Annotated in this window: 36 protein-coding genes and 4 pseudogenes (1 of these 40 cut by a window edge); 30 read left to right on the top strand and 10 right to left on the bottom strand. The window is 60.9% G+C overall.

What is annotated here, in order from left to right; all coding sequences use genetic code 11:
* The 8 genes and pseudogenes from GQ39_RS30695 to GQ39_RS30670 form a co-directional block, all read left to right on the top strand.
* A pseudogene (locus GQ39_RS30695) lies at positions 1–606 on the top strand (ABC transporter ATP-binding protein); the annotation flags it as partial.
* Position 607: 1 nt separating this feature from the next.
* Positions 608–1138: a hypothetical protein gene (locus GQ39_RS33965; protein ID WP_442961740.1), complete on the top strand. Its 531-nt coding sequence runs from the start codon at positions 608–610 to the stop codon at positions 1136–1138.
* On the top strand, positions 1117–1308 hold the full coding sequence (locus GQ39_RS33960) for a hypothetical protein (protein ID WP_442961758.1): 192 nt from the start codon (positions 1117–1119) through the stop codon (positions 1306–1308). The genes GQ39_RS33965 and GQ39_RS33960 overlap by 22 nt, the downstream gene beginning before the upstream one ends.
* On the top strand, positions 1218–1553 hold the full coding sequence (locus tag GQ39_RS33955) for an ABC transporter permease subunit (protein WP_442961757.1): 336 nt from the start codon (positions 1218–1220) through the stop codon (positions 1551–1553). The genes GQ39_RS33960 and GQ39_RS33955 overlap by 91 nt, the downstream gene beginning before the upstream one ends.
* Positions 1543–2350 (top strand): annotated as a pseudogene (locus tag GQ39_RS30685) (ABC transporter permease). Before GQ39_RS33955 ends, GQ39_RS30685 begins: the two are co-directional and overlap by 11 nt.
* Positions 2351–2523: 173 nt before the next feature.
* Positions 2524–3947: pseudogene (locus GQ39_RS30680) on the top strand (gamma-aminobutyraldehyde dehydrogenase).
* A 226-nt stretch (positions 3948–4173) separates the two neighbouring features.
* The gene (locus tag GQ39_RS30675; protein WP_047538304.1) at positions 4174–5658 is read left to right on the top strand and encodes an APC family permease; all 1485 of its coding nucleotides are present in this window, start codon (positions 4174–4176) and stop codon (positions 5656–5658) included.
* Positions 5659–6165: 507 nt separating this feature from the next.
* Positions 6166–6675 carry a BRO-N domain-containing protein gene (locus GQ39_RS30670; protein ID WP_047538302.1) on the top strand — a complete coding sequence of 170 codons (510 nt, stop codon included), beginning with the start codon at positions 6166–6168 and terminating at the stop codon, positions 6673–6675.
* Positions 6676–6731: 56 nt separating this feature from the next.
* Here GQ39_RS30670 and GQ39_RS30665 read toward each other — a convergent pair whose 3' ends face one another.
* On the bottom strand, positions 6732–6917 hold the full coding sequence (locus tag GQ39_RS30665) for a hypothetical protein (protein ID WP_047538299.1): 186 nt from the start codon (positions 6915–6917) through the stop codon (positions 6732–6734).
* Positions 6918–7330: 413 nt separating this feature from the next.
* Between GQ39_RS30665 and GQ39_RS30660 the strand changes: the two genes are divergently transcribed.
* From GQ39_RS30660 to GQ39_RS30615, 10 genes are all read left to right on the top strand, one after another.
* Positions 7331–8956 carry a glucan biosynthesis protein D gene (locus tag GQ39_RS30660; RefSeq protein WP_047538296.1) on the top strand — a complete coding sequence of 542 codons (1626 nt, stop codon included), beginning with the start codon at positions 7331–7333 and terminating at the stop codon, positions 8954–8956.
* A 275-nt stretch (positions 8957–9231) separates the two neighbouring features.
* Positions 9232–10146: a glutamate/aspartate ABC transporter substrate-binding protein gene (locus GQ39_RS30655; protein ID WP_047538293.1), complete on the top strand. Its 915-nt coding sequence runs from the start codon at positions 9232–9234 to the stop codon at positions 10144–10146.
* Positions 10147–10356: 210 nt separating this feature from the next.
* A complete protein-coding gene (locus GQ39_RS30650) occupies positions 10357–11103 on the top strand; it encodes an amino acid ABC transporter permease (protein ID WP_047538290.1) in 747 nt (248 codons plus the stop codon).
* Positions 11103–11774, top strand: coding sequence for an amino acid ABC transporter permease (locus GQ39_RS30645; protein ID WP_047538287.1), 672 nt, complete (start codon positions 11103–11105; stop codon positions 11772–11774). Before GQ39_RS30650 ends, GQ39_RS30645 begins: the two co-directional genes overlap by 1 nt.
* Entirely contained in the window at positions 11771–12505 is a 735-nt protein-coding gene (locus GQ39_RS30640; RefSeq protein WP_008032183.1) for an amino acid ABC transporter ATP-binding protein, read from the top strand. The genes GQ39_RS30645 and GQ39_RS30640 overlap by 4 nt, the downstream gene beginning before the upstream one ends.
* Before the next feature lie 158 nt (positions 12506–12663).
* Positions 12664–14565, top strand: a complete 1902-nt coding sequence (locus tag GQ39_RS30635; protein ID WP_047538284.1) for a sensor histidine kinase — start codon at positions 12664–12666, stop codon at positions 14563–14565.
* A complete protein-coding gene (locus GQ39_RS30630) occupies positions 14562–15890 on the top strand; it encodes a sigma-54-dependent transcriptional regulator (protein ID WP_047538281.1) in 1329 nt (442 codons plus the stop codon). Before GQ39_RS30635 ends, GQ39_RS30630 begins: the two co-directional genes overlap by 4 nt.
* Positions 15891–15898: 8 nt before the next feature.
* Positions 15899–16228, top strand: a complete 330-nt coding sequence (locus GQ39_RS30625; RefSeq protein ID WP_177329370.1) for a GlpM family protein — start codon at positions 15899–15901, stop codon at positions 16226–16228.
* Positions 16229–16379: 151 nt separating this feature from the next.
* The gene (locus GQ39_RS30620) at positions 16380–16754 is read left to right on the top strand and encodes a transporter (protein WP_047538275.1); all 375 of its coding nucleotides are present in this window, start codon (positions 16380–16382) and stop codon (positions 16752–16754) included.
* Between the two features lie 10 nt (positions 16755–16764).
* Positions 16765–17163 (top strand): EamA family transporter, encoded by a 399-nt coding sequence (locus tag GQ39_RS30615; RefSeq protein WP_047538272.1) that lies wholly within the window; start codon positions 16765–16767, stop codon positions 17161–17163.
* 50 nt (positions 17164–17213) lie between these two features.
* On the opposite strand, the gene GQ39_RS30610 is transcribed toward GQ39_RS30615, so the two are convergent.
* On the bottom strand, positions 17214–17975 hold the full coding sequence (locus tag GQ39_RS30610; protein ID WP_047538269.1) for a MipA/OmpV family protein: 762 nt from the start codon (positions 17973–17975) through the stop codon (positions 17214–17216).
* 219 nt (positions 17976–18194) lie between these two features.
* Between GQ39_RS30610 and GQ39_RS30605 the strand changes: the two genes are divergently transcribed.
* The 5 genes from GQ39_RS30605 (at position 18195) to GQ39_RS30585 (ending at position 24444) form a co-directional block, all read left to right on the top strand.
* Positions 18195–18893: an HAD-IB family phosphatase gene (locus GQ39_RS30605; protein WP_047538266.1), complete on the top strand. Its 699-nt coding sequence runs from the start codon at positions 18195–18197 to the stop codon at positions 18891–18893.
* Positions 18886–20280, top strand: coding sequence for an aspartate aminotransferase family protein (locus GQ39_RS30600; protein ID WP_047538263.1), 1395 nt, complete (start codon positions 18886–18888; stop codon positions 20278–20280). The genes GQ39_RS30605 and GQ39_RS30600 overlap by 8 nt, the downstream gene beginning before the upstream one ends.
* Positions 20277–21167, top strand: coding sequence for an alpha/beta hydrolase (locus GQ39_RS30595; protein ID WP_047538260.1), 891 nt, complete (start codon positions 20277–20279; stop codon positions 21165–21167). Before GQ39_RS30600 ends, GQ39_RS30595 begins: the two co-directional genes overlap by 4 nt.
* Before the next feature lie 123 nt (positions 21168–21290).
* Complete coding sequence (locus GQ39_RS30590) at positions 21291–23063, top strand: sensor histidine kinase (RefSeq protein ID WP_047538258.1); 1773 nt, start codon at positions 21291–21293, stop codon at positions 23061–23063.
* Positions 23053–24444, top strand: a complete 1392-nt coding sequence (locus GQ39_RS30585; RefSeq protein WP_047538256.1) for a sigma-54-dependent transcriptional regulator — start codon at positions 23053–23055, stop codon at positions 24442–24444. Before GQ39_RS30590 ends, GQ39_RS30585 begins: the two co-directional genes overlap by 11 nt.
* A 266-nt stretch (positions 24445–24710) precedes the next feature.
* Here the strand turns inward: GQ39_RS30585 and GQ39_RS30580 are convergent, their stop codons facing one another.
* Positions 24711–25376: a DsbA family oxidoreductase gene (locus tag GQ39_RS30580; protein ID WP_047538249.1), complete on the bottom strand. Its 666-nt coding sequence runs from the start codon at positions 25374–25376 to the stop codon at positions 24711–24713.
* A gap of 123 nt (positions 25377–25499) precedes the next feature.
* Positions 25500–26531 (bottom strand): alpha/beta fold hydrolase, encoded by a 1032-nt coding sequence (locus GQ39_RS30575; RefSeq protein ID WP_047538247.1) that lies wholly within the window; start codon positions 26529–26531, stop codon positions 25500–25502.
* A 208-nt stretch (positions 26532–26739) separates the two neighbouring features.
* Here GQ39_RS30575 and GQ39_RS30570 point away from each other — a divergent pair, with 208 nt between their 5' ends.
* The gene (locus GQ39_RS30570; RefSeq protein WP_047538243.1) at positions 26740–31956 is read left to right on the top strand and encodes a dermonecrotic toxin domain-containing protein; all 5217 of its coding nucleotides are present in this window, start codon (positions 26740–26742) and stop codon (positions 31954–31956) included.
* 140 nt (positions 31957–32096) lie between these two features.
* Here the strand turns inward: GQ39_RS30570 and metE are convergent, their stop codons facing one another.
* Positions 32097–34409: a 5-methyltetrahydropteroyltriglutamate--homocysteine S-methyltransferase gene (gene metE / locus GQ39_RS30565; RefSeq protein WP_047538241.1), complete on the bottom strand. Its 2313-nt coding sequence runs from the start codon at positions 34407–34409 to the stop codon at positions 32097–32099.
* Between the two features lie 108 nt (positions 34410–34517).
* Here metE and metR point away from each other — a divergent pair, with 108 nt between their 5' ends.
* Entirely contained in the window at positions 34518–35435 is a 918-nt protein-coding gene (gene metR / locus GQ39_RS30560) for a transcriptional regulator MetR (protein WP_047538239.1), read from the top strand.
* A gap of 77 nt (positions 35436–35512) precedes the next feature.
* On the opposite strand, the gene GQ39_RS30555 is transcribed toward metR, so the two are convergent.
* From GQ39_RS30555 to GQ39_RS30545, 3 genes are read right to left on the bottom strand one after another with little or no spacing between them, the layout of a single operon-like run.
* Positions 35513–36052 carry a GNAT family N-acetyltransferase gene (locus GQ39_RS30555; RefSeq protein ID WP_052193701.1) on the bottom strand — a complete coding sequence of 180 codons (540 nt, stop codon included), beginning with the start codon at positions 36050–36052 and terminating at the stop codon, positions 35513–35515.
* Between the two features lie 2 nt (positions 36053–36054).
* Positions 36055–36693: a LysE family translocator gene (locus GQ39_RS30550; RefSeq protein ID WP_047538236.1), complete on the bottom strand. Its 639-nt coding sequence runs from the start codon at positions 36691–36693 to the stop codon at positions 36055–36057.
* Positions 36694–36715: 22 nt separating this feature from the next.
* Positions 36716–37159 (bottom strand): NUDIX hydrolase, encoded by a 444-nt coding sequence (locus GQ39_RS30545; protein WP_047538234.1) that lies wholly within the window; start codon positions 37157–37159, stop codon positions 36716–36718.
* 192 nt (positions 37160–37351) lie between these two features.
* Between GQ39_RS30545 and GQ39_RS30540 the strand changes: the two genes are divergently transcribed.
* From GQ39_RS30540 to GQ39_RS30530, 3 genes and pseudogenes are all read left to right on the top strand, one after another.
* On the top strand, positions 37352–37822 hold the full coding sequence (locus GQ39_RS30540) for a hypothetical protein (RefSeq protein ID WP_047538231.1): 471 nt from the start codon (positions 37352–37354) through the stop codon (positions 37820–37822).
* Positions 37823–37987: 165 nt separating this feature from the next.
* A pseudogene (locus GQ39_RS30535) lies at positions 37988–38276 on the top strand (LuxR C-terminal-related transcriptional regulator); the annotation flags it as partial.
* A gap of 169 nt (positions 38277–38445) precedes the next feature.
* Positions 38446–40065, top strand: coding sequence for an FMN-binding glutamate synthase family protein (locus GQ39_RS30530; protein ID WP_047538228.1), 1620 nt, complete (start codon positions 38446–38448; stop codon positions 40063–40065).
* A gap of 24 nt (positions 40066–40089) precedes the next feature.
* Here GQ39_RS30530 and GQ39_RS30525 read toward each other — a convergent pair whose 3' ends face one another.
* Positions 40090–41598 (bottom strand): glucosyltransferase domain-containing protein, encoded by a 1509-nt coding sequence (locus tag GQ39_RS30525; protein WP_047538225.1) that lies wholly within the window; start codon positions 41596–41598, stop codon positions 40090–40092.
* A gap of 365 nt (positions 41599–41963) precedes the next feature.
* Between GQ39_RS30525 and GQ39_RS30520 the strand changes: the two genes are divergently transcribed.
* On the top strand, positions 41964–43103 hold the full coding sequence (locus tag GQ39_RS30520; protein WP_047538222.1) for an OpgC family protein: 1140 nt from the start codon (positions 41964–41966) through the stop codon (positions 43101–43103).
* Positions 43104–43200: 97 nt separating this feature from the next.
* On the opposite strand, the gene GQ39_RS30515 is transcribed toward GQ39_RS30520, so the two are convergent.
* Positions 43201–44622, bottom strand: coding sequence for an amino acid permease (locus tag GQ39_RS30515; RefSeq protein ID WP_047538217.1), 1422 nt, complete (start codon positions 44620–44622; stop codon positions 43201–43203).
* Between the two features lie 630 nt (positions 44623–45252).
* Between GQ39_RS30515 and GQ39_RS30510 the strand changes: the two genes are divergently transcribed.
* Positions 45253–47992 carry the 5' portion of a transglycosylase domain-containing protein gene (locus GQ39_RS30510; RefSeq protein WP_047538215.1) on the top strand. Its footprint extends 380 nt past the window's final position, so the window shows 2740 of its 3120 coding nt (coding positions 1–2740); the start codon lies at positions 45253–45255; its stop codon lies beyond the right edge, outside the window.

Below are 47992 nucleotides of genomic sequence, written 5' to 3'. Positions count from 1 at the left end.
CCCTGGCCCGCGCCCTGGTCAACCGTCCGCGCGTGCTGCTGCTCGACGAACCCCTCGGCGCGCTGGACCTCAAGCTGCGCGAGCAAATGCAAGGCGAACTGAAGAAGCTGCAACGCCAGCTCGGCATCACCTTCATCTTCGTCACCCACGACCAGACCGAAGCACTGTCCATGTCCGATCGCGTCGCTGTGTTCAAAAGGGCCGCATCGAACAAGTCGACACCCGCGCAATCTCTACATGAAACCGGCGACCACGTTCGTCGCCGAATTCGTCGGCACCTCCAACGTGATTCGCGGCGATATGGCAAAACAGTTGAGCGGCAATCCCCAGCCGTTTTCGATTCGCCCGGAACACGTGCGTTTCGCCGAAGGGCCGCTGGCCGCACACGAGATCGAAGTCAGCGGTTTGCTGCACGACATCCAGTACCAGGGCAGCGCCACCCGCTATGAACTGAAGCTGGAAAACGGTCAGACCCTGAACATCAGCCAGGCCAACAATCAGTGGCTGGACGTCAGCGCCCAGCACCAGACCGGGCAACGCATCAGCGCACGCTGGGCACGCGAAGCCATGGTCCCGCTGTCCGATACCGTTGCAGGCGGGGTGTGACATGAACACCTTGGCCCTCTCTCAAAACACGTCGGGCGGCTCGCCGTTGCGCAGGTTTTCCAACCTGCTGTATCGCCGCCCCAACCTGTACCTGTCGCTGCTGCTGGTGCCGCCGCTGCTGTGGTTCGGCGCGATCTACCTGGGCTCGTTGCTGACACTGCTGTGGCAGGGTTTCTACACCTTCGATGACTTCACCATGGCGGTCACGCCGGAGCTGACCCTGGCGAACTTCGCCGCGCTGTTCCAGCCATCGAACTTCGACATCATCCTGCGCACCCTGAGCATGGCCATCGTGGTGTCGATCGCCAGCGCCATCGTTGCGTTTCCGATCGCCTACTACATGGCGCGCTACACCACCGGCAAGACCAAGGCGTTTTTCTACATCGCGGTGATGATGCCGATGTGGGCCAGCTACATCGTCAAGCCTATGCCTGGACGTTGCTGCTGGCCAAGGGCGGCGTGGCGCAGTGGTTCGTGCAGCACCTGGGCCTGGAACCGGTGCTGCAGTTCGTGCTGGGCATTCCCGGCGTAGGCGGCAGCACCTTGTCGACCTCGCACCTGGGGCGCTTCATGGTGTTCGTCTATATCTGGTTGCCGTTCATGATCCTGCGATCCAGGCGTCGCTGGAACGCCTGCCGCCGTCGCTGCTGCAAGCGTCCGCCGACCTCGGCGCCAAGCCGCGCCAGACCTTCATGCAAGTGATTCTGCCGCTGTCGATTCCGGGCATCGCCGCCGGCTCCATCTTCACCTTCTCGCTGACCCTCGTGACTTCATCGTGCCGCAACTGGTCGGGCCCGCCGGGTTACTTCGTCGGCAGCATGGTGTACGCGCAACAAGGCGCGATCGGCAACATGCCGATGGCGGCGGCCTTCACCCTGGTGCCGATCGTGCTGATCGCCATTTACCTGTCCATCGTCAAACGTCTGGGGGCCTTCGATGCACTCTGAAAAGGCTTCAATAGGGCTGAAAATCGCGGCCTGGGGCGGGTTGGTGTTCTTGCACTTCCCGATCCTGATCATCTTCCTGTACGCCTTCAACACCGAAGACGCGGCGTTCAGCTTTCCGCCAAGGTTTCACCCTGAAGTGGATAGGCGTGGCGTTCTCACGCCCTGACGTACTGGAGGCCATCAAGCTGTCGCTGCAGATCGCCTCGATTGCCACGCTGATCGCCATGGTCCTCGGCACGCTGGCGTCGGCGGCGCTGTACCGCCGGGATTTCTTCGGCAAGCAAGGCATCTCGCTGATGCTGATCCTGCCGATCGCCCTGCCCGGGATCATCACCGGTATCGCGCTGCTGGCGACCTTCAAGACGCTGGGCATCGAACCGGGGATGTTCACCATCATCGTCGGTCACGCGACCTTCTGTGTGGTGATCGTCTACAACAACGTCATCGCCCGCTTGCGTCGCACCTCGCACAGCTTGATCGAGGCCTCGATGGACCTCGGTGCCGACGGCTGGCAGACCTTCCGCTACATCGTCCTGCCGAACCTCGGCTCGGCGTTGCTGGCCGGCGGCATGCTCGCCTTCGCGCTGTCGTTCGACGAAATCATCGTCACCACCTTCACCGCTGGCCATGAACGCACCCTGCCGCTGTGGCTGCTCAACCAGCTCAGCCGCCCTCGGGACGTACCGGTGACCAACGTCGTCGCGATGCTGGTGATGATAGTGACCATGCTGCCGATCCTCGGTGCCTATTACCTGACCCGTGGCGGTGAAAGCGTTGCGGGCAGTGGCGGCAAATAACCGAATCACAAGAGGAACCCGGCCGCTGTAGGAGCGAGCTTGCTCGCGATGATCTCAAACACACCGCGCGCAACCAGACTGAACGCGTCATCGTTCACGTCCATCGCGAGCAAGCTCGCTCCTACAAGGCCCGGTTCAGACAGAAAACAAACAGTTTCGAAGAGGAGAAGAACATGCAAACCCAACTCTTGATCAACGGCCAGCTCGTCAATGGCGAAGGCCCTGCCCAACCCGTGTTCAACCCGTCGCTGGGCCGCGTACTGGTGGAATCAACGAAGCCAGCGAAGCCCAGGTCGATGCCGCCGTGCGCGCCGCCGATGCCGCGTTTGACAGCTGGTCGCAAACCCCGCCGAAAGAGCGCTCGCTGCTGCTGCTCAAACTGGCTGACGCCATCGAAGCCCACGGCGAAGAGCTGGCCAAACTGGAATCGGACAACTGCGGCAAGCCTTATAGCGCTGCGTTGAACGACGAGATTCCGGCGATTGCCGACGTGTTCCGTTTCTTCGCCGGTGCCAGCCGCTGCATGAGCGGTTCGGCCGGGGGCGAATACCTGCCGGGCCACACCTCGATGATCCGCCGCGACCCGGTGGGCGTAATCGCCTCCATCGCGCCGTGGAACTACCCGCTGATGATGGTCGCCTGGAAAATCGCCCCGGCCCTCGCCGCCGGTAACACCGTGGTGCTCAAGCCATCGGAACAAACGCCGCTGACCGCATTGCGCCTGGCGCAACTGGCGTCGGAAATTTTCCCGGCTGGCGTACTCAACCTGGTATTCGGTCGCGGTCCTACGGTCGGTAGCCCACTGGTCACCCACCCGAAAGTGCGCATGGTGTCGCTGACCGGCTCGATCGCCACCGGCTCGAACATCATTTCCAGCACCGCCGACAGCGTCAAACGCATGCACATGGAACTGGGCGGCAAGGCCCCGGTGATCATTTTCGACGACGCCGATATCGACGCCGCCGTGGAAGGCATTCGCACCTTCGGCTTCTACAACGCCGGGCAAGACTGCACCGCGGCCTGCCGCATTTATGCGCAGGAAGGCATCTACGACAAATTCGTCGAGAAGCTCGGCGCGGCCGTCAGCAGCATCAAGTACGGCTTGCAGGATGATCCGTCGACCGAGCTCGGTCCATTGATCACCCCGCAGCACCGCGACCGCGTGGCCGGGTTCGTCGAGCGCGCCGTGGCGCAGCCGCACATCCGCTTGATCACCGGTGGCAAAGCCGTGGACGGCAACGGTTTCTTCTTCGAACCGACGGTGCTGGCCGATGCCCGACAGGACGACGAAATCGTCCGTCGCGAAGTGTTCGGGCCGGTGGTATCGGTGACCAAATTCACCGATGAAGCGCAGGTATTGGGTTGGGCCAACGATTCGGACTACGGCCTGGCATCGTCGGTGTGGACCGCCGATGTCGGTCGCGCCCATCGCCTGTCGGCGCGCCTGCAGTACGGCTGCACCTGGGTCAACACCCACTTCATGCTGGTCAGCGAAATGCCGCACGGCGGTCAGAAACTGTCCGGCTACGGCAAGGACATGTCCATGTATGGCCTTGAGGATTACACCGTCGTGCGCCATGTGATGTTCAAGCACTAAAAGCATCGCCAGCAGGCTCGCTCCCACCGTTTGGAATGCGTGTTCCTGTGGGAGCCAGCCTGCTGGCGATTGTGTCACTCCGGCTTCAAGGTAGAAACCGGCACTAAGCACCACCAGGCTCCACACCAAAGAAGTCAAAACAATAACCACCGATCCGGGCTGAGCCACCACGGCCCCGCCACGGCTTCGGACATCCGAAATCTGCCGATTTTCCGGAGCAAACACTATGAGTAAATCACCCGAACTCTCTGCCGGCGTTGTCGATAGCGACGCCGAGCAGCTACGTAAACTGGGTTATACGTCCAACTTCAATCGCAGCATGAGCCTGTGGGAAAACTTCGCCCTGGGCTTCACTTATCTTTCCCCGGTCGTCGGGGTTTATACCCTCTTCGGCCTGTGCCTCGCCGCGGGTGGCCCACCGATGTTCTGGGCCTACCTGCTGGTCGGTTGCGGCCAGTTACTGGTGTGCCTGATCTTCGGTGAAGTGGTGTCGCAGTTCCCGATTTCCGGTGGCGTGTACCCCTGGGCCCGTCGTTTGGTGGGCAAGCGCTGGGCGTGGATGGTCGGCTGGATCTACTCCATCGCCCTGTGCGTGACCATCGCTGCCGTTGCCGTGGGTGCCGGTCCCTACCTGGCCGCCATGATGGGCTTTGAACCGAACAACAACACCAACATCGTCATTGCCCTGTTCCTGACGCTGTTCGCCACGCTGGTCAACCTCAGCGGCACCAAAACGCTGGCGCGCATTGCCATGTTCGGCTTCCTCTGCGAACTGATCGGCGCGGTGATCGTCGGTGTCTACCTGTTGGTTTTCGAACGCCATCAGTCGCTCAGCGTGTTGTTCAACACCTTCGACATCAGCATCGATGGCTCGTACCTGCCCGCCTTCCTCACCGCGTCGCTGGCGGGGATGTTCCTGTACTACGGCTTCGAGGCCTGCGGCGACGTCGCCGAAGAAACGCCGAACCCGAGCAAGAAAATCCCGGTGGCCATGCGCATGACCATCTACATCGGTGGCATCGCCGCGATGTTCGCCTGCCTGGCGCTGATCCTCGCCGTGCCAGACATGCAAGCCGTGATCAACGGCACCGACAAGGACCCGGTCACCACCATCCTCAACAACGCCTTCGGCCCCGTGGGTTCGAAAGTGGTGATGGGCGTGGTCATGATTTCCTTCATCTCCTGCGTCATCAGCCTGCAAGCGGCGGCGAGCCGTCTGCTGTATTCCTATGCCCGTGACGAGATGGTGATCGGCAGCCGATTGCTGAAGAAGATTTCTCCTACGACCCAGGTTCCGGTTGCCGCACTGTTCGTGTCCGGTGTCCTGCCGGCCCTGATCATCATCCTCGGCTTCTTCCTGCAGGACGCCGTCGCCACCATCGTCAGCTTCGCCGCCATCGGCATCTACCTGGCGTTCCAGATGATCGTGCTCGCCGCGCTTTATGCACGCCTCAAAGGCTGGAAACCGAGCGGCAAATTCACCCTCGGTGCCTGGGGCTGGCTGGTGAACATCGGCGCACTGACCTACGGCATCGGCGCCATCGTCAACATGGCCTGGCCACGTACCCCGGATGCGGCGTGGTACATCAACTACGCCATGGTCCTGAGCACCGCCATCGTCATTGGCCTGGGCCTGCTGTACATGTGGATCGCCAAGCCGTATGACCACGGTACGGCGCCTGCCGGGGATGCCTGGAAGGTGAGCCGCTAACGGTATTTGCCCGCTGAACGAACACCCTGCCTGCTGTGATGCGGGCAGGGTCAGGCGGCTGAATCGCTTGCGGCTTGACGAGCCGTTCGACGGACATAAAAACCGCCCCTGAAGGCGGTTTTGCTTTTTAAGACATGTCACTTTTGCAGAGGCAAAAGCAGAAAAAAACTACAGATTCGACCTTCGTGAAAAACCCGCGATTCCTACATCACGCGTCGCCAGAGTAGACTTGGCGCCGCGAGCGCCTGACCGATAGGCTTTATCCCGTCGCTGCACAATCAGCGACCCGGAGTCGAAGCCGGAACATATCAACATGGCGCATCCGCGCCCCCATACGAGCTGGGGCATTTTTTTGCCTTTCAGCTTCGCGTTATGGCGGGCCTTGTGGCGCGGGCCTCTCGGCTTCCATGTTGATCGAGAATGTTCCGACTTCGAACGCCGCACGGTCCGCCACCCCAATCTGTCGAAGGATCAGTGGCGGCTCCTTTTTCAACATGGAGTCGAACAATGCACAAGCACGCGTCAAATCCGTCTGACACTTATCCCTGCTTCACCCCTACCGTCTTCACCCGCCACAACCGTTTCCTACATGCCTTCATACAGGACCACCAAGCCTGGTTCTGCGTTCAGGACCTTGGCCGCCTGATGGGTCAACCATTGAACGAACGCCTCATCCAGAAGCTGGATCCCGATCAGCGTCGCAGCGTTTGCTTGCTCAAGGACGGCAAGATCGTCGATGCGTTGATGGTCAGCGAATCAGGCATGTACGCGCTGCTGGTTCACCACTTCATCCCGGAAAACCGCCATCTGAGGCAATGGTTGAGCAACGAAGTCGTGCCCATGTTGCGCAATGCACAGGCATCGTCGTCGGAAAACCTGCCCAGCTTGAGCGCCTTGAATTGGGCCGGAGTTTCGGTGCCTCTGCTGCATTACCAACATCACGCCTGGGTAAAGTGGCGGGACATGCCTGAGTTGATGCAGGTGCAACGACCGTTCCCTATAGCCGGAACCCGCTGAATCGATTCGATTGGCAAAAGGGCGAACTTCATAGTCCGCCCCTTTGAATTTCTTACCTAAAACCTCGAAACACTGCGCATCGCATCCACCAGATACCTCATCGCAATCCGGTCGCTCTCCGACAATTCGCGATAGCGCTCCACCAGTTTCATCTCTTCGGAATTGAGCCGGCGCCTTCGCCGCCCGCTGCCCAGGCACGGAAAGATTCCCAGCAGTTCGGTGATGCCTTGTACTTTCGACATGGACGATGTCCTTCTCTACGTCAAAGAAAACTTCAGAAACCGCATCGCCCTACCCTTTTCAGCAGCCTTCTCGTGCCGACTGAATCGCACCGGTCCGAAGGGCATAAACCGGTCATGCCCACAGAATAGAAATAATCCGGACGCTGAAAAGCGGTTTTTAGAGTAATTAGTCGAAAAAAGCAGAAATGCCCTATAAATCAGACGCCACTGTCGGAAATGTTTCCCGACATGTCTTGTTTCATTGCCGCGCTAGCGTCGTGCCATCAATCAATTTTGCTCCGCCATCGAACGGTTTAAGCTATTCGGCATCTGTTTAAAGTCCCTTGTGTTTGGCCGAAGGCATGTCCGAACCCTTATTTCTGATCCAGCACGTGCCAGGAACGGCGCGGGATTGTTCACGACAGGTTGTATTTATGCACCGCAGGAATTTGCTCAAAGCCTCCATGGCCATCGCTGCCTACACCGGTTTGTCCGCCACCGGCCTGCTTGCCGCCCGCGCCTGGGCCGCCACCGGGGCCGCCGATGGTGAAGCCCAGGCCTTCGATTTCGAGTCGCTGAAAGTGCAGGCCAAGCAACTGGCCAGCAATCGCTATCAGGACACCAAGCAAGTGCTGCCACCGACCCTGGCGACCATGACCCCGCAGAACTTCAACGCGATCCGCTACGACGGCAATCATTCGCTGTGGAATGAATTGAACGGTCAGCTGGATGTGCAGTTTTTCCACGTCGGCATGGGTTTCAAGCAGCCGGTGCGCATGTACAGCGTCGATCCCAAGACCCGCATGGCCCGTGAAGTGCATTTCCGCCCGTCGCTGTTCAACTACGAGAACACCACGGTCGATACCAAGCAATTGACCGGCGACCTGGGTTTCTCCGGCTTCAAGCTGTTCAAGGCACCGGAGCTGGACAAACACGACGTGGTGTCGTTCCTGGGCGCCAGTTACTTCCGCGCGGTGGACGCCACGGGCCAGTACGGCTTGTCGGCCCGCGGCCTGGCGATCGATACCTACGCCAAAAAGCGTGAAGAATTCCCCGACTTCACCAAGTTCTGGTTCGAGACGCCGGACAAGGACAGCACCCGCTTCGTGGTCTATGCCCTGCTCGACTCGCCGAGCGCCACCGGCGCCTACCGCTTTGATATCGATTGCCAGGCCGAGCGCGTGGTGATGGAAGTCGATGCCAACGTCAATGCACGGACCGCCATCGAACAACTGGGCATTGCACCGATGACCAGCATGTTCAGCTGCGGCACCCACGAACGCCGCATGTGCGACACCATTCACCCGCAGATCCACGACTCCGATCGCCTGGCGATGTGGCGCGGCAACGGCGAGTGGATCTGCCGCCCGTTGAACAACCCGGCCACGCTGCAATTCAACGCCTTCGCCGACAAGGACCCGAAGGGTTTCGGCCTGGTGCAGACCGATCACGAGTTCGCCAGTTATCAGGACACCGTCGACTGGTACAGCCGCCGCCCGAGCCTGTGGGTCGAACCGACCACCGCGTGGGGTGAAGGCTCCATCGATCTGCTGGAAATCCCTACGACCGGCGAGACGCTCGACAACATCGTCGCGTTCTGGACCCCGAAAAAACCCGTGGCGCCCGGTGACTCTCTGAACTACGGCTACAAGCTCTACTGGAGCGCCCTGCCGCCGGTGGGCACACCGTTGGCGCGGGTCAACGCAACGCGGTCGGGCATGGGTGGTTTCACCGAGGGCTGGGCACCGGGCGAGCATTACCCGCAAGTCTGGGCCCGACGCTTCGCGGTGGATTTCACCGGTGGCGGCCTGGACCGCTTGCCGGAAGGCGCGGGCATCGAGCCGGTGGTGACCTGCTCGAATGGCCAGGTCAAGGACTTCAACGTGCTGGTGCTCGATGACATCAAGGGCTACCGCATCACGTTCGACTGGTACCCGACCAACGACAGCGTGGAGCCGGTAGAACTGCGCCTGTTCATTCGCACCCATGACCGCACGTTGAGTGAAACCTGGTTGTACCAGTACTTCCCGCCAGCGCCGGACAAGCGCAAATACACCTGATAGCGGGTTGCGCCCTCTCACCATTCGGTTTTCCGAACGCGACCTGCCGGTCAGTTCGGTTAACCGGACTATTCAGCACTGCAAAACGCGTCAAATAAATTTAATCTCCTTATAAATCAATGATTTGATTGATTCGTCCTGGTCTGGCATGAGTCATGCTCTACACTTCTTCGACGAATGCCTGCGGTGCCAACACTTCAGGAACTCAGGCATCCGCAGCACAAAAAGGGCCGATCAACTGGCTCCATAAAAAAAACAATGTCGAGGAAAATTTGATGCGCATCGTTCCCCACATCCTGGGCGCAGCCATTGCTGCCGCTCTGATCAGCACGCCAGTTTTCGCCGCCGAACTCACCGGCACCCTGAAGAAGATCAAAGAGTCCGGTGTCATCACCCTCGGGCATCGCGACGCTTCCATTCCGTTTTCCTACATTGCGGACGCTTCCGGCAAACCGGTTGGCTACTCCCACGATATTCAACTGAAAGTCGTCGAAGCCATCAAAAAAGACCTGGACCTGCCTAACCTGCAAGTCAAATACAACCTGGTCACTTCGCAAACCCGTATCCCGCTGGTACAGAACGGCACCGTGGACCTGGAGTGCGGTTCCACCACCAACAACGTCGAGCGTCAGCAGCAAGTTGACTTCTCCGTTGGCATCTTCGAAATCGGTACTCGCCTGCTGTCCAAGAAAGGCTCGGCGTACAAGGACTTCGATGACCTCAAAGGCAAGAACGTCGTGACCACCGCCGGTACCACGTCCGAGCGCATCCTCAAGTCGATGAACGCCGACAAGCAAATGGGCATGAACGTCATCTCCGCCAAAGACCACGGCGAATCCTTCCAGATGCTGGAGTCGGGCCGTGCCGTCGCGTTCATGATGGACGACGCGCTGCTGGCCGGTGAGGCCGCCAAGGCCAAGAAGGCGGACGACTGGGCCGTGACCGGCACTCCACAGTCCTACGAAATCTATGGCTGCATGGTGCGCAAGGGCGACGAGCCGTTCAAGAAGGCCGTGGATGACGCTATCAAGGCCACCTACGCTTCGGGCGAGATCAACAAGATCTACGAAAAATGGTTCATGCAGCCAATCCCGCCTAAAGGCCTGAACCTGAACTTCCCGATGAGCGACGAGCTCAAGGCCCTGATCGCCCATCCGACCGACAAAGCGGCTGACGACAAGAAATCCTGATTTCTGACTAACCTTATCTCCTGAGAGGGCCTCGGCCCTTTCGGGAGGTTGTCATTCCCTGCTGGCATTTCTGGAAACACTCGAACCGGTGGCTGTCGAGCCGATCGTGTGTGCCTGATCGAACTGACCTGTGTGTCACCCGATCGGGCGGGAACGGAGCTTTCCCCAGGCGGGTACTTGTACATCGATCGAATCCGAGGGGAGACCCTAATGAATTACAACTGGGACTGGGGCGTGTTCTTCAAGTCCACCGGCGTGGGCAGCGAGACCTATCTCGACTGGTACATCGCCGGTCTGGGCTGGACCATCGCCATCGCCATCGTGGCCTGGATCATCGCCCTGACACTGGGCTCGATCCTGGGTGTCATGCGTACCGTGCCGAATCGCATCGTATCGGGCATCGCCACCTGCTACGTCGAACTCTTCCGTAACGTGCCGCTGCTGGTTCAGCTGTTCATCTGGTACTTCCTGGTGCCCGACCTGCTGCCGCAGAACCTGCAAGACTGGTACAAGCAGGACCTGAACCCGACGACCTCGGCCTTCCTCAGCGTCGTTGTCTGCCTGGGCCTGTTCACCACCGCTCGCGTCTGCGAACAAGTGCGTACCGGCATCCAGGCCCTGCCCAAAGGCCAGGAATCCGCGGCTCGCGCCATGGGTTTCAAGCTGCCACAGATCTACTGGAACGTGCTGCTGCCGCAGGCTTACCGGATCATCATTCCGCCGCTCACCTCGGAATTCCTGAACGTCTTCAAGAACACCTCCGTGGCCTCGTTGATCGGCCTGATGGAGCTGCTGGCGCAGACCAAACAGACCGCCGAGTTCTCCGCCAACCTGTTCGAAGCCTTCACCCTGGCAACGCTCATTTACTTCACCCTGAACATGAGCCTGATGTTGCTGATGCGTCTGGTCGAGAAGAAAGTCGCCGTACCGGGCCTGATCTCCGTGGGGGGTAAATAATGGAACTCGACTTCTCGGGCATCATCCCGTCCCTGCCGGGCTTGTGGAACGGCATGCTCATGACCCTGCAACTGATGGCGCTGGGCGTCGTCGGCGGGATCATCCTCGGCACCATCCTGGCGCTGTGCCGTCTGTCCCACAGCAAATTGCTGTCGAACCTGGCCGGTGCCTACGTCAACTACTTCCGTTCGATTCCGCTGCTGCTGGTGATCACCTGGTTCTACCTGGCGGTGCCGTTCGTGCTGCGCTGGATCACCGGCGAAGACACCCCGATCGGCGCGTTCGCCTCGTGCATCGTGGCCTTCATGATGTTCGAAGCGGCGTACTTCTGCGAAATCGTCCGGGCCGGCGTGCAGTCGATTCCCAAGGGCCAGATGGGCGCTGCCCAGGCGTTGGGCATGACCTATGGCCAGATGATGCGCCTGATCATCCTGCCGCAGGCGTTCCGCAAGATGACCCCGCTGTTACTGCAGCAGAGCATCATCCTGTTCCAGGACACGTCGCTGGTGTACGCGGTGGGCCTGGTGGACTTCCTCAATGCCTCGCGCGCCAGTGGCGACATCATTGGCCGTTCCAATGAGTTCCTGATCTTCGCAGGTCTCGTGTACTTCATCATCAGCTTTGCCGCCTCGCAGCTGGTCAAGCGTCTGCAAAAAAGGTTTGCCGTATGATCTCTATCAAGAATGTCAACAAGTGGTATGGCGACTTCCAGGTACTGACTGACTGCAGCACCGAGGTCAAAAAAGGCGAAGTGATCGTGGTGTGCGGGCCGTCCGGCTCGGGCAAATCGACCCTGATCAAATGTGTCAACGCCCTGGAACCGTTCCAGAAAGGTGACATCGTGGTCGATGGCACGTCCATCGCCGACCCGAAGACCAACCTGCCGAAACTGCGTTCCCGCGTGGGCATGGTGTTCCAGCACTTCGAGCTGTTCCCGCACCTGACCATCACCGAAAACCTGACCATTGCGCAGATCAAGGTATTGGGTCGCAGCAAGGAAGAAGCCACCAAGAAAGGCCTGCAACTGCTTGAGCGCGTCGGTCTCTCGGCCCACGCCCACAAGCATCCGGGCCAGTTGTCCGGTGGTCAGCAGCAGCGCGTGGCGATTGCCCGGGCACTGGCGATGGACCCGATCGTCATGCTGTTCGACGAGCCGACCTCGGCGCTGGACCCGGAAATGGTCAACGAAGTGCTCGACGTGATGGTGCAACTGGCCCACGAAGGCATGACCATGATGTGCGTGACCCACGAAATGGGCTTCGCCCGCAAGGTCGCTGACCGGGTGATCTTCATGGACGCCGGCAAGATCATCGAAGACTGCAAGAAAGAAGAGTTCTTCGGCGACATCAGCCACCGTGCCGAGCGTACGCAGCACTTCCTGAACAAGATTCTGCAGCACTAAAGCCCACGCTCGCTCCTCCCTGTGGGAGCGAGCCTGCTCGCGATGAGTTCAAAGACACCGCGTACATTCAGAATGAACGCGTCATCGTTGACGACCCTCGCGAGCAGGCTCGCTCCTGCAAGGATCAGGCAAGCGCTGGTTGACCCAAGGCATCTGTGATGAAATGCGACCCCACCCCCTATCGCGCCCCGCCGCCATCACTCGCCGTGAAACCCCGTCTGATTCGTCATTTGTTCCTGCCGCCACTGATCATCGCGCTGATGATCGGATTGGGCTACGTCGGCTTCTGGATCAGTGAACACTACGGCATTCGCAGCCTGGGCGAGAACGGCCAGCGTCAGCTGGAGTTGCATGCCCGCGCCGTCGAGAGCGAAATCAGCAAATACACCTACCTGCCCAGCCTGCTGGAACTTGAATCCAGTGTCTCGCAGTTGCTGGCCGAACCGACCCCGGAACACCGGCAGACGGTCAATGATTACCTTGAAGGCCTGAACCGGCGCAGCCGCAGTCGGGCCATCTATGTGATGGACACCACCGGTCGCGTCCTGGCCACCAGCAATTGGCGCGATGTCGACAGTTACCTGGGGGAAGACCTGTCCTTCCGGGCCTATTTCCAGAACGCCGTACGCGGCCAGCCAGGGCGGTTCTACGGCATCGGCAGCACCAACGGCGAACCCGGTTACTACCTGGCCCATGGTCTGGAAGAACACGGCAAGATCATTGGCGTCGCCGTGGTCAAGGTTCGCCTCGAAGCCATGGAAGAGCGCTGGCAACGGGCGCGCCTGGAAGCCTTCGTCAGCGACGAGAACGGCATCATCATTCTGTCCAGCGATCCGGCGCGGCGGCTCAAATCCGTGGTGCCGCTGAGCGACGAGACCAAGGAAAAACTGGCCCGCAGCCTGCAGTACTACTGGTTCCCGTTGAACGAACTGCAGCCCCTGGCCCGGGAAACCCTGTCCGAAGGCGTGGAAAAACTGACCTTCCCCGCCAACAGCGAGCTGGACTCCGATGAAGAAAACATCAGCTATCTGGCGCAAACCCGGCCGTTAAGCGATACCCCATGGAATTTCACCTTGCTGACGCCACTGCAGGATCTGCGTCGCGAAGCGATCAATCAGGGCATTCTGGTGGCGGTGGCCTTCGCCCTCGTGGCGTTCCTGCTGATCGCCTGGAACGAACGGCGCAAGGTGATTTCCACACGCCTCGCCGCCCGCGAAGCCTTGCAGGAAGCCAACAGTCAACTGGAGCGTCGGATTACCGAACGCACCGTCGACCTGCGTGCCAGCAACGAACGGCTCAAGGGGCAGATCCGCGAACGGCGTCACGCCGAAGAGACCTTGCGCCGCGCCCAGGATGAACTGGTGCAGGCCGGGAAGCTCGCCGCCATCGGCCAGATGTCCACCAGCATCGCCCACGAATTGAACCAGCCGCTGGCGGCACTGCGCACCCTGTCCGGCAACACCGTACGCTTTCTGGAGCGCGGTCAGCTGGATGTGGCCAGCACCAACCTCAAGACCATCAATGAACTGATCGACCGCATGGGGCGGATCACCGCGAGCCTGCGCGCCTTCGCCCGACGCGGTGACGACAAGGGCCAGGCGTGCCTCGGCAAAGCCGTGGAGGCCGCCTTGCAGTTGCTCGGCAGTCGCGTGGAAAACGCCCATCTGCAACTGCACCGCCATTTCGACGACGTACAACTGCAGATCGACCAGACGCGCCTGGAGCAGATCCTGGTCAACCTGATCGGCAACGCCCTCGATGCCATGCAGGCGCAACAGCAACCCGAGTTGTGGCTCGAGGGTGAAGTGTTCGAAGGCAAGTATCGACTGCGCGTCAGGGACAACGGCCATGGCATCGACGCCGAAGCGCGCAAGCACTTGTTCGAACCCTTCTTCACCACCAAACCCGGCGAACAGGGTCTGGGCCTGGGCCTGACCCTTTCCGCAAGCCTGGCTGCCGCCACCGGCGGCCACCTGGGCGTCGAACACCCCGCCAGCGGTGGTACCGCTTTCGTCCTCAGTTTACCGTTGGTAAGCCCCACTCCTGCCGAGCCAATATGAACAACGACCTTAGTGTGCTGATCGTCGAAGACGACCCCCATGTGCTGCTCGGCTGCCAGCAGGCGCTGAACCTGGAAGACATTCCCTGTATCGGCGTAGGCAGCGCCGAAGAAGCCCTGGAACGGGTCGGCGACAACTTTGCCGGCATCGTCATCAGCGACATTCGCCTGCCGGGCATCGATGGCCTGGAACTGTTGAACCGGCTCAAGGCCCGCGACCGCAGCCTGCCGGTGGTGCTGATCACCGGTCACGGCGATATCTCGATGGCTGTCGGCGCGATGCAGAAAGGCGCCTACGACTTCATGGAAAAACCCTTTTCCCCGGAGCGCCTGGTGGACGTGGCCCGCCGCGCCCTGGAACAACGCAGCCTGGCGCGGGAGGTCACGTCGTTGCGTCGGCAACTGGCCGAACGCGATTCCCTCGAAGGCCGGATCATCGGCCGCTCGCCGGCCATGCAGAATCTGCGCGAGTTGATCGCCAACGTCGCCGACACCTCGGCCAACGTGCTGATCGAAGGCGAAACCGGCACCGGCAAGGAACTGGTTGCCCGTTGCCTGCATGATTTCAGCCGCCGACACAGCAAACAGTTCGTCGCCTTGAACTGTGGCGGCCTGCCGGAAAACCTGTTCGAAAGTGAAATCTTCGGCCACGAAGCCAACGCCTTCACCGGCGCGGGCAAGCGGCGCATCGGCAAGATCGAGCACGCCGACGGCGGCACGCTGTTCCTCGACGAAGTGGAAAGCATGCCCCTGCCCTTGCAGATCAAACTGCTGCGGGTGTTGCAGGAGCGCACCCTCGAACGGCTCGGTTCGAACCAGAGCGTGGCGGTCGATTGCCGGGTGATCGCCGCGACCAAGTCGGACCTCGTCGAGTCGAGCAAGGCCGGCGAATTCCGCAGCGACCTGTATTACCGCCTCAACGTGGTCACCCTGGAACTGCCACCGCTGCGCGAACGTCGCGAAGACATCCTGCAATTGTTCGAGCATTTCCTTCAGCAGTCGTCCCTGCGCTTTGACCGTACCGCGCCGGAACTGGATAACCAGACCTTGTCGAACCTGATGAGCCACGACTGGCCGGGCAACGTGCGCGAACTGCGCAACGTCGCCGAACGCTTTGCCTTGGGTCTGCCTGCCTTCAAGAAACCCGGCGCCAGCGCCGGCAGTCAGGGCCTGGCCTTTGCCGAAGCGGTGGAAGCCTTCGAACGCAACCTGCTCAGCGATGCCTTGCAACGCAGCGGCGGCAACCTGACCCAGGCCAGCCAGGAACTGGGCATGGCCAAGACCACCTTGTTCGACAAAGTGAAGAAGTACGGGTTGAGCCACTGATGGACTTGATACTCAAGGCGACCCTGGGCGCGGCGGTGGTGGTCATCCTCGCTGCGCTGGCCAAGACCAGAAACTATTACATCGCCGGTCTGGTGCCGCTGTTTCCCACTTTTGCCCTGATCGCCCATTACATCGTCGGCAAGGGCCGTTCTGTGGAAGACCTGAAGACCACCATCCTGTTTGGCATGTGGTCGATCATTCCGTATTTCGTCTACCTGGCCACGCTCTACGTGATGGTGGACCGGATGCGCCTGGAAGCTTCGCTGGCGGTGGCGGCAGTGGCCTGGTTGATGGCGGCGGCCGTGCTTGTCTCGGTCTGGGTTCGCCTGCACACCTGACACCCCCCTTGTGGGTTTGGCCCATCCCTTGCATTTACCCTCAAAAGCCCTCTCGGCCGGCCTTCAGGCTGGATGAACCTGCGGGGGCGACCGCCAAAGGGTAAATCCTGACTGTGAACATCGTTATTGCAAACCGAAAGGCGCCACGCCCATGACCTTCACCGTGATTGTGCTGGTGGCGTGTTCCATTGTGATGGACGTCATTGGCCAGCTCTGCTTCAAGCTCGGCCTGGACCGATTGCCGGAGCTCGAAGGCGGATTTCGCCTGAATGCGTTCTGGGGCCAGGTGTTCAACGCGCCGCTGCTGTGGTGCGGGATCGGCGCCTTCGTGGTCGAGTTTCTGGTCTGGCTCGAAGCCCTGTCCCGGGCACCGCTGAGCCTGCTGTTTCCGGCAGCGGCGCTGGCCTACTGCGGCGTGGTGCTGGCGAGCAAAGTGATCCTCGGCGAAACCGTCAGTCGCCGTCGCTGGGCGGGTACGCTGGTGATCTCGGCGGGCGTGATGCTCGTGTGTGTCGCTCATGGATGAGGGTCAATCGATGATCGACAGCAAGACGGGCTGGCTGCACGAACGGCTCGGCACCCTCGTTCTCTGGGCCTTGCTGATCGGCTTCGAAAGCGCTGGCCAGATCGCCAGCAAAGTCGGCGGCGATCAACTCGGGCAGATGGACTTCACCCTGCACTGGCTGTTGGCCGTGGCCGACAATCCCGGGGTGTGGGTGGCGATCGCCTGCTACATCGGCGCGTTCTTCGTCTGGATGCTGATCCTGCGACGCAGCAGCCTGTCCCTGGCATTCCCCCTCAGTTCACTGGTGTTTGTCGGGGTATTGCTGGGGTCATGGCTGGGGCTGGGAGAGCAGATCAGCGTGCTGCACTGGGTGGGGGTGGCGGTGATCATGGGCGGGGTCGCGTTGCTGGCCGAGGGTGAGCAAACCTGAAGCTACCGCGACTTTTGTGGCGAGGGCGCTGACTCCCTCGCCACACCCTCTCATTTGAACGTGTAGGCAATCGCCACCTGCGCTTCACCCTGGTTGGTATCGCCAACGGCTTTGACAATGCTGCTGTCCGCCGCCGAACCCGTCAGGTGGATCCAGCTCGCGCTGGTCAGCAGCGACCAATGGGGTGCCAACGGGAACTCGAAACTCTGGGTCAGCGCCACGTTCTGCAACCCGCCGCCGGCGTTGTAGCGACGAATCCCCGAGGCCTGTGACTCGTCACTGCTGACGCCGAAGTAGGTCTGGGTTTGTCGGGCATCGGCGAAATGCGCCGTCAGGTTCGTGCTGCCGATCACCCCGCCACCCAGCGGATAACCCACCTCGCCACCGACCCTCCCCAGCACCCCACCCTGCCCGCTGCCGCCGCCCACTGCCTGGCCGACCGAGGCAAACACCCGCCAGAAATCGGCCGGTGCGTACTGCACGAACCCGCCCACCTCGGCCATATCCGGCACATCGCGCAAGCCGCGCAATGACCCGTTCGCGGTTCGGCCCGGCAGGTAGTTCGCAAAAGGCCCGGCGCTGAAGCCGTTGGCCTTGAAGGCACTCCAGGTCAGCCCGTCGTCAGTGCTGAGACTGACATCGCCCCAGTCCAGATCGAGGTACGGCACGGGTCGGGTTTCGTATCGACTGCCGGTCGGATCATGGGGTTCATAGCTCAGGCCCAGCCCGGCTTCGCCGGTGAGGCCATCGGCGTTGGCGTTGATGGAAAGACAGGTCAGCGCGGTAAAGAGCGCAACGGTAATCCTCGACATGAGGCAATTCCTTGAACGGGACATGCGCGCATCAATCGCCGATTTGCCCCCGTCAGGCAAGCACTCATGTTGTTTGTAGCGACCTACAAAAATTGTAGCTTCGTCAACGCAAACACAGGCCAGAACCCCAGCCCTGCTGGGCTTGACGTGATTGGCACAGTCCCTGCTCTACCCCGTTGGCAAGCGCAAACAGCGCGAAACGCTCAATAGGTACAACAGATGATTGACTGGCATATCGTGTGTGATTTCGACGGGACCATCACCCGCACCGACGTGATCGACAGCATCCTCCAACGATTCGCCGACCCCAGCTGGGAAACGATCGAAGAGGAGTGGCTGGCAGGCGACATCGGTTCCCGTGAATGCCTCAGTCGCCAGCTCGCACTGGTCAAGGCCACCCCGACCGAACTGCTCGGGTTCTTCGACGGCATCGACATCGACCCGGACTTCCCTGACTTCGTCGACCACGTCATCGGCCTCGGCGCGTCCCTTGAAGTGGTCAGCGACGGCATCGAACAAGGCATCGCGCGCATCCTGGCGCGCCACTACGTCAGCCTCCTGCCGATCCTTGCCAACCGCTTGCGTCAAGTCGATCACGACAGCTGGCGCATCGACTTCCCCTACGCCAACGATGCCTGCCGCGCCGCCGCCGGCAACTGCAAATGCAAATCCACGCCCAAGGCCAAGCGCGTGCTGGTGATCGGTGACGGCCAGTCCGACATGTGCGTGGCCGCCACCGCCGATTTCGTGTTCGCCAAGGATCGCCTGGCCGAGCACTGCGAGCGCAACGGCATTGCCTTTGCGCGCTTCGACAGCTTCGCCGAACTGCCGGCCCTGTTGGCCCTTTTACCCAACGCCAACGCCGCCAACGCCACCTCTTTCAACGCAGAAACACAGGAACTTTTCCACCATGTCTGATATTCGAATCGCTACCGCCGAAGACCAAATCCTGCTGGAAAAGGAAGCCAAATACTGCTCCTACGGCGACACCGTTCACTACATCGAGCCGCCACGCATTTTCAGTCGCTGCGAAGGCTCGTACGTCTGGGACACCAGTGACCAGGCTTATCTCGACCTGCAAATGTGGTACTCGGCGGTCAACTTCGGTTACGCCAACCCGCGCCTGAACAACGCGCTGAAACAGCAGATCGACACCCTGCCGCAGATCGCCAGCCAATACCTGCACAAAGGCAAGATCGAGCTCTCGGAAATGATCGCCGTGGACGCGAAGAAGAAGTTCGGCCTCGACGGTCGCGTGCACTTCAACGTCGGCGGCTCGCAGTCCATCGAGGACTCGCTGAAAGTCGTGCGCAACGCCACCAACGGCAAGAGCCTGATGTTCGCCTTCGAAGGCGGTTATCACGGCCGTACCCTCGGCGCCTCGTCGATCACCTCCAGCTACCGCTATCGCCGCCGTTACGGCCACTTCGGCGAGCGCGCCAATTTCATCCCGTTTCCGTACCACTTCCGTGGCCCCAAGGGCATGACCAAGGAAGAGTACGGCAGCCACTGCGTGCAGCAATTCGCCCGCTTGTTCGAGACCGAATACAACGGCGTCTGGGACCCGAAAGTCGGCCAGAGCGAATACGCAGCGTTCTACGTCGAACCGATCCAGGGCACCGGCGGCTACGTGATCCCGCCGATGAACTTCTACAGCGAACTCAAGCACGTGCTGGACCAGCACGGCATTTTGATGGTGGTCGACGAAATCCAGATGGGCTTCTACCGTACCGGCAAGTTGTGGTCGATCGAGCACTTCGACGTCAAACCGGACGTGATCGTCTTCGGCAAGGCCTTGACCAACGGTCTCAATCCGCTGGGCGGCATCTGGGCCAGGGAAGAGTTGATCAACCCTAAAGTCTTCCCGCCGGGCTCCACCCACTCGACCTTTGCCTCCAACCCCCTGGGCACGGCGGTGGGTCTGGAAATGTTCAAGATGACCAGCGAAGTCGACTACGGCGCGATGGTCATGAACAAGGGCAAGTACTTCCTCGAAGGCCTGAAAGACTTGCAGAAACGCTACCCGATCATCGGCGACGTCGATGGCCTGGGCCTGGCCCTGCGCTGCGAAATCTGTGGCCCGGACGGCTTCACGCCGGACAAGGCGACCCTGGATTTCATGGTCGAAGAAGGCATGAAGGGCGACATCGAAATCGACGGCAAACGCCTGGGCCTGATCCTCGACGTCGGCGGTTACTACAAAAACGTGATCACCCTGGCCCCATCGCTGGAAATCAGCTACCCGGAAATCGACCTCGGCATCGCCCTGCTCGATCGCCTGCTGCACCGAGCGATGAAACGATGAACGCGACGGTTTCACCGGATGCGATTGACATGGGCGAAGGCCGCGCCGGGTTTGTCCTCGGCAGCGGCGAGGTCGCGGTGTTGTTGATCCACGGCCTCACCGGCACCCCGACGGAACTGCGTCGGGTGGCCATGGGCCTGGCGAAAGCCGGGCACACGGTCTATGTGCCGACCCTGGCCGGCCACTGCGGGGGCAACGCCGACCTGCAAGCCACCGGCTGGCGTGACTGGTACGAAAGCGCCCGCAACACCTTCGTCGGTATACGGCGCAAGCATGAGCGCGTGTTCGTCGGCGGCTTGTCGATGGGCGCGGTACTGTCGATGTACCTGGCCGCCGAACACCCCGGGCAAATCGAAGGCTTGATGCTGTACTCCACCACCCTGCGCTACGACGGCTGGAGCATCAACAAACTGGCGTTCCTCACGCCGCTGCTGATGAGAATCCCGTTCGGCGTGCACCTGTGCAGCTTCGAAGAAAAACCGCCCTATGGCATCAAGAATGAACGCCTGCGAGCGATCGTCGAGCGCCAGATGAAAGAAGGCGAAAGCAGCCAGGCCGGTTTGCTGACCATGGAAGGCGTGACCGTGCGCGAACTGCACCGACTCAACGCCGTGGTGAAAAAGCGCATGCCGTCGATCACCACACCCACGTTGGTTCTGCACTCCCTGGAGGACGACATCACCAGCCGCTGGAACGCCGACTATGTCGAACGCAAGCTCGGCGGGCCGGTGGTCAAGGTCATGCTGGACGACTGCTATCACATGATCACCGTCGACCTGCAATACCACCGGGTGATTGAACTGAGCGTCGACTTCATCCAGCGGCGCTTCATCCAGCAAATCTCCGAGCCACAGCCCCTGCCACAGGACCATCGGCAATTGGCCTGACCCCCCTGACCCCCCTGGCGACCCCGGCAGCAGACGGGTCGCCACAGACGGGGCAATGTCGGCTACTGTATTGCACCAGGACTCACGATTTATCCCGCCAAGGCTTTCGACAAGCGAAACCCGATGACCAGACACCGCCCCTCCAACGCCCGCCCCTTTGCCCTCTCCGGCTGGAGCCTGCAACGCAAACTGGTGCTGGCCTTCTGGCTGGTCAGCGTGATCCCGACCATGATCGCCGCCGAACTCGCGGCCACTACCCTGTCGCAGATTTTCGACAGCAACGTGCGAATCTGGCTGCAGGAATCGACCAAGATCGTCGAAGACGAAATCGGCGAAATCCTGCGTGACAATGCACGGGCCGCACAGCTGTTCCTGCGTTACAGGCGCCCACCCATCGATCAACTGTCGGGCCAGAACGACAAGTTGACCGCCGACATCGCCGACGCCATCGGCATCGACGTGGTGGCGCTGGTGCGCAACAGCGATCACAAAGTGCTGTTCAGCACGGCCTCCGACGACATCGTCCGGCAGATCAGCCTCGCCCCCAAAGCCGTTCTGCAAACCCTGCAAGTCGGCGGTATCGCCACCGGCACGGTGGTCTCGACCTTCGAGACAGAGCAGGCCGGCGTCGAGTATAAATTGCTGGTGGCCACTTACCTGGACAGAAATTTCCTCACCAGCGTGGCCGAGGTGCATTCCCTGGACCTGCGGTTGTACCTGGCCACGGCCAATGACTTCGCGGAAGTGTTCTCCTCCCAGCGCTTCGAAGATCACCCGTCGGCCGTACCGGAAAAAATCGAACAGATCCTGCGCGCCACCCGGGAACCGACCGAGCAGTTCACCAATCGCTACAGCGGCATCTACCGCCCGATCTTCAATGAAGAAGGTGAGCTGCAAGGCGTGATTTTCAGCGGCCTGCTACGCCACAGCAGCCTGTTGGGACTGGTCAATCAAAGCAACCTGTTCATCCTGATATTCCTGCTCAGCTCGGCGGCGTCCCTGACGGTCGGCTGGCTGGTCTCGCAGCGCCTGACCAAACCCTTGCGCGGGCTCTCCAACGGTGTTCAAGCCGTGATCGCCGGCGACTACCGCCAACGCTTGCCGGTGACCGGCGGTGACGAACTGGCGGAACTGAGCAGCACCTTCAACCACATGAGTGAGCGCCTCGGCGAGTTGCAGCATCTCGAATCGCAGCTGCGTCGCCGCGATCGCCTGCATGCCCTGGGCGAAGTCGCGATGGGCTTGGCCCATGAAATCCGCAATCCACTGGGCATCATCAAAACCGCCACGCAACTGCTGCATCGGCGCGCCGACCTGCCCGAAAGCGACAAGCGGCATCTGGAATACGTGGTCAGCGAAGTCAGCCGGATCAATGACCTGATCACCGACTTCCTCGATTTTGCCAAGCCCAGCGCACCGATGCGTTCGACCCAATCGGCGCGACCGCTGGTGGATGAACTGGCCGGGTTCTGCGCGCCGGAACTGGCCAGCCACCACATCGACGTGCGCATCGACGATCAGGCCCCCGGCGCCACGGTTTACGCCGACGCACGGCAATTGAAGCAGGCCGGCCTGAACCTGATCGTCAACGCCATCGACGCCATGCCAGACGGTGGACACCTGACCCTGGGCATCAGCCGCGATGGCCCCTACACCGTGATCAGCATCAGCGACACTGGCGAGGGCATCGAACCGGACATGCTCGAACGCATCTTCACACCGTTCGTCACCACCAAGGCCTCTGGCACCGGGCTGGGTCTGGCGAAGGTCTTCTCGATCATGGAAAGTCATGACGGACGCATCGAATGCGCCAGCGAAAAACAGGCCGGGGCCACGTTCAGCCTGTACATTCCGGCCAATGGTGCCGACTTCGACGAGGGCAGCGATGACACATAACGTACTGGTGGTCGATGACGAGCCCAAGCTCTGCGACCTGCTCGCCTCGGCGTTGAGCCAGAACGGCATCAGCGTCTTCACTGCCGGCAACGGCCTGCACGCGCTCAAGGTGCTGGAGGTCGAAGACATCGACCTGGTCATCAGCGACTGGCGCATGCCCGGCATGGACGGCCCGCAATTGCTGGCGGAAATCAAAAGCCGTTTCCCGCAACTGCCGGTGATCGTCATGACCGCCTACAGCACGGTGAAAAACGCCGTGCAGTCGATGCGCAACGGCGCCTTCGACTACATCGCCAAACCGTTCGACATCGATGAGCTGGACATCACCGTCAGCAAGGCCCTGCAGTTTCGCGACATTCTCAAAGACAACCAGCGCATGCGCGCCGAACTCGATGAACACCAGCAGATCGACAGCCTGATCGGCGACAGCCCGAGCTTCCGCCGGGTGCTGCAGGCGATCGATTCAGTGCGCGAAAGCAACGCGACGATCCTGCTGACCGGCGAAAGCGGCACCGGCAAGGAAATGGTCGCCCGGGCGATCCACAAGCACGGCAATCGCGCCGACAAACCCTTCGTTGCGGTGAACTGCGCGGCCATCCCCGAAGGCTTGCTGGAAAGCGAAATGTTCGGCCACCGCAAAGGGGCCTTCACCGGCGCCGTGACCGACCGGATCGGACGGTTCCAGCAGGCCGACAAGGGCACGCTGTTTCTCGATGAAATCGGCGAAATGCCCCTGGCCCTGCAGGCGAAAATCCTTCGGGCCTTGCAAGAGCGGGTGATCGAACCGGTGGGCGATCCCCGCGAGCGCAAGGTCGATGTGCGGGTCATCGCCGCCACCAATAAAAACCTGCTCGAAGCGGTGGCCAACAAGGAGTTTCGCGAAGACCTCTACTATCGGCTCAACGTGTTCCCGATTCCCCTGCCGGCCCTGCGTGAACGCGTCGAAGACATCGCCCCGCTGGCCCGGCATTTCGCCCATTCGCTGGGCGCTGCCGCGGGCAAGCGCATCACCGGTTTCAGCCCGCAAGCGCTACAGGCCATGGCCCATTATTCATGGCCGGGGAATATCCGCGAACTGCAAAACTGTGTGGAGCGCGCCACCATCGTCGCCTCGGGGGCGGTGATTGAAGACGATGATCTGCCGGCGTACCTGTTTGCTTCGTCGCCGGCCGGCAGCGGCGCCATTCTCAACGAAGGCGCCAGAGTGCCGCCGGATCTGGACGCCGCGTTGGCGGAAGTCGAAAAGGCCTACATTCTGGCGGCGCTGGCACAGAGCAACGGCGTACAGGCCGCCGCCGCGCAGTTGATCGGAATCTCCGAGCGCAGCTTCTGGTACAGGCTGAAAAAACTCGGGATTCATGTGGACAAGATCGTGCGCTGAACCAGGACACACACCGCCCTCTGTGGGGGCGAGCTCGCTCGCGATAGCGGTAGACCGGTCAAGCATGAAGTTGAGGCCGATGCCCCCTTTGCGAGCAGGCTCGCTCCCACAGGGGAATTTCAGTGAGCGAAGGTTTCGTGCACGACCGCCATCAACGGTGGGAGCTGGCCTGCCAGCGATGGCGGACTATCAGACACATCCATGGTGAATGTGCCGCCGCCATCGCGAGCAGGCTCGCCCCTACAGTGTCCGTGTATGCCACAGGATCAGCTGACGGCTCCGCCCTTCGCTTCACTCATGATCTGCCGGATCGCCCCGACGAAGGTTTCCACCGGTTGCCCGCCCGTGACCGCGTACTGGCCGTTGAAAACCACCGTCGGTACCGAGTTCACCCCGCGTGACAGCCATCGCTGTTCCTCTTCGCGAACCGCGTTGGCGAATTCATCCGACGCCAGAATCGCCTCGGCCCGTTGCCGGTCCAGGCCGACGCTTTGCGCAATCTGCGCCAATTGAACGGGGTCGGACGGGTTACCGCCATCGCTGAAATACGCCTTGAACAAGGCCTCTTTCAGCGGCAGCTGCAAGCCTTCCAGAGCCGCCCAATGCAGCAGGCGGTGCGCATCGAAGGTGTTGTAGATCCGGCTGTTGGCGTCCGTGCGAAAGGCAAACCCGAGCTCGGCACCGCGCGCGCGGATCATCTCGCGATTTTTCTGCGACTGCTCGGGTGTCGAACCGTACTTCTCGGTGATGTGCTCGGTGATGTTCTGCCCTTCGGGGCCCATCTTCGGGTTCAGTTCGAACGGCTGGAAACTGATCTCGGCCCGGACCTCGTCGCGCAGGATCTCCAGGGCGCGGGTCAGGCCGTACAGACCGACGACGCACCATGGGCAGGACACGTCGCTGACGAAATCGATTTTCAAGGGGCTGCTCATCACACACCTCGCTGGCGGGAAACACGTCGTAAAGCTCGAACGATACACCTGAAGCCCACGCTGCAGGAGCCGGCTTGCCGCCATTGCTGGCAGGCCAGCGCCTTCAGAGAGATCGGGGGGGAATTACAGCAGATTGTGTTCGGCCACCGGCTCGATCTGTGCCCAGTGCGAGGTGTCCTCGCGATGAGCCCGCAAGTACGGCAACACCGCCGCCAGCAACGGCGCCTTGAACGCCTCCTGGAAACGATGGGCCAATCCCGGAATCAATTTCAACTGGCTGCCACGCAAATGCGCGGCCAGGTGCACGCCATGCATCACCGGCAACAACGGATCGGCCGTGCCATGCACCACCAGCGCCGGAACGCGTAACTGGTTGAGCAACGCCACCCGACTCGGCTCAGCGAGAATGGCCATGATCTGGCGTTTCACCCCTTCGGGATTGAATGCCCGGTCATAAGACACGGCTGCCTGATGCAACAGCGCCTGACGATCATCGGTCACCATCGGACTGCCCAGCGCCGCCAGCAGATCGGCCTGTTGCTCCAGGGCAACTTCACGATTGGGCGCGCCACGCCGCGCAAGCAACTGCACCAACGCCGCACTCGGCGCCGGCAAGCCTTCGGCCCCGGAGCTGGTCATGATCAGGGTCAGGCTCTCGACCCGCTGCGGCGCCATGGCTGCCATGTGCTGGGCGATCATGCCGCCCATGCTGGCCCCCAATACGTGGAATTGCTCGATGTGCAAGGCATCCATCAGCCCCAGGCCATCCTCGGCCATGTCGGTCAGCGAGTACGGCGACGACACCGGCAAGCCGAGCTTGTAGCGCAACACTTCGAAGGTCAGGTTGGCTTCGACCGGCGGTTGCCGCCAGGTGGACAAGCCGACATCGCGATTGTCATAACGGATCACCCGGAAGCCCTGCTGACACAGCGCGACCACCACCTCGTCCGGCCAGTGAATCAACTGCCCGCCCAGGCCCATCACCAGCAGCAACGCCGGATCGGAGGCGCGGCCGATGCTCTGGTACGCCAGGCTCACCTGCGCCAGGTCTGCCCGTTCGGTCGGGACATTGACGTCACAACGAGACGCCGCCCATGACGGCAGGCCCAACAACGCGGCCATAAAAAAGACTGTTGATAAAAACAAAGCACGCATGAAGAAACACCGAAACGCAGAACCCCAGTAGAGCGCGAGTCTGATGAAGTTTGTTCAAGCGCGCTGCCACAGTTCGATGACAGTTTGATGAAGAGTGCCGGGCGGTCATCAGGGCACGTTCAGCGCCACACAATAACTATGTACCGCCATGCCGCTTTCCGACCGACCTCTAATGGCTCCGATTTTTCACCCATCGGAGTTTTTCTTCATGTTCGAATCAACGAACGCACCACTGGCCGACTTCGGCCTCGTCCCCCCCTTGGCCCAAGGCACGGACGACAACCTGCACCTGAGCGCCTCGGCACGCTGGAACGACTGCCGCGAACAGTGGCTGGCCCTCATGGCGCAGAACCCGCAAGCCCCCCTGACCGCGAACTGGTGGCAGGCACGCGCACGCGGCACCGACCTTTCACGCAAGGCACAGGCCATTCGCTTGTATCGCCAGCATTTTGAAGCATCGTGCCAGTTGGCATTTGCCCAGGGCACCTTGAATGCCGAGCAGCTCAACATGCTGCTGGACCTCGTCACCCCGGCAGTGCAAACGACCTCCCCCGAGATCCTGGTTTACGTCGAGACCCTGTCGCTCAGGGGCGACAGCGGTCTGACTGACGAACTTCGGGGTGCCCTGGCCATTACCCGCAATACCGATCAACCGGTCACCCAGTTGCTGTATCTGCCGTCTCGGCAAGTGCCCTGGATGATCTTTGAAAATCGCAACAGTCTGGAACGCTGGTTAATCCAGCAGCAACCTGAACCCGAGACCCGCCACGTCACGGTCGATTACACCGTATTGGACACCCCGCAGCTGACGAAAAGTGCTGAGTCCTTGTTGGCGCGACTGGCCACGGCGCCTGCCGAGCGGCAACACAACGACCGTGTCTTTGCCTCGCCCCCCGACCTGCCCATGCCGGAGGCAAACCAGGATATCGCTCCGTTCGGGCAACTGAGCCCCGATATTCCCTTGGACCTTCGCCACAACGCCGTAGTGCAACAGCAAACGGCACTGCAGAACCTGCTGGGGCTGGACTTTGCAGGCACCGCCGACGACCCGCGCATGCAGCGGCTGCAACAGCAATTCGACGCCCTGCGCGCCGCTCAACAGGCCAGCAGCGAGGCCGCAAATGCCCTGTTAAGCGCCGACAATGCGCCGCAACTGCTGGAACTGCGTCACTCATCGCCCTCTCTCTACAAGGCCCTATACCAAGCGCGCCTGAACGGCCTGCGTGCCGAAGCCGACCTGCAATTGAGCCTGGATCAGATCAGCGGCGATGAACATCAGTGGCTCACGGTCGTGCTCGACGCCCCCGAAAAACCCAGACCGGCCGACGTGGTGGTCGCCCGACTGGTGTTGACCGCGACTGACAGCGAAGGTGACACCCTGCGCACGCAGACCCAGGAACTCGACGGTGTGCTGCTGTTTGCCCGGCCATCGGCATTGTTGCCGTCCGCCAGCGACAGCGTGCTGCTCTACTGGCCCGGACATTTCGGCGGCCTGCAGCGGTTCGCCTCTTGCCAGGCACTGCAGCAGAAGATGTTCAGGCAGCCGGCCAACGACGACACGCAAGTGCTGCAGCTTTTGCCGCTGACGGGCAACCCGTTCGAGTACGCCCTGCAAATCCAGCTTCACAGCTGTGAACAGCATGCGACGCGGCTGATGACCGCCCACTCCGCGCCCTCCCATGCCGACCAACGCACGGCGGAACTGGAACACCTGCGAGAACAGACCCTCGCCCGCCTGACCGTCCCCGCCAGCAGCGCGCGTGAGCTGGCCTTTGCGCACATCCTTGAGCAAAACCGCAGCGCGCTGCTGGCCACTCGGCTGCCGTCGCCCCTCCGCGCGCTGACCGAGGCCGAACGCGAACGTCTCAAGGCGCTGTTCACCGCCTACATCGCGGCGATGAAGCGCTCCCAAAAACTGCTGGAACGGGAACTGCCAATGCGCGACTCATTCAGCAAAAAAGCCATCGACGCCCGCCTGCGCAAAGACTTCTCCCTCACGAAAAACGTTGAGGTGTTGCTGGACCTCCCCGACACCACCACATGGCGCAAGGTGCCGATTGAAGGCCCGGCACCGGGAACACCGCAAAAGAATGTACTGACCGCCAGCCTGCAGCGCAGCAAGGTGTCCCTCGCCGAACTGGCGCAAAGCAATATCGATCAGTCGATGTGGTTGCGCGTGTCGTTGATGCGGGTCGAGATCAGCGGCGCTGACGAGGGGCAACGGCAGAAGCTGAGAACCGGCATCACCCAGGCCTACCTGCGCAAACTGGTCACCGAGCTGGATCTGGCCGGGAAATATGAAAACTTGATCCGCCAGACCTTCCTGGGCACCCCGACTGCCTCGGCCTTCAGCAATGAATATCGGCGTGAATGCCTGAGCGAGCCGTGGCACCTGATGCTTGAGTTGCAAGGCGAGTTCGCCGTGCTCGCCAAGGACATCGATGCCGCCGGCCTGAAGGTGCTGCGAATCGCCATCGACGCCAACAGCCGTGAAGCCTTCTCCGTCGACGGCAAACGCATCGAGTTATTACCCGCCCACCTGACGGTGGGCGGCAAGGACACGCCCGGCGAGGGACCGAGCACCCTGGCCGGGGTGACTTTCATCGTCGAGCAGGTCAGCGGCCTGACATTGCTCTATCGGCCTGACTGCCCCGATGGGGTCTTTGTCCGCCAGTTCGACAACCTCGAACAGGCACGGATGTTCCTGTTCAACCAATGCCTGCATAGCACCATGGTCACCTACCTGGCCGGTCGCGCATTGACCGGGGAATTTGCCTCACACGTCAGCCGGATCAACCAGGCCCGGGTGAAAAACTTCGATGCCCTGATCGGCGTCGGCACCGCCTGGCCGGCCAGCACCTCCCTGGCTGCGCATCTGCTCAATGTGCACATGGGCCGTTTGCTGGAGGCGCATCGGTCGACATCGCGTTCCAACGATGCCTTGTATCTGGAGCAGGTCGCGCTGCGCTCCGGGGCCATGTTCAACTACCTGAAAATGGCGCTGGGCGTGGTGCCTTTCGTCGGTACCGCCATTGCCCTGTACGACGCCTGGAACAGCGCCAACCTGGCCGTGGCGGCTTTCCTGCGCGGTGATGTCGGCCACGGCCTGGCCGAGGTGGAAGCCGTGCTGCTGTCGTTGATCGACGCGGCCATGGACGTGCTGCCCGTTGCTGGCGCCACTTCCAGCGCCGCGCGCGCCGCCACTCGCGGACGACAATTGCGCGCCCTGACGAAACAGCCTGGCGCCTTGCAGGTCTCGACCCCGCAGCAGGTGCGACACACCCTCAAGCGTTTCGCAGGTTATGAGTACGAGCAGGCGATTTCCCTTGCCGGCCTGCAACCGGGTACCGAAGGGATTTATCGCAACGTTTATCGCCACGCCGATGGCGACTTCATGATCAGCCAGGGGCGTATCTATCGCATCGAATTGACGGACAACCCACCGCAATGGCGCTTGGGCGCAACCAGCACCCGAACCTACAAACAACCCATCGCCCTGGATGAAGCCGGCAACTGGAACACCCACTATGCGGTGTACGGCACCGTAACGGCAGGCGGCGGTGCCGGCGGCGGCGCGGTGCTCGGTCATATGGCTGACGGTCTCGACCCGCTCTGGCCCGCCGCCATTCGCCGCTGGTTGCCACGCTGGTGGGCCGACCGGGCGTTGCGACGCCAGTTGACCCTGACCAACACCGCCGATGCCTACACCCGGCGACTCGGGACCCAAACCAACAACTCCAACGCCGTGCTGGAACGTTACTTCAGTCTTGATCAGGAGCAGCGCCCACCGCTTCGAGCCAATGCCGACATTACTTGCGTGAACGACATCGAGCTGGCGCAGGCCCAGTACCTGAACCTTGAAGAACTGATGCTGATCAGCCACGGCCGAAGACGCCTGCTGGTCGAAGATGTTCAAAGCCGCTGCGCCTGGATGATCGTCGATCGAATGGTACGGCGAATCGCTTTGGTCAAGGAACGCCTGCTGGAACACCTCAACCGTATCGATCAGTTGATTGCCCGATCGGAGGCCACACCGCTCAACGATACCGCCGCACACATTCAACTGATGGCGCAACGCAAAGAAATACGAATCGAGTTTCTCAAGGACTTTGACCTGCTTCACACACAGGTCGCAGAAGCCAATCGATGGAACGGCCGGATCACCAACCGCGTACAAAAATCGAAAGTGGCCCCGGAGATGGCCACGGTTAACGAAAAATTCAGCGATGCCAACTACTACTACCTGAAAACGGCGAATGAGCTGGAGATCATCACTCACTACAATGCCGTCACCGACCAGTCCTGGGCCTACTTTCACGTACAGTTGAAACAGGCCCGCAACAAGGTCGGGCGAGCGCTGCTGACCCAACATCAATTGCCTGAAGTACAGGCCACGTTTACCCAGCGCAACAAGGTGCTCGAAGATTGCCTGGCGACCTATGCCGAGTTTCGTCGCAACCTCGGGGCCTGGTCCCTGGGTTATCCGCAGCACCTGGATCTGGAGCAGGTCACCGCGTTTCTCGACAATCTGGCAAACGTCGAAGCAGCGGCTCTCCATGCCATCAAGACACGCCCCTCCAACAGTACAAAAGCGGGAAGCGCGGCAAAGCAACTGTTCGAGACTGAAGACAACCAGTTGCTTATCGGCGTCGCCAGCACTGATGCCGCGACCCGCCAACAGCGCTTCACCGTCGAGGGTGCCAATGGTTACAGGGAAACCTGGCTACCGCGCTCATCCAGCGGCAAATATCACCTCAGTGAGCCAGTGGCAGCTGCGCCAACGGAGCTTGTGACCGATATCACGCCGTTGCTGGTGGAGGCCAGGAAACGACTCGGCACGGTGGACGCCTACAAAGGCAAAGTCGAAGGCTACGCCCGCCAGGACATGTTGCCGGTCGATCTGGAGCACATGATGACCAATGAAGCCGCGGAACTGAACATGCGCGCCCAGGCCATCGAACGGCTGTCGCCCACGGAGACGGTGGCACTGCAACTGCGCAATCGCGCGAATGAATTGTCCCGTGCCGGGCGCACGCTGCGAATCGACCAGACCCTGAACAGCAAGACCCCGACCGAGGGCTATCTGGACTATCTGCTTGAACAACGCGTGGTGGACATTCGCAAGGAAGGCGGCCTGCGCGATCTGGGCAAGCGCACGGACGGGCGCAGGGATTTCCTCCAGGAGTACGAGGTTCGCGATGTGCGCGGCGAGTCACCCCAGACGTTGTGGTACGCACATTTCCACTACACCTCGGCAAAACCTGCGTTCAACGATTTCGTCAAAGGTCATTTGAAACTGCCGGAGCAACGCAACCTGGGCCTGCAATGGCAGCAGGCCCAGGCCGGCAGTGGGGCAAACGTGCAAGCGATCTGGCGCGGCGACATCGGCAAACCGCTGGGGATCAAACACTTCGCCGAACTCTAAACACCGTAAACCTCTGTAGGAGCGAGCCTGCTCGCGAAAAACGCAGGTGCACCGCTGGGTATCTGGCTTCCCGCGTTATCGTTGACGTCCATCGTCGGAACGCCGCCCGGAGCCGGCTCGCTCCTACAGGGGCGTAGTGATCACGCCAACTGGCTACGCAACTGTCGCGCCGCCGCCACCATGTTCACCAGCGCCGCTTCGGTTTCCGGCCAGGCACGGGTTTTCAGACCGCAATCGGGGTTGACCCACAAACGCTCGGCCGGAATGCGCTTCACCGCTTTGCTCATCAGCTTGACCATCTCGGCGGTGTCCGGCACCCGTGGCGAGTGGATGTCGTAGACGCCCGGACCGATGTCGTTCGGGTAGTCGAACGCCTTGAACGCTTCCAGCAATTCCATGTCGGAACGCGACGTTTCAACGGTGATCACGTCCGCGTCCATGGCCGCGATGGCTTCGATCACGTCATTGAATTCGCTGTAGCACATGTGGGTGTGGATCTGGGTTTCGTCACGCACACCACTGGCACTCAGGCGGAACGCTTCCACCGCCCAGTCGAGGTATTCCTGCCATTGCGCCCGACGCAGTGGCAGGCCTTCACGGAACGCGGCTTCGTCGATCTGCACGATCTTGATGCCAGCGGCTTCCAGGTCCAGCACTTCGTCACGCAGGGCCAAGGCCAATTGTTGCGCCTGGACTTTGCGTGACACGTCTTCACGGGGGAACGACCACATCAGCATGGTCACGGGCCCGGTGAGCATGCCTTTCATGACCTTGTCGGTCTGACCCTGTGCATAAGTGATCCAGTCGACGGTCATGGCGTTCGGTCGGCTCAGGTCACCGTAGATGATCGCCGGTTTCACGCAGCGCGAACCGTAGCTCTGCACCCAGCCGAAACGGGTAAACAGGTAGCCGTCCAGCTGTTCGGCGAAGTACTCGACCATGTCGTTGCGCTCGGCTTCACCATGGACCAGCACATCCAGCCCCAGGCGCTCCTGGATCTGCACGGAGTGACGGACTTCATGACGCATGGCGTCGGTGTAGTCATTGGCCGACAGCTTGCCTTGCTTGAAGGCCTGGCGTGCCAGGCGGATGGATGCCGTCTGCGGGAACGAGCCGATGGTGGTGGTCGGAAACGCCGGCAGTTTCAGGCGTGCACGCTGCTGTTCGATGCGCTTGGCAAACGGCGCATGACGCTGGCTGTCGTTCGGGCCAATCGCCGCGACACGTGCCTGCACGTCGACCTTGTGGATGCGCGGCGACTCGGCGCGGCTGAGCTGAACGGCGCGGCTCTCGGCCAGGGCGGCTTGCACCTTGGGCGCCTGCGGATCGTTCAAGGCATCGCGCAACACAGCGATTTCGCCACACTTTTGGACGGCAAACGCCAGCCAGCTTTTGAGTTCCGGATCGAGTTTGTCTTCACGCTCCACATCCACCGGACTGTGCAGCAGCGAGCAGGAACTGCTGACCCACAGGTTGTCGCCAAAGCGTTCCTGGGCAAATTGCAGTTGTGCGAGGACAGGCTCCAGTTCGCAGCGCCAGACGTTGCGGCCATTGACCAGGCCCACCGAGAGAATCTTGTAGGTCGGCAGGCGATCGAGCACATGCAGCAGTTGGTCGGGGGCGCGCACCGCATCAATGTGCAGACCTTGCACCGGCAGGCCAACGGCCAGGCCAAGGTTGTCCTGCAGACCGCTGAAGTAGGTCGCCACGAGTTTTTTCAGCGGCGAGTACTGGAGGATGTGATAGGCGCGTTCGAAGGCGTTTTTCCAGGCTTGCGGCAGGTCGAGGGTCAGGATCGGTTCATCGATCTGCACCCATTCCACGCCTTGGGCGGCGAGGCGACCGAGGATTTCGTTGTACACCGGCAGCAGGCGTTCCAGCAGGTCGAGCTTGTCGAAGTGGTTGCCTTTGGCCTTGCCCAGCCACAGGTACGTCAGCGGGCCGATGATCACCGGTTTGACGTTGTGACCCAGGGCCCTGGCTTCAGCGACTTCGTCGAACAGCTGTTCCCAGCTCAGCTTGAACGGCTGCTCGGCGCTGAATTCCGGGACCAGGTAGTGATAGTTGGTGTCGAACCACTTGGTCAGTTCCTGGGCGTATTGCGTCTGGCCATGCTCACCGCCGCAGCAGGTCGCCGTGGCGCCACGGGCCATGGCGAACAGGGTGTCGAGGGTCGGCAGGCCGTACGCGTCGCGGGTGCTGTCGAAGCGCTCGGGGATCACACCGAAGGCCAGGGAGTGGGTCAGTACCTGGTCGTACCAGGCGAAGTCGCCGACGGGCAGCAGGTCGATGCCGGCGTCTTTTTGCAATTGCCAGTGGGTGGCACGCAGCTGGCGGCCGACGCTTTGCAGCGCATCCTGGTCGAGATCGCCCTTCCAGTAGGATTCGAGGGCTTTTTTCAGTTCGCGGTCGGCGCCGATGCGCGGAAAACCAAGGGTGTGGGCCAAGGCCATGGTGAGTTTCCTCCCTTAAAAGATGGCGCTATTGTCGACAGCCAGGGCAACATGAGACAAACTCAACCTTTTCGTGTTGATCACAAGTTTTCCTCATGGAGCAACCCGGTGCTTGAAATCCGTCACCTGAAGACCCTGCACGCCTTGCGCGAAGCCGACAGCCTGGTGGATGCGGCCGATCGCCTGCATTTGACCCAGTCGGCGCTGTCCCACCAGTTCAAGGAACTGGAAGAGCGCATGGGCATGCCGCTGTTCGTGCGCAAGACCAAACCGGTGCGCTTCACCAGCGCCGGCTTGCGCCTGCTGCAACTGGCCGACGCCACTCTGCCGCTGCTGCGTGGCGCCGAACGCGACATCGCGCGGCTGGCCGGTGGCACCGCCGGACGCTTGCACATGGCGATCGAGTGCCACAGTTGCTTTCAGTGGCTGATGCCGACCATCGATCAATTCCGCGACGCCTGGCCGGAAGTCGAGCTGGACCTGGCTTCGGGGTTTTCCTTCGCGCCCCTTCCGGCCCTGGCCCGTGGCGATCTGGACCTGGTGGTGACCTCCGATCCGCTGGACCTGGCGGGGATCACTTACGTGCCGTTGTTCACCTACGAGGCGATGCTCGCCGTGGCCAACCAGCACCGGCTGGCGAGCAAGGCCTACATCGTCCCGGAAGACCTGGTCACGGAAACCCTGATCACCTACCCGGTGGAACGCGACCGCCTCGACATCTTCACCCGCTTCCTGGAACCGGCCGATATCGAACCGGCGCAAGTGCGCACATCGGAACTGACGGTGATGATGATGCAACTGGTGGCCAGCGGACGCGGCGTCTGCGGCATGCCCCATTGGGCGCTGCACGAGTACAGCTCACGGGGTTACGTGAAGGCCAAGCGGCTGGGCGAGAAAGGACTGTTCGCGACGCTGTACGCGGCCGTTCGCACCGACATGCTGGATGCACCGTACATGCGTGATTTCCTGCTGACGGCGAAGGACACGTCGTTTTCGACGCTGGATGGGGTTAGCGCGGTCCGCTAGAAAACCACAACCTCTGTGGGAGCGGGCTTGCCCGCGATGGCGTTGGTAGATCCAACATCAATGTGTCAGACATGACGCTATCGCGAGCAAGCTCGCTCCGACAGGGATTGGCGGTGTGCCTGGATCTCACACCACATGTGAATCTTGTCGAAATACTCCTCGCCCACCCGCACCGCCATCGGCTCAAGCCCGAACTGGATGAACCCGCAACGACGGTACAGGTTGAACGCCGCGTCATTGCCGGCGGTGACGGTCAGTTTGATCAGCCGCAGTTCCGGATGCTGCTGCGCCTCGGCCAACACTGCCTGCACCAATTGATAGCCGAGTCCGCGTTGACGGACATCGGCGGACACGTACATACCAAACAGCGTCGCCTTGTGCCGGGCCTTTTCCCGAGGCTCGAAGGCCAGCCCGACAATGCCCGCCAACCTGCCCTCTTCGAACGCGCCGAACACTTGATCCAGCTTGCCGGTCAGGCGCGACTCCCACCACTGCAAGGGCATGGAGGCCCGCTCGCGCACGCTGGAGGTGAACGCCTGCGGGTGACGGTCATAGGCTTCGAGCATCAACTCCCGGTAAGCCAGGGCATGGCTGGCATCGAGACGTTCGATCCACATGTTCAAGCCATCCGGCGTTGTTCAAGCATCAGCCGCAGCGCCAGCGCCGACAGCACGAAACCCATGAAATAACGCTGCAGCGCCAGCCAGGTCGGGTTGCTGACGAACCACGAAGCGATGCCCGCAGCAAACAGGGCGATCAGCAGATTGACGCAGAAACTGACGCTGATCTGGGTCAGGCCCAGCACGATGCTTTGGGTGAACACCGAACCGTGTTCGGGGCTGATGAACTGCGGAAACACGGAAAGGTAGAACACCGCGATTTTCGGGTTCAGGGCACTGGTCAGAAAACCCATGGTGATCAGTTTGCGCGACGAATCCGGCGGCAACTGTTGTGCCTCGAACGGCGACCGCGCACCGGGTTTGACCGCTTGCCAGGCCAGCCACAGCAGGTACAGCGCGCCGGCCCATTTCAACACTTCATAAGCCATCGGCACCGCCAGGAACACGGCGGTCAAACCGGCCGCCGCGGCGAACAGGTGCACGAAAAAACCCGCGACCACACCCAGCAAAGACGTCACACCGGCCTTGCGTCCCTGGCAGATCGAACGGGAGATCAGATAGATCATGTTCGGCCCCGGCGTCAGGACCATCAGCAACGCGGCAGCGGCGAAAATCAGCAAATCCTGAAGCGGGATCATGGCGGTTCCTTGGCGTGGATGATCAGGCGATCGCGGTCAGCGAAGCCCGATAAAACGGCAAGATCAGATCACGTGTCAATGGCGCGAGGGTGACATTGCCATCGGTGGCCGGGTCAATCCAGATCACTTCTTCGATCTCTGCTGCTGGGCAAACTTCAGCTTCAATGGTCAGCAGAAAGATTTCCGCCTGTACGACAAAACCCGGCTCGTTGGCAGCCGGAGCCGAGAACTGCCCGAGAAAAGTCGCGCAGGCTGGATCAATGATCAAACCCAACTCTTCTTCCAACTCACGGGCCAGGGCATGGACCGGTTGCTCATGGGCCTCGATTTTGCCCCCCGGCTGCATGAACGCCTCGGTGCCGCGCTTGCGCACCAACAAGGTACGGCCGTCGGGGCCGATCAGCAGGGCGGCGGCGATGTGGATAAGTCCGGAATCAATGAGAGAAACATCAGTAGGAAAAGACATTGCTGACCAAAGGTCCATGTGAGGGCCGTACAGAATCCCACGCCTTTTTGCCTCGGCCAAGGGCTGAGTCTCGCCAAGGACCAGAACGGTCCGCTGACAAGTCCGGAAATTTCCCACGAACGAGTTTGGTAGCGTGTTTGCACCGATTTTCTACGGTCCCTCACCCCATTCGCTGCCCATGGAAGCCCCAGCATGTCCGACATCTCAACGCTGAAAGAAAAAATCAACACCAAGACCTTTCATCTCGTTCTGTTAGGGCTACTGACGGGAGGGCTCTATTTGAACATCTGGATGTATAAAACCTTTACCGCACTGGAGGACGTCACTCGAATAAAAACCATGAGCTCGGCCTTTTTTGTCGGCTACCTGGCCCTCATCGGGATAATCGGATATGTCAGCGTCGTCCCCCATCTCTATGCACTCGTGCTGACCGGTATCCTATTGTTAGTACTCATTGCACTTTCCCTGCTCTGGTGCTTTCGCGTGCGGCGGGTGCTGAAGGCTTACGCCTTGGCTGTACACAACTTCGAGCTGCGCATGAACCTGGTCTATACCGGGCTTTTTTCCTTTTACTACGTCAATTACTGCATCAACGCCCTTGCGAGTGACAAGCAGAAGCACGAAGACAAAATGCGAGCGAAACACGAAGCCATTCAAGCCTGAACGAAAAAGGCGAACACCCGTAAAGATGTTCGCCTTTATGAAAAACCAAAGTGAGTACCAACCAGATCCTTTGTGGGAGATTGCCCGGTCGCTGTCTGTGCGCCAGTATGCGCAGCAAGCCAGCAGGCGGGGAAATACGCCGCCGGGGTAACACGATAGGGGTAAAGGCATGACACTCTCGTTGGACGACATCGCCTGTCGGAGGTGGCGCCGGAGCATTTCGAACTCACCGAGTACTATCAACGCGACTTTCGTGTGAATGTCGTGGCGGACGAAATCCAGTTTAATTGTCAGCTCGAAGGCGACCGCACGCTGTGCCTTTCACTGGGCAGCAAGCAGCCTGGAGATCTCCATCGAAACCGTAAAGGTCCACAAGAAACACATGTACAGCAAGCTGGGGATCAAATCCCGGTCCGAGCTGTTTTCGATTTTTCTACAGGCACAAAACGCCTGACATGGCACTGAAATGCTTTTCTGCAGGAGCGAGCCTGCTCGCGATGATCGTGAACGATAACGCGGGGAACCTGATGCCCCGCGGTGTTCTCTGGTTCATCGCGAGCAGGCTCGCTCCTGCAATGATTTGCGTTTAGCCGAACCATTGAGTCCGAACCCACGGAAACCGTATGAGTCTGTCACTCCTGAGCCGCTACGCCTTCTTTGCCGTCTGCGTGATATTCACCCTCGCCAGCCTGCCCTTTCTCGAGCACGACTGGCTGTGGCCGATCACCGCCGTCACGGGCGTACTCAGCCTGGTCGGTGTTTTCGATTTGCTGCAAAGCCCCCACGCAGTACGCCGTAATTACCCGATCCTCGGCAACATTCGTTACATGTTCGAAGCCATTCGCCCGGAAATCCGCCAGTACCTGCTCGAATCCGACAGCGACGCCCTGCCCTTTTCCCGGGCCCAGCGCTCTCTGGTCTACTCCCGGGCCAAGAATGAAAGCGCCGACAAGCCGTTCGGGACCCTGATCGACGTGTATCAATCGGGCTTCGAGTTCATCGGCCATTCCATGCGTCCGGCGCCCTTGAGCGACCCCGCCAGTTTCCGCGTGATGGTCGGTGGCCCGCAATGCACCCGGCCGTATTCCGCGTCGGTGTTCAACATATCGGCCATGAGCTTCGGCTCGCTCAGTGCCAACGCCATCCGCGCCTTGAACCAGGGCGCCAAACTCGGCAACTTCGCCCATGACACCGGCGAGGGCAGCATCAGCCCGTATCACCGCGAACACGGCGGCGATCTGACCTGGGAACTGGGCAGCGGCTACTTCGGTTGCCGTACCTCGGACGGGCGTTTCGACCCCGAACGCTTCGCGGCGCAGGCACAGACGCCGCAGGTGCGGATGATCGAAATCAAGATGAGCCAAGGCGCCAAACCGGGGCACGGCGGGATTCTGCCCAAGCACAAGGTCACCCAGGAAATCGCCGATACCCGCGGCATCCTGATGGGCGAAGACTGCATTTCGCCGTCACGTCACAGCGCGTTTTCCACACCTATCGAGTTGATGCATTTCATCCAGCAGTTGCGTGAACTGTCCGGTGGCAAACCGGTGGGCTTCAAGTTCTGCCTGGGCCATCCGTGGGAGTTCATGGGGATCGCCAAGGCCATGCTGGAAACCGGCATCCTCCCGGATTTCATCGTGATCGACGGCAAGGAGGGCGGCACCGGCGCCGCCCCGGTTGAGTTCACCGACCACATCGGCGTGCCGATGCGCGAAGGGTTGCTGTTCGTGCACAACACCCTGGTCGGCCTGAACCTGCGGGACAAGATCAAACTCGGCGCCAGCGGCAAGATCGTCAGCGCCTTCGATATCGCCAGCGTCCTGGCCATCGGCGCCGACTGGGCCAACTCGGCGCGTGGCTTCATGTTCGCCATCGGCTGCATCCAGTCGCAAAGCTGCCACACCAACAAATGCCCGACCGGTGTTGCCACCCAGGACACCTTGCGCCAACGGGCACTGGTGGTGCCGGACAAGGCCCAGCGCGTCTACAACTTCCACCGCAACACCCTCAAGGGCCTGGCGGAGATGCTCGCCGCCGCAGGCCTCGAACATCCGTCGCAGTTGTCGGCCAAACACCTGGTACGACGCATGTCGGCAACCGAGATCAAACTGTTCTCGCAGTTGCATGTGTCCCTGAAACCGGGGGAATTGCTGACCGGTGAAGTGAATGGCGAGTTTTACTCGCGGATGTGGCAGATGGCGCGGGCCGACAGTTTCGAGCCCAATGAGATCGCGGCTGCTTGACCGCCACGGCCCCGTCACTGCGCTTCACCAGCGAAGCGTTTTGACCGGGGCCGGTTCCTTCATCACGATAAAGCCGTAATCCCCGATCAGGTAGATCCGGTAATACCGGCTCTCCACCAGCGAGGGAAAGCCTTGATACCCGACCTTCGTCGCGTTACGCCGCTCCTTCTCCGCGACCACGTTGGTGATGCCCACCGTGGGCAGGTTTTCGGCCAGCATGAAATAGTCGATGTTCAGTAAATAGTGCAACACCGGCATGTGCTTGAACGAGCCCGCGGCCCCGGCCAACCAATGATCGGAATAGGTCACCGACAGGTAAATGCGCTTGGCCTCGCGCAGCGCCCGATGGCTGGCGATGTCGTACTCGAGGCTGTAGAGCGCGCTGCTGGCGAAGGTTTTCTGCAGCACCAGCACACGCCCATAGGCGAACGACAGTGACAACATCGCCAACAGCGGCACCACCAACAGCAGCGGCAATCGCTCGTGCAGGGGGGCCAGTGCCAGATGAGCCAGGTAGAACATCAGCACCAGCAAGACCGCGAAGCCCATCAGGGTTCTGGCGCCTTCGTTGAAGTCGCGGAAAAACAGGGCAACCCCCGACACCAACAGCAGCACCATGGGCACGCTCAGCACACAGAGCAGGCCGATCAACAGTTTCTTCGGTCCACTGTCCGGACGCCGCACAACCCGTGAACCCAGGCGAACCGCACCGGCAAGGGCGCACAGCAGCAACCCGGTGAACACCCAGGCAAATCCGCCATGGAACAGCAACACCACGTTCTCCAGCACCCGGCCGAGGTTGATCCGGATTTGCAGCAAGGGATGCGCGCCCCCGCTCAGCAACAGCGTGCGCCCCTCTCCCATGAAGGGGTAAGCGCTGACGCCGTAGATCAACCCGCCCAGCACGAGTTGAGCGAGCTTCCAGCCGATCAAGCCGCCCCACTGCGGCCAGGCCACTTTGTCATTGGCGGCCCGCAACACTTCCAGGCAACACAGGCCGAGAAACACATTGAGGCTCACCTGATACAACCCGAGCGCCAGTGCAATCAGGAATGACGGCACCAGCCATTGCACATTGCGCGAGGGATGGCGAAAGGTGATGGCGTAGATCACCGCCACCACGCTCAGGACCATGATCGGGCCGTCGTACTGATAAGAGAGGTTTTGCAGGAAGAACGGGTTGTACCAGAGCGGCAACAGCACCAGACAACGGGCGACCGTCGGTTGACGGAAGTAATGAAAGGTCAGGCTGGTCAGTGCCGAGGCCATGGCCACCGTCGCGATCAACAGCGGCAACGGAAAGATGTTCGGCGCGGCGCTGCTGAAGGTCAACGCGTTGTAGAACAGCTCGGCGAACAATCGTCCCTGTTGGGCCCAGGCCATCCCTGCCGACAGCGAGCGCCAGTTGTCATCAATGTAGGGGAAGTCCGCCAGGATCAGCGGCAGCACATACAAAAAGGTCGCGAGCAGGAAAAACAGCCAGACCTGACGGCGACCGAGTTCCCTGACGAAGAAATCACTGAATCTGCCCATGCTATGGCCCGTGCCGGTCTTTGCCGCCGCCTCTGTGTTCGACCACAGCGAGGGGGCGGTGAATCAGCGTGTTCGCAACGCCGATCACCCTGTCGCCGGCCAAGCCTTTGCGCACCCGTCTCATGCTGACAACCCTGTGTGGGAACCCAGTACGTCCACCTACATTTGAGCTTGTCTACTGTCAGAAATCACAGGCGTGAGGCCCTTTCAGACCAGCGGTTAAACGCTGCGAGACATTCCGAAATATCCCGACTTTGCATTTGTCGGCGAATCACGCCACCCTGCGCGCCGCCGATGTGCCGGGGCGCAACCTTTCGCCCCTTCCGGACTCCTTTGTTTAACCCCCCGTTTACGAGCCTGATGTCATGACGTTCGAGCGCGATCACCGGATCGACTTTTTTCGCGGTCTGGCACTGATCTTCATTTTCTGGGATCACGTGCCCCACAACCCTCTGGGTCAAATCACCTTGCGCAACTTCGGCTTCAGCGACGCGGCTGAAGTCTTCGTGTTTCTGGCCGGTTATGCCGCGGTGCTGGCCTACGGCAAAATCCTGGCCCGCGAGGGGTTCCTGATCACCTGCGTGAAAATCCTGCGCCGGGCCTGGGTGCTCTACGTGGTGCATATTTTCCTGCTGGCGATGCTGATGGGCATTGTGTTCTTCGCCAACAGTCACGTGGAGACCCGGGATCTGGTGGAGGAAATGGGCATGCACCACTTCATCGCCAGCCCGCAACAGGCCCTGATCGATGAGCTGTTGCTGCGCTTCAAACCGAACCTGATGGACCCGCTGCCGCTGTACATCGTGCTGCTGGCCGGGTTGCCGCTGGTGCTGCCGTTGCTGGTGCGCAAGCCCTGGGCCGTGGTCGCGATGTCGTTGACGGTGTACCTGCTGGCGCAATGGCTGGGCTGGAACCTGGCCGCCATCAAGGACGGCGTGTGGTACTTCAACCCTGTCGCCTGGCAGTTGCTGTTCGTGCTCGGTGGCGCGGCGGCGATTCACTCACAGCGCTCGCGCGTGCCCGAGACCCGACCTTTGATCCGCCAGCCGTTGTTCCTGACGGCAGCGGCATACGTTGTGGTCGCCGGCGTGCTGACGGTGTTGTGGCGCTGGCCGCAGATCCACGATGCGCTGATGCCGGCCAGCCTGAGCAACCTGATGTACCCGATCAGCAAGACCAACCTGTCACCCGTGCGCCTGTTGCACTTTCTGGCGCTGGCCTACGTCACCGCGAAACTGCTGCCCGACACCGGCTGGACGAAAAACTGGCTGGCCCGGCAAAGCTGCCGCATGGGGCGTTTTTCCCTGGAAATCTTCTGCCTCGGCGTGCTGCTGGCGCCGCTGGCGGACATGATCAATGCGATGACCGACGATGCCTTCGCCATGCAGATCTTCACCGCGCTGGTGGGGGCCGGGTTGATGGCGTTGCTGGGGGCCTGGCTGGAGTTCAACAAGCGCTTGAATCAGACCCTCAAAAGATCGCAGACGGTGACAGCGTCTGCCTGAGCAGATCGCGTGCGCCTGTCGATGCCGAGTTGATCTGCAAAAATACAAAAGCCCCGGCCTAAAAAGACCGGGGCTTTTGCGTTTCAGGCGTTACGACTTACGAAGCCGACTGCATCGCACCCTGCGACACAGGGGCCGGTTGCAACTTGAACACGTAGAACAACACGGTCAGCAGCACCAGGAACGCCGGGCCGACATACAAGGCCACGCGAGTGTCCGGGAAGTAGGCCATCAGACCGACCACCAGCACCAGGAACGCCAGCGCCAGGTAAGAACTGATCGGGTACAGCCACATGCGGTATTTCAAACCCGCACGTTCGCTGGCGCTCAGGCCCTTACGGAATTTGAGCTGGGCCAGCAGGATCATCACCCAGGTCCAGATCGCACCGAAGGTCGCAATCGCCGTCACCCAGACGAACACCTTTTCAGGCACCAGGTAGTTGAGCAGCACGCCCAGCAACAAGGCGCCCATCGACAGCAGCAACGCGCGACGCGGCACACCATTGCTCGAGGTCTTGGCGAAGCCGGCCGGGGCCTGACCGTTCTGCGCCAGGCTGTAGAGCATGCGTCCGGTGCTGAAGATGCCGCCATTACAGGACGACAGCGCCGCCGTAATCACCACGAAATTGATAATGCCGGCGGCGGTCTTGATGCCCAGGCGCTCGAAGGTCATCACGAACGGGCTGCCCTGGGTACCGATTTCATTCCACGGGTAGATCGACAGGATCACGAACAGTGCGCCGACGTAGAACAGCAGAATCCGCCAGAACACCGAGCCAATCGCATCGGGAATGGTCTTTTGCGGGTTCTTCGCTTCACCGGCGGTCAGGCCGATCATTTCCACGCCGAGGTAGGCGAACATGACCATTTGCAGGGACATCAACACGCCTTGAACGCCATTGGGCATGAAGCCGCCATGGGTCCAGAGATTGGAAATGCCCAGCGCGACCCCGTCGTTGCCCAAGCCAAAGGCGATGATGCCGATGCCACCCACGACCATCGCAATGATGGTCACGATCTTGATCAGGGCGAACCAGAACTCGAATTCACCGAAGGCCTTGACCGCGATCAGGTTGATGGTGCCCATGCTGACCAGGGCCGACAGCGCCCAGATCCAGCGCGGTACATCGGGGAACCAGACGCCCATGTACACCGCCACGGCGGTGATTTCCGCGACGCAGGTCACCAGCCACAGGAACCAGTAGTTCCAGCCGGTCAGGAAGCCCGCCAGAGGGCCGAGGTAGTCTTGGGCATAACGGCTGAACGAACCGGCAACCGGGTTGTGCACGGCCATTTCGCCGAGGGCGCGCATGATGACCAGAATGGCCAGGCCGCCGATGATGTAGGACAGCATGATCGCCGGCCCTGCCATCTCAATGGCCTTGGCCGAACCGAGAAACAGACCGACACCGATACAGGCACCGAGTGCCATCAAGCGAATATGCCGTTCGCCGAGTTCACGTTTGAGCGGGCCGCCCTGAGCGGTCTCGCCGTGGGGCAGATGATTGCCAACTGGCATAGGGGTACCACCTCGTCTTGTTATTGGATATAGCCACCGAGTGTTGAAGCATTGGCCGATGAGCCACTGCTTCCCGTAACCGGTTCTGCCTCGTGGACGAAACCGTCCTGCAGGACACAACCTGCAGGATCAGCGGGGCGTGCAGTATAAAAAGCCAGAGACAGTTATTTTCACTCTATAAACCACAATATTCAGGCTTAACTCTCGGCAAAAGCCCGGTTCACGGAGATGAATTGTCTGACTTTTGTAGGATTTTTCGCCTTTTTACAGTGGCGGCGAGTATTGCACGGTATTGGTGCGTCGTCATGTACATACGCAGGCCTTTTTTACCCAATGGACGCGTCTAGATCGGCACTTCCAGCGTGCAGCGACCCCTGTGGCGAGGGCGCTGCACGCTGGGCTGCGAAGCGGCCCCAAACCCTGCCATTGGGTTGTGCCTGACGGAACCGGTTGCCTGGTTTTGCGCCTGCCGCGCACTCGAACGGGACGGTGCGGCGATCCGACAAACTCTCTCGCCACAGGAAACAGAAGAAACCCGATAGTTGGAGGTTCACAATTTTTTCACCATCGCCAACCACCGTCTAAGCTTCAGGCAAGTCAGATCAATCTGCGTGAATGGATCAGTCGACTATGGGCGCGTTATGGCAAACCGATTCGAGTAAAACTGTGGTCCCGACTGAACGTGTGGATGAAGCGCCTATACCTGAGAAACCCCGTCGCAGTCGCGTCAAGCATGGGTGGAAGGCGTTTTGGTTGCTGATATTGATCATTGCGATTGTCGTAGGCCTGGCGGCATCCAAGGAGATGCGCACGTCGAGGTTTCAATCGCAGGAGATCAGCAAGTTTGCCCAAACCCTCAACTATGAACTCAAACCCGGCCCTAGTGATGCCATTCACTACCCTGGCGCCGGCCCGTTCGATCTGCGCCTGGGCTATAGCTCGCTGGGCGAGTTCCTGCCCCGTTTGCTCAAGCGTGATTTCGTCGTCGAAGCGCAAACCCGTTTTTCTCCGGCGCTGATGAATTACACCGACAGGGGCCTGTTCGTGCCCTATTCCGAGAAAATCCAGGCCGGGTTATCGATTACCGATTGCCGCGCCGCGCCGTTGTACCAGTACCACTATCCGCAACAGCTCTATTCCAGCTTTGCCTCGATCCCGCCGGTGGTGGTCAACAGCCTGTTGTTTATCGAGAACCGCTTTCTGCTCGACCCCAGGCAACCCCTGGCCAACCCTGCCGTGGACTGGCCACGCTTCGGCATGGCGGCCTGGTCCCAGGTTGCCAAGTTGCTGCACGTACCCGGCCAGTCCGCCGGTGGCAGTACTCTGGCCACGCAGCTGGAAAAATACCGGCACTCGCCCGATGGCTTGACGGTCAATGGCGCGGAGAAAATCCGCCAGATGATCTCCGCCACCGTGCGTGCCTATCAGGCCGGGCCACAAACCCTCGAAGCCCGGCAGAACATTGTTCGCGATTACCTCAACAGCGTGCCGTTGTCAGCCGTACCCGGTCACGGGGAAGTGCATGGCATGGCCGAAGGCTTGCGGGTGTGGTACGGCTCCGATTTCAACCAGGCCAACGAAGCACTGACCAGCACCGCCACAGACCCGCAAACCATGGCAGCGAAAGGTCTGGCCTTGCGCGAGATGCTGTCATTGATGATCGCCCAGCGCCGCCCGTCCCATTACCTGACCAAGGGTCGCGACGAACTGGTCGACCTCACCGACAGCCATATTCGCTTGTTGGCCCAAAATGGCGTGATCGACGCCCCGTTTGCCGCCGCCGCATTGGCCAGCAAGGTGACGTACCGCGACTGGGCCACCCAGCCGACCATCCAGCCGATCGAAACCAACAAGGGCATCAGCGTGGCCCGCAGCCGTCTGGCCGGGATGCTCAATCGCCCGCTGTACGACCTTGACCGCCTCGACCTCTCGGCCACCAGCACCCTGCAAGGCGAACTGCAAACCCAGGCCACCGAGTACCTGAAAAAACTCGCCGACCCGGCCTTCGCTTCGCAGATCGGCCTGATCGGCGAGCGGCTGTTGACCCCCACCAGCACCACGCAAGTGCGCTACAGCTTCACCCTGTTCGAACTGACCCCGGACGGTTCGCGGGTGCGGGTGCAGACCGACAGCACCGATCAACCGTTCGACATCAACGAAGGCAGCAAACTGGAACTGGGCTCCACAGCGAAAATGCGCGTGCTGACCACCTATCTGCAGATCATTGCCGAGTTGCACGATAAATATGCCGGCATGACCATCCCGGAACTGAAGAAAGTCGACGTGCCGGAACAGGATCACCTGAGCCGCTGGGTGGTCGATTATCTGATTCAAAACAAGGACCGCAGCCTGCAGCCCATGCTCGGTGCGGCGCTGGACCGCAAATATTCCGCCAGCCCCGGCGAAGCGTTTTTCACCGGTGGCGGACTGCACGTGTTCCATAACTTCCGCAAGGAAGACAACGGCCGTATGCCGACACTGCGCGATGCCCTGCGGGAGTCGATCAACCTGCCGTTCATACGCCTGATGCGCGACCTGGTGCGCTACACCACCTATTCCGGCCCCAACAACAGCTCCGAATTACTCAAGGACGACCGCGACCCGCGTCGTCAGGAATACCTGGCTTCGTTCGCCGACCGCGAAGGCACTTCATTCCTGCTCAAATTCTGGAAAAAATACAAGAACAAGGACACCCAGGCTCGGCTCGAAACCTTTCTCGACAGCATGCGCCCCACCCCGATCCGCATGGCCGCCGTGCACCGATACCTGTTGCCGCACGCCAGCCAGGAAAGCTTCAACACCTTCGTGCGCTCGCACCTCACAGGCGCCAAGCTCACCGAAAAACTCACGGATGAACGCCTGATAAGGCTCTACGACAGTTACGGCCCGGGCAGCTACGACCTGCCGGACCAAGGCTTCATCGCCAAGGTCCACCCGCTGGACCTGTGGATGATGGGCTATTTGCTGAATCACCCGGACGCCACGTTCAAGGATATCGTCAAGGCCAGCCAGTTCGAACGCCAGGAGGTCTACAGCTGGCTATTCAAGAGCAAGCACAAAGGTGCCCGTGACGGCCGCATTCGTACCATGCTGGAGATCGAGGCGTTCCTCGACATCCACCAGCGCTGGCAGAAAGTCGGCTATCCGTTCGACCACCTGGTGCCGTCGCTGGCGACCGCCATCGGCAGCTCCGGCGACCGCCCTGCCGCGTTGGCCGAGCTGATCGGCACCATCCTCAACGACGGCGTACGCATGCCGACCCTGCGCATCGACAGCCTGCACTTTGCCGCCGGTACGCCGTACGAAACCAAACTGATCAATGACCCGGAAGTCGGCAAACGGGTGATGCCGTCCGAAGTCGCCACCGCCA

It is taken from the genome of Pseudomonas sp. 11/12A (assembly GCF_000800055.1).
Classification (GTDB): domain Bacteria; phylum Pseudomonadota; class Gammaproteobacteria; order Pseudomonadales; family Pseudomonadaceae; genus Aquipseudomonas; species Aquipseudomonas mohnii.
The sequence above is the reverse complement of the archived record's forward strand: the minus strand, read 5'-3'. Positions and strand labels throughout refer to the sequence as shown.

What these genes read in the sequence shown, in the direction of transcription:
- GQ39_RS30595 (WP_047538260.1), top strand. Translation starts at nt 20,277, where the DNA reads ATGAACGCGACGGTTTCACCGGATGCGATTGACATGGGCGAAGGCCGC.
- GQ39_RS30520 (WP_047538222.1), top strand. Translation starts at nt 41,964, where the DNA reads ATGACGTTCGAGCGCGATCACCGGATCGACTTTTTTCGCGGTCTGGCA.
- GQ39_RS33965 (WP_442961740.1), top strand. Translation starts at nt 608, where the DNA reads ATGAACACCTTGGCCCTCTCTCAAAACACGTCGGGCGGCTCGCCGTTG.
- GQ39_RS30590 (WP_047538258.1), top strand. Translation starts at nt 21,291, where the DNA reads ATGACCAGACACCGCCCCTCCAACGCCCGCCCCTTTGCCCTCTCCGGC.
- GQ39_RS30615 (WP_047538272.1), top strand. Translation starts at nt 16,765, where the DNA reads ATGATCGACAGCAAGACGGGCTGGCTGCACGAACGGCTCGGCACCCTC.
- GQ39_RS30665 (WP_047538299.1), bottom strand. Translation starts at nt 6,917, where the DNA reads ATGTCGAAAGTACAAGGCATCACCGAACTGCTGGGAATCTTTCCGTGC.
- GQ39_RS30650 (WP_047538290.1), top strand. Translation starts at nt 10,357, where the DNA reads ATGAATTACAACTGGGACTGGGGCGTGTTCTTCAAGTCCACCGGCGTG.
- GQ39_RS30610 (WP_047538269.1), bottom strand. Translation starts at nt 17,975, where the DNA reads ATGTCGAGGATTACCGTTGCGCTCTTTACCGCGCTGACCTGTCTTTCC.
- GQ39_RS30545 (WP_047538234.1), bottom strand. Translation starts at nt 37,159, where the DNA reads ATGTCTTTTCCTACTGATGTTTCTCTCATTGATTCCGGACTTATCCAC.
- GQ39_RS30675 (WP_047538304.1), top strand. Translation starts at nt 4,174, where the DNA reads ATGAGTAAATCACCCGAACTCTCTGCCGGCGTTGTCGATAGCGACGCC.
- GQ39_RS30640 (WP_008032183.1), top strand. Translation starts at nt 11,771, where the DNA reads ATGATCTCTATCAAGAATGTCAACAAGTGGTATGGCGACTTCCAGGTA.
- GQ39_RS30555 (WP_052193701.1), bottom strand. Translation starts at nt 36,052, where the DNA reads ATGTGGATCGAACGTCTCGATGCCAGCCATGCCCTGGCTTACCGGGAG.
- metE (WP_047538241.1), bottom strand. Translation starts at nt 34,409, where the DNA reads ATGGCCTTGGCCCACACCCTTGGTTTTCCGCGCATCGGCGCCGACCGC.
- GQ39_RS30645 (WP_047538287.1), top strand. Translation starts at nt 11,103, where the DNA reads ATGGAACTCGACTTCTCGGGCATCATCCCGTCCCTGCCGGGCTTGTGG.
- GQ39_RS30655 (WP_047538293.1), top strand. Translation starts at nt 9,232, where the DNA reads ATGCGCATCGTTCCCCACATCCTGGGCGCAGCCATTGCTGCCGCTCTG.
- GQ39_RS30530 (WP_047538228.1), top strand. Translation starts at nt 38,446, where the DNA reads ATGAGTCTGTCACTCCTGAGCCGCTACGCCTTCTTTGCCGTCTGCGTG.
- GQ39_RS30585 (WP_047538256.1), top strand. Translation starts at nt 23,053, where the DNA reads ATGACACATAACGTACTGGTGGTCGATGACGAGCCCAAGCTCTGCGAC.
- GQ39_RS30660 (WP_047538296.1), top strand. Translation starts at nt 7,331, where the DNA reads ATGCACCGCAGGAATTTGCTCAAAGCCTCCATGGCCATCGCTGCCTAC.
- GQ39_RS30635 (WP_047538284.1), top strand. Translation starts at nt 12,664, where the DNA reads ATGAAATGCGACCCCACCCCCTATCGCGCCCCGCCGCCATCACTCGCC.
- GQ39_RS30575 (WP_047538247.1), bottom strand. Translation starts at nt 26,531, where the DNA reads ATGCGTGCTTTGTTTTTATCAACAGTCTTTTTTATGGCCGCGTTGTTG.
- GQ39_RS30515 (WP_047538217.1), bottom strand. Translation starts at nt 44,622, where the DNA reads ATGCCAGTTGGCAATCATCTGCCCCACGGCGAGACCGCTCAGGGCGGC.
- GQ39_RS30605 (WP_047538266.1), top strand. Translation starts at nt 18,195, where the DNA reads ATGATTGACTGGCATATCGTGTGTGATTTCGACGGGACCATCACCCGC.
- GQ39_RS30580 (WP_047538249.1), bottom strand. Translation starts at nt 25,376, where the DNA reads ATGAGCAGCCCCTTGAAAATCGATTTCGTCAGCGACGTGTCCTGCCCA.
- GQ39_RS30525 (WP_047538225.1), bottom strand. Translation starts at nt 41,598, where the DNA reads ATGGGCAGATTCAGTGATTTCTTCGTCAGGGAACTCGGTCGCCGTCAG.
- GQ39_RS30550 (WP_047538236.1), bottom strand. Translation starts at nt 36,693, where the DNA reads ATGATCCCGCTTCAGGATTTGCTGATTTTCGCCGCTGCCGCGTTGCTG.
- GQ39_RS30630 (WP_047538281.1), top strand. Translation starts at nt 14,562, where the DNA reads ATGAACAACGACCTTAGTGTGCTGATCGTCGAAGACGACCCCCATGTG.
- GQ39_RS30620 (WP_047538275.1), top strand. Translation starts at nt 16,380, where the DNA reads ATGACCTTCACCGTGATTGTGCTGGTGGCGTGTTCCATTGTGATGGAC.
- GQ39_RS30600 (WP_047538263.1), top strand. Translation starts at nt 18,886, where the DNA reads ATGTCTGATATTCGAATCGCTACCGCCGAAGACCAAATCCTGCTGGAA.
- GQ39_RS30670 (WP_047538302.1), top strand. Translation starts at nt 6,166, where the DNA reads ATGCACAAGCACGCGTCAAATCCGTCTGACACTTATCCCTGCTTCACC.
- GQ39_RS30570 (WP_047538243.1), top strand. Translation starts at nt 26,740, where the DNA reads ATGTTCGAATCAACGAACGCACCACTGGCCGACTTCGGCCTCGTCCCC.
- GQ39_RS30540 (WP_047538231.1), top strand. Translation starts at nt 37,352, where the DNA reads ATGTCCGACATCTCAACGCTGAAAGAAAAAATCAACACCAAGACCTTT.